46 protein-coding genes and 1 pseudogene (1 of these 47 only partly in view) are annotated in these 56,057 nt (G+C 72.8%); 13 read left to right on the forward strand and 34 right to left on the reverse strand.

Features of this window, described 5'->3' with window-relative positions:
• The 6 genes and pseudogenes from ACZ5CZ_RS21040 to ACZ5CZ_RS21065 form a co-directional block, all read right to left on the reverse strand.
• Positions 1-886 (reverse strand): M48 family metalloprotease (locus ACZ5CZ_RS21040; protein ID WP_468944831.1); only part of this gene is annotated, 886 nt, incomplete at its 3' end.
• On the reverse strand, positions 883-1,263 hold the full coding sequence (locus ACZ5CZ_RS21045; protein ID WP_468944834.1) for a BlaI/MecI/CopY family transcriptional regulator: 381 nt from the start codon (positions 1,261-1,263) through the stop codon (positions 883-885). The genes ACZ5CZ_RS21040 and ACZ5CZ_RS21045, both read right to left, overlap by 4 nt.
• 100 nt (positions 1,264-1,363) lie before the next feature.
• Positions 1,364-2,269 carry an aldo/keto reductase gene (locus ACZ5CZ_RS21050; RefSeq protein ID WP_468944837.1) on the reverse strand — a complete coding sequence of 302 codons (906 nt, stop codon included), beginning with the start codon at positions 2,267-2,269 and terminating at the stop codon, positions 1,364-1,366.
• A gap of 35 nt (positions 2,270-2,304) precedes the next feature.
• Positions 2,305-3,627: an aldehyde dehydrogenase family protein gene (locus tag ACZ5CZ_RS21055; protein WP_468945076.1), complete on the reverse strand. Its 1,323-nt coding sequence runs from the start codon at positions 3,625-3,627 to the stop codon at positions 2,305-2,307.
• 294 nt (positions 3,628-3,921) lie between these two features.
• A pseudogene (locus ACZ5CZ_RS21060) lies at positions 3,922-4,557 on the reverse strand (response regulator); the annotation flags it as partial.
• Positions 4,548-5,672 carry a sensor histidine kinase gene (locus tag ACZ5CZ_RS21065; RefSeq protein ID WP_385841113.1) on the reverse strand — a complete coding sequence of 375 codons (1,125 nt, stop codon included), beginning with the start codon at positions 5,670-5,672 and terminating at the stop codon, positions 4,548-4,550. The pseudogene ACZ5CZ_RS21060 and the gene ACZ5CZ_RS21065, both read right to left, overlap by 10 nt.
• Before the next feature lie 189 nt (positions 5,673-5,861).
• Here ACZ5CZ_RS21065 and ACZ5CZ_RS21070 point away from each other — a divergent pair, with 189 nt between their 5' ends.
• Both ACZ5CZ_RS21070 and ACZ5CZ_RS21075 read left to right on the forward strand, forming a co-directional pair.
• The gene (locus ACZ5CZ_RS21070; RefSeq protein ID WP_468944841.1) at positions 5,862-7,109 is read left to right on the forward strand and encodes a serine hydrolase domain-containing protein; all 1,248 of its coding nucleotides are present in this window, start codon (positions 5,862-5,864) and stop codon (positions 7,107-7,109) included.
• A 162-nt stretch (positions 7,110-7,271) separates the two neighbouring features.
• A complete protein-coding gene (locus ACZ5CZ_RS21075) occupies positions 7,272-7,709 on the forward strand; it encodes an SPW repeat protein (protein ID WP_385841115.1) in 438 nt (145 codons plus the stop codon).
• Between the two features lie 112 nt (positions 7,710-7,821).
• On the opposite strand, the gene ACZ5CZ_RS21080 is transcribed toward ACZ5CZ_RS21075, so the two are convergent.
• Positions 7,822-8,334, reverse strand: coding sequence for a GNAT family N-acetyltransferase (locus ACZ5CZ_RS21080; protein ID WP_468944844.1), 513 nt, complete (start codon positions 8,332-8,334; stop codon positions 7,822-7,824).
• A gap of 180 nt (positions 8,335-8,514) precedes the next feature.
• Here ACZ5CZ_RS21080 and ACZ5CZ_RS21085 point away from each other — a divergent pair, with 180 nt between their 5' ends.
• Positions 8,515-11,235 carry a glycoside hydrolase family 2 protein gene (locus tag ACZ5CZ_RS21085; protein WP_468944847.1) on the forward strand — a complete coding sequence of 907 codons (2,721 nt, stop codon included), beginning with the start codon at positions 8,515-8,517 and terminating at the stop codon, positions 11,233-11,235.
• A gap of 43 nt (positions 11,236-11,278) precedes the next feature.
• On the opposite strand, the gene ACZ5CZ_RS21090 is transcribed toward ACZ5CZ_RS21085, so the two are convergent.
• The 4 genes from ACZ5CZ_RS21090 to ACZ5CZ_RS21105 all read right to left on the reverse strand — a co-directional run bounded on the left by ACZ5CZ_RS21090 (position 11,279) and on the right by ACZ5CZ_RS21105 (position 15,534).
• Positions 11,279-12,739 (reverse strand): hydrolase, encoded by a 1,461-nt coding sequence (locus tag ACZ5CZ_RS21090; protein ID WP_468944850.1) that lies wholly within the window; start codon positions 12,737-12,739, stop codon positions 11,279-11,281.
• 167 nt (positions 12,740-12,906) lie between these two features.
• Positions 12,907-13,683 carry a GNAT family N-acetyltransferase gene (locus ACZ5CZ_RS21095; RefSeq protein ID WP_468944853.1) on the reverse strand — a complete coding sequence of 259 codons (777 nt, stop codon included), beginning with the start codon at positions 13,681-13,683 and terminating at the stop codon, positions 12,907-12,909.
• Between the two features lie 90 nt (positions 13,684-13,773).
• Positions 13,774-14,628 (reverse strand): GNAT family N-acetyltransferase, encoded by an 855-nt coding sequence (locus ACZ5CZ_RS21100; RefSeq protein ID WP_385841120.1) that lies wholly within the window; start codon positions 14,626-14,628, stop codon positions 13,774-13,776.
• A gap of 198 nt (positions 14,629-14,826) precedes the next feature.
• Complete coding sequence (locus ACZ5CZ_RS21105; protein WP_468944857.1) at positions 14,827-15,534, reverse strand: chaplin; 708 nt, start codon at positions 15,532-15,534, stop codon at positions 14,827-14,829.
• A gap of 286 nt (positions 15,535-15,820) precedes the next feature.
• Between ACZ5CZ_RS21105 and ACZ5CZ_RS21110 the strand changes: the two genes are divergently transcribed.
• Positions 15,821-17,455 (forward strand): alpha/beta hydrolase, encoded by a 1,635-nt coding sequence (locus tag ACZ5CZ_RS21110; protein ID WP_468944859.1) that lies wholly within the window; start codon positions 15,821-15,823, stop codon positions 17,453-17,455.
• A 51-nt stretch (positions 17,456-17,506) separates the two neighbouring features.
• Complete coding sequence (locus ACZ5CZ_RS21115; protein WP_468944862.1) at positions 17,507-18,031, forward strand: DUF4232 domain-containing protein; 525 nt, start codon at positions 17,507-17,509, stop codon at positions 18,029-18,031.
• Positions 18,032-18,039: 8 nt separating this feature from the next.
• On the opposite strand, the gene asnB is transcribed toward ACZ5CZ_RS21115, so the two are convergent.
• Both asnB and ACZ5CZ_RS21125 read right to left on the reverse strand, forming a co-directional pair.
• Positions 18,040-19,881 carry an asparagine synthase (glutamine-hydrolyzing) gene (gene asnB / locus ACZ5CZ_RS21120; RefSeq protein ID WP_468944864.1) on the reverse strand — a complete coding sequence of 614 codons (1,842 nt, stop codon included), beginning with the start codon at positions 19,879-19,881 and terminating at the stop codon, positions 18,040-18,042.
• A 276-nt stretch (positions 19,882-20,157) separates the two neighbouring features.
• Positions 20,158-20,949 carry an alpha/beta fold hydrolase gene (locus ACZ5CZ_RS21125; protein WP_468944867.1) on the reverse strand — a complete coding sequence of 264 codons (792 nt, stop codon included), beginning with the start codon at positions 20,947-20,949 and terminating at the stop codon, positions 20,158-20,160.
• Between the two features lie 156 nt (positions 20,950-21,105).
• Between ACZ5CZ_RS21125 and ACZ5CZ_RS21130 the strand changes: the two genes are divergently transcribed.
• Positions 21,106-22,200, forward strand: coding sequence for a baeRF3 domain-containing protein (locus ACZ5CZ_RS21130; protein ID WP_468944870.1), 1,095 nt, complete (start codon positions 21,106-21,108; stop codon positions 22,198-22,200).
• A gap of 79 nt (positions 22,201-22,279) precedes the next feature.
• On the forward strand, positions 22,280-23,305 hold the full coding sequence (locus tag ACZ5CZ_RS21135; protein ID WP_468944872.1) for a Gfo/Idh/MocA family protein: 1,026 nt from the start codon (positions 22,280-22,282) through the stop codon (positions 23,303-23,305).
• On the opposite strand, the gene ACZ5CZ_RS21140 is transcribed toward ACZ5CZ_RS21135, so the two are convergent.
• Together ACZ5CZ_RS21140 and ACZ5CZ_RS21145 are read right to left on the reverse strand one after the other, a co-directional pair.
• Entirely contained in the window at positions 23,295-25,322 is a 2,028-nt protein-coding gene (locus tag ACZ5CZ_RS21140; RefSeq protein WP_468944875.1) for a phosphocholine-specific phospholipase C, read from the reverse strand. The genes ACZ5CZ_RS21135 and ACZ5CZ_RS21140 overlap by 11 nt on opposite strands.
• A gap of 130 nt (positions 25,323-25,452) precedes the next feature.
• Positions 25,453-25,866 carry an SsgA family sporulation/cell division regulator gene (locus tag ACZ5CZ_RS21145; RefSeq protein ID WP_385841128.1) on the reverse strand — a complete coding sequence of 138 codons (414 nt, stop codon included), beginning with the start codon at positions 25,864-25,866 and terminating at the stop codon, positions 25,453-25,455.
• Between the two features lie 346 nt (positions 25,867-26,212).
• On the opposite strand from ACZ5CZ_RS21145, the gene ACZ5CZ_RS21150 reads away from it, so the two are divergent.
• Positions 26,213-27,640 (forward strand): PP2C family protein-serine/threonine phosphatase, encoded by a 1,428-nt coding sequence (locus tag ACZ5CZ_RS21150; protein ID WP_468944878.1) that lies wholly within the window; start codon positions 26,213-26,215, stop codon positions 27,638-27,640.
• A gap of 51 nt (positions 27,641-27,691) precedes the next feature.
• On the opposite strand, the gene ACZ5CZ_RS21155 is transcribed toward ACZ5CZ_RS21150, so the two are convergent.
• The gene (locus ACZ5CZ_RS21155; protein WP_385841130.1) at positions 27,692-29,185 is read right to left on the reverse strand and encodes a DNA-binding protein NsdB; all 1,494 of its coding nucleotides are present in this window, start codon (positions 29,183-29,185) and stop codon (positions 27,692-27,694) included.
• A gap of 337 nt (positions 29,186-29,522) precedes the next feature.
• Between ACZ5CZ_RS21155 and ACZ5CZ_RS21160 the strand changes: the two genes are divergently transcribed.
• Together ACZ5CZ_RS21160 and ACZ5CZ_RS21165 are read left to right on the forward strand one after the other, a co-directional pair.
• Entirely contained in the window at positions 29,523-30,665 is a 1,143-nt protein-coding gene (locus ACZ5CZ_RS21160) for an aminoglycoside phosphotransferase family protein (RefSeq protein ID WP_385841131.1), read from the forward strand.
• 322 nt (positions 30,666-30,987) lie between these two features.
• Entirely contained in the window at positions 30,988-32,958 is a 1,971-nt protein-coding gene (locus tag ACZ5CZ_RS21165) for an N-acetylmuramoyl-L-alanine amidase (protein ID WP_468944882.1), read from the forward strand.
• A 15-nt stretch (positions 32,959-32,973) separates the two neighbouring features.
• Here ACZ5CZ_RS21165 and ACZ5CZ_RS21170 read toward each other — a convergent pair whose 3' ends face one another.
• From ACZ5CZ_RS21170 to ACZ5CZ_RS21215, 10 genes are all read right to left on the reverse strand, one after another.
• Positions 32,974-33,471, reverse strand: coding sequence for a glycosyltransferase family protein (locus ACZ5CZ_RS21170; RefSeq protein WP_385841133.1), 498 nt, complete (start codon positions 33,469-33,471; stop codon positions 32,974-32,976).
• A gap of 58 nt (positions 33,472-33,529) precedes the next feature.
• Complete coding sequence (locus ACZ5CZ_RS21175) at positions 33,530-34,945, reverse strand: 3-hydroxybutyrate oligomer hydrolase family protein (RefSeq protein WP_468944885.1); 1,416 nt, start codon at positions 34,943-34,945, stop codon at positions 33,530-33,532.
• A 135-nt stretch (positions 34,946-35,080) separates the two neighbouring features.
• Positions 35,081-36,334 carry an extracellular catalytic domain type 1 short-chain-length polyhydroxyalkanoate depolymerase gene (locus ACZ5CZ_RS21180; protein ID WP_468944888.1) on the reverse strand — a complete coding sequence of 418 codons (1,254 nt, stop codon included), beginning with the start codon at positions 36,332-36,334 and terminating at the stop codon, positions 35,081-35,083.
• Positions 36,335-36,511: 177 nt separating this feature from the next.
• Positions 36,512-37,027, reverse strand: a complete 516-nt coding sequence (locus ACZ5CZ_RS21185) for a hypothetical protein (RefSeq protein WP_468944891.1) — start codon at positions 37,025-37,027, stop codon at positions 36,512-36,514.
• Positions 37,028-37,091: 64 nt separating this feature from the next.
• Entirely contained in the window at positions 37,092-37,991 is a 900-nt protein-coding gene (locus ACZ5CZ_RS21190; protein WP_468944893.1) for a universal stress protein, read from the reverse strand.
• 118 nt (positions 37,992-38,109) lie between these two features.
• Positions 38,110-38,352, reverse strand: a complete 243-nt coding sequence (locus ACZ5CZ_RS21195) for a DUF397 domain-containing protein (RefSeq protein WP_385841138.1) — start codon at positions 38,350-38,352, stop codon at positions 38,110-38,112.
• A gap of 93 nt (positions 38,353-38,445) precedes the next feature.
• Positions 38,446-39,612, reverse strand: a complete 1,167-nt coding sequence (locus tag ACZ5CZ_RS21200) for a thiolase domain-containing protein (RefSeq protein ID WP_468944896.1) — start codon at positions 39,610-39,612, stop codon at positions 38,446-38,448.
• Entirely contained in the window at positions 39,609-40,673 is a 1,065-nt protein-coding gene (locus tag ACZ5CZ_RS21205; protein WP_468944899.1) for a thiolase domain-containing protein, read from the reverse strand. Before ACZ5CZ_RS21205 ends, ACZ5CZ_RS21200 begins: the two co-directional genes overlap by 4 nt.
• Positions 40,670-41,611, reverse strand: a complete 942-nt coding sequence (locus tag ACZ5CZ_RS21210; protein ID WP_468944902.1) for a Zn-ribbon domain-containing OB-fold protein — start codon at positions 41,609-41,611, stop codon at positions 40,670-40,672. The genes ACZ5CZ_RS21205 and ACZ5CZ_RS21210 overlap by 4 nt, the downstream gene beginning before the upstream one ends.
• 14 nt (positions 41,612-41,625) lie before the next feature.
• Complete coding sequence (locus ACZ5CZ_RS21215) at positions 41,626-42,426, reverse strand: crotonase/enoyl-CoA hydratase family protein (RefSeq protein ID WP_468944905.1); 801 nt, start codon at positions 42,424-42,426, stop codon at positions 41,626-41,628.
• Between the two features lie 185 nt (positions 42,427-42,611).
• Between ACZ5CZ_RS21215 and ACZ5CZ_RS21220 the strand changes: the two genes are divergently transcribed.
• Positions 42,612-44,225, forward strand: coding sequence for an acyl-CoA synthetase (locus ACZ5CZ_RS21220; RefSeq protein ID WP_468944908.1), 1,614 nt, complete (start codon positions 42,612-42,614; stop codon positions 44,223-44,225).
• Positions 44,226-44,258: 33 nt separating this feature from the next.
• Here ACZ5CZ_RS21220 and ACZ5CZ_RS21225 read toward each other — a convergent pair whose 3' ends face one another.
• On the reverse strand, positions 44,259-45,098 hold the full coding sequence (locus ACZ5CZ_RS21225; RefSeq protein WP_468944911.1) for an alpha/beta fold hydrolase: 840 nt from the start codon (positions 45,096-45,098) through the stop codon (positions 44,259-44,261).
• 165 nt (positions 45,099-45,263) lie between these two features.
• Here ACZ5CZ_RS21225 and ACZ5CZ_RS21230 point away from each other — a divergent pair, with 165 nt between their 5' ends.
• On the forward strand, positions 45,264-45,479 hold the full coding sequence (locus ACZ5CZ_RS21230; RefSeq protein ID WP_385841145.1) for a hypothetical protein: 216 nt from the start codon (positions 45,264-45,266) through the stop codon (positions 45,477-45,479).
• Between the two features lie 76 nt (positions 45,480-45,555).
• Here ACZ5CZ_RS21230 and ACZ5CZ_RS21235 read toward each other — a convergent pair whose 3' ends face one another.
• Entirely contained in the window at positions 45,556-46,029 is a 474-nt protein-coding gene (locus tag ACZ5CZ_RS21235) for an HIT family protein (protein WP_468944913.1), read from the reverse strand.
• Between the two features lie 164 nt (positions 46,030-46,193).
• Here ACZ5CZ_RS21235 and paaK point away from each other — a divergent pair, with 164 nt between their 5' ends.
• The gene (gene paaK / locus ACZ5CZ_RS21240; protein WP_468944915.1) at positions 46,194-47,507 is read left to right on the forward strand and encodes a phenylacetate--CoA ligase PaaK; all 1,314 of its coding nucleotides are present in this window, start codon (positions 46,194-46,196) and stop codon (positions 47,505-47,507) included.
• A gap of 3 nt (positions 47,508-47,510) precedes the next feature.
• Here paaK and ACZ5CZ_RS21245 read toward each other — a convergent pair whose 3' ends face one another.
• The 6 genes from ACZ5CZ_RS21245 to ACZ5CZ_RS21270 all read right to left on the reverse strand — a co-directional run.
• The gene (locus ACZ5CZ_RS21245) at positions 47,511-49,010 is read right to left on the reverse strand and encodes an acyl-CoA synthetase (protein ID WP_468944918.1); all 1,500 of its coding nucleotides are present in this window, start codon (positions 49,008-49,010) and stop codon (positions 47,511-47,513) included.
• 71 nt (positions 49,011-49,081) lie between these two features.
• Positions 49,082-50,632 (reverse strand): acyl-CoA synthetase, encoded by a 1,551-nt coding sequence (locus tag ACZ5CZ_RS21250; protein WP_468944920.1) that lies wholly within the window; start codon positions 50,630-50,632, stop codon positions 49,082-49,084.
• A 5-nt stretch (positions 50,633-50,637) separates the two neighbouring features.
• Positions 50,638-51,741 carry an NAD(P)H-dependent flavin oxidoreductase gene (locus ACZ5CZ_RS21255; RefSeq protein WP_468944923.1) on the reverse strand — a complete coding sequence of 368 codons (1,104 nt, stop codon included), beginning with the start codon at positions 51,739-51,741 and terminating at the stop codon, positions 50,638-50,640.
• A gap of 95 nt (positions 51,742-51,836) precedes the next feature.
• Positions 51,837-53,402 carry a phytoene desaturase family protein gene (locus tag ACZ5CZ_RS21260; RefSeq protein ID WP_385841151.1) on the reverse strand — a complete coding sequence of 522 codons (1,566 nt, stop codon included), beginning with the start codon at positions 53,400-53,402 and terminating at the stop codon, positions 51,837-51,839.
• A 110-nt stretch (positions 53,403-53,512) separates the two neighbouring features.
• Positions 53,513-54,355 carry an oxygenase MpaB family protein gene (locus ACZ5CZ_RS21265; RefSeq protein ID WP_468945079.1) on the reverse strand — a complete coding sequence of 281 codons (843 nt, stop codon included), beginning with the start codon at positions 54,353-54,355 and terminating at the stop codon, positions 53,513-53,515.
• A gap of 94 nt (positions 54,356-54,449) precedes the next feature.
• Positions 54,450-56,057: the 3' portion of an acetoacetate--CoA ligase gene (locus ACZ5CZ_RS21270; RefSeq protein ID WP_468944927.1), read on the reverse strand. 363 nt of this gene lie beyond the right edge of the window; 1,608 of the gene's 1,971 nt are visible here — the last part of the coding sequence; its start codon lies beyond the right edge, outside the window; the stop codon is at positions 54,450-54,452.

Genomic DNA, 56,057 nt, shown 5'->3' on the forward strand with positions numbered 1-56,057 from the left:
GGAAGTCGGCCATACCGGTGACCGAGGCCACGCAGGAGCCGGCGGCGCAGACGAGCAGCAACGCGGCGACAGCGCGGCCGGCACGGGGCGCGAGCGGAGCTGCCAGCAGGGCCTGGACGCGCTGGGGGACCGGGCCGCCGGCCGCCGCGGCGGCGAAGGCGGGACGCGACGAACGGGCCGACTGACCGGCGAGAGCCGCACGGGCGATGGCCCGGGCGGTCAGCCGCCGGTCGCCGACCGAGGCGGCGGCGTCCTCGTCGGCCGCGCGCTCGGCGGCCAGCCGGATGGAGTCGCGGACCCGGCGCAGCGCGGGATGGCAGTGCGCGGCCAGTTCGGCGGCGGCGAGGAAGTAGTGGTGGCCGCCCGCGTTGTGGGCCCGCTCGTGGGCGAACAGCGCCTCCCGCTCCTTGCCGTCCAGGCTGCGCAGCATCGCGGTGGTGACGACGATCCGGTGCGGGCGGCCCGGCAGGGCGTAGGCGTCGGGGCGGGGCGAGTCCACCACGCACAGATCCCCGGCGGCGGGGCCGCGCCCAGCCTCGCTGCGGGCCGCGCGGAAGGCACGGGTCTGGCGCAGCACCGAGCGGACCAGGCTCAGCGCGCACACGGCGAGCGCGCCGACGGAGGTGGCGGCGGCCGGGAGCACGACGAGGTCGGAGGCGGTGCGCAGCGGGTGGACCAGCTCGCCGAACGCGGCGAAGAGCGGCAGCTTGAGCAGCCCGGTGAGCACGAACGCGCCGAGCGCCGCCAGCGAGCAGCCGGCGAAGACGACCGCGCATCCGGTGAGCGCCCACAGTGCGGTCAGGGGGGCCAACCGGGCGACGGCGCGCCGGGCCAGCGAGGGCAGCGTGCAGGGCAGCAGCAGGGGCAGCAGGAGCAGCGCGGTCATCGGTCGTCGGATTCGAGCAGATCGCGCAGGATGCGTTCGTCGTCGGGGTTGAGCTGGGCGACGAAGCGGGCGAGGACCGTCTCGCGGTCGCTGTCCCGGTCCAGCTCGCTGTGCATGCGGCGGGCGGTGAGGCCCTGGGCATCCTGCGCGTCGCGGACCGGCGCGTAGGCGTAGCCGCGGCCCTGGCGTTCCCGCTCGACCACGCCCTTGTCGTACAGCCGGGTGAGGATCGTGGTGACCGTCGTACGGGCGAGGTCCGCGCCGAGGCTGCGCTGGACCTGGGCGGGCGTCTGGGGGACGCCGGCGGCCCAGAGCGCGGCCATGACGCTCGCTTCGAGCTCGCCCGCCGGCCGGCGCTCGTCCTTCGCCTCGGTCATGGAACGTCCTTCACCCCGTCTTCGCCTGCGGCGGCCCGTGCGCCCGCCCGTCCGATGGTAGTCAATCGTTCCTTCGTACGGCTGTACCCCCTGGGACCGGTCAGCCGGCGGTGGTGTGCAGGGCGTCCAGCCGTTTCTGTTCGTCCGCGGTGAGGCGCAGGGCGCCCGCGGCGACGTTCTGCACGAGGTGGTCCGGGTTGCCGGTGCCGGGGATGGCGAGGACGTGCGGGCCCTGGTGCAGGGTCCAGGCGATGCGGATCTGCGCGGGGCTCACGCCGTGCGCGCGGGCGATGTCGCGCACGGTGTCGTCGTGGTCGTCGGTCGCCGCCTGGGCCGCGGCCTCGCCGGCGACGGCGTAGAACGGCACGAAGGCGATGCCGTGCTCGCCGCACAGGCGCAGCATCTCGTCGTCGACGGGGTCGGGCCGGTCCAGGGCGTACCGGTTCTGCACGGAGACCACCGGGGCGATCTCCAGGGCCTCGGCGAGGTGGTGCGGTGCGACGCCGGAGATGCCGAGGTGCCGGATCATGCCCGCCTCGCGCAGTTCGGCGAGGGCGCCGAAGTGCTCGGCGATGGAGTCCTGCCTCATCCGCCGCAGATAGACGAGGTCGAGGTGGTCGCGGCCGAGCTGGCGCAGGTTCTCCTCCACGTGGCCGCGCAGCTGGTCGGGGCGGGCCGCGGTGCCCCACTCGCCGTGGTAGTCGCGGAACGGGCCGACCTTGGCGGCGATCACCAGGTCCTCGGCGTACGGGGCCAGCGCGGTGTTGATCAGTTCGTTGGCGGAGCGGGTGGCGGAGAAGTAGAAGGCGGCGGTGTCGATGTGGTTCACGCCGAGTTCGACGGCCCGCCGCAGCACCGCGAGGGAGCGGGTGCGGTCGCTCGGGGTGCCGAGGTGGAAGGCGGCGCTGCCCGTCAGCCGCATGGCGCCGAGGCCGATGCGGTGGACGGGCAGATCGCCGAGGGTGAAGGTGCCGGACGCGTCCGCGGTGATCGCTGCTGTGTTCATCGGCGGATGATCGCACAACCGTCCGGCCTGCCGCGTCAGTTCAGGGGCTTGGCGAGGACCGCCTTGCGGTGGCTGAACGTCTCGATGGAGTAGCGGCCGTGGTAGTTGCCCATGCCGCTCTCGCCCACCCCGCCGAACGGCAGGTCGGAGACGGTGAGATGGGCCAGCGGCAGGCCGTAGCCGAGGCCGCCGGAGGAGGTCTCGGCGGCGATCCGCGCCCGGGTCTCGTCGGACTCGGAGAACACGTACAGGGCGAGCGGCTTGTCGCGGTCGTTGATGAAGGCAATCGCCTCGTCCAGGCCGGCGACGGTGACGATCGGCAGGATCGGGCCGAAGATCTCCTCCTGCATGACGGGCGCCTTCGGGTCGACGTCGGCGAGGACCGTCGGCGCGATGTACTTGGCGGTGCGCTCGCTCGCGCCGCCGACCGCGATCCGGCCCGAGTCGAGCAGGGCGGTCAGCCGGTCGAAGTGCCGTTCGTTGATGATCCGGCCGTACTCCGGGGAGTTCTGCGGGTCGGTGCCGTACAGGGTCTCGACCGCGCGGACCAGCGCGGCCTCCAGGGCGGGGGCGGTCTCCGGGTCGGTCAGGACGTAGTCGGGGGCGACGCAGGTCTGGCCGGCGTTGAGGAACTTGCCGCGGGCGAGACGGTCGGCGACGGCGTCGAGGTCGGTGCCGCGGTCCACGAACACCGGGGACTTGCCGCCCAGTTCGAGGGTGACCGGGGTGAGGTGTTCGACGGCGGCGCGCATCACGATCCGGCCGACGGTGCCGTTGCCGGTGTAGAAGATGTGGTCGAAGCGCTCGGCGAGCAGGGCCGTGGTCTCCGGGACGCCGCCCTCGACGACGGCGACGGCGTCGGTGTCGAGGTAGGCCGGGATCAGCTCGGCCAGCGCGGCGGAGGTGGCCGGGGCGAGTTCGCTGGGCTTGGCGACGACCGCGTTGCCGGAGGCGAGCGCGCCGACGAGCGGGGCGAGCAGCAGCTGCGCCGGGTAGTTCCAGGGGGCGATGACGAGGACGACGCCGAGGGGGTCGTACTGCGTCCAGGCCGTGGCGTCGGCGCCGAGGTGGGCCGGGACGGGCGCGGGCTCGGGCCGCAGCCACTCCGCGAGATGCTCCAGGGTGTGGTCGATCTCCCGGATGGTGAAGTCGATCTCGGTGCGGTAGGCCTCGGTGCTGCTCTTGCCGAGGTCCGTGTGGAGGGCGGCGGCGAGGTCGGCACCGCGCTCCGTGAGCATCGCGCGCAGCCGGCGCAGCTGCTCGGTGCGCCACTCGACGGGCTTGGTGCGGCCGGTGGCAAAGGTGGCGCGGAGCCGGGCGACGACGTCGGCGGCCTGGTCGGGGGTGGGGTGGTTCACGGGTGCCTCGCTGCTGGTCAACGTTTCAGATGTAAAGGCCAACCTTTCATGTCCTCAAGTTAATTCCGCCGGCACCCTGGAGTGGCCGAGGTCACATGGCGGCCGGTCCGGTTCCGGAAGTCGCGTGCGTGACGCTCAAGGTCCCGCAGGTTCCGCACGGAACCCGTCGGCGGCGGGGGCCAGGGGGACGGCGAAGTCGTCGGGCACACAGGGCTGTCCGGGCATGTCCTCTTGGCGAGCCGGATGCCGGGCCAGGGGTGACTGACCGGCAGCGCCGGGCTCGGGGCCGCCATGGCGGCGAAGGTGGGCCAGGACGGCGCGGACCCGGCGGTGGCCGCTGTCGCCGGCCGACAGGCCGAGTTTGAGGAAGACGCTGCCGATGTGTTTGTGGACGGCGTTGTCGGTGACGAAGAGCCGCTGGGCGATGGTGGCGTTGTCGTGCCCTTCGGCCATCAGGGCCAGGACCTCGCGCTCGCGGGGGGTCAGGGTGTCCACGGGATCGCCGCGGACGGCGAGGAGCTGGGCGATGACCTCGGGGTCCATGGCGGTACCGCCGGCGGCCACGCGGCGCAGTGCGTCGGTGAACTCCGCGATGCGGCTCACCCGGTCCTTGAGCAGATAGCCGATGCCGCCACGGGTGTCGGAGAGGAGGCGGCCGGCGTATTCCTGCTCGACGTACTGGGACAGGACCAGAACAGGAAGTCCGGGGCGGTCGCGGCGGGCCCGGAGGGCGGCGCGGATGCCCTCGTCGCGGAAGGTCGGGGGCAGCCGCACGTCGACGATGGTGACGTCCGGGCGGTGGGCCTCGACTGCGGCGAGGAAGCCGGAGGCGTCCTCCGTGATCGCGGCGACCTCGAAGCCCTGGGAGCCCAGCAGGAGTTCGAGTCCGGAGGACAGCAGGACGTTGTCCTCGGCGATGACTACGCGCACGGCAGCTCCACGGTGACGGTGGTCGGCCCGCCCGGCGGGCTGGTGATCTTCATGGTGCCGTCCAGGGCGGCGGCGCGGCGGCGCATTCCCTCCAGGCCGCTGCCCCGGGATGCGTCCGCCCCGCCGGCCCCGTCGTCGGTGATCTCCGCGGACAGCATCGCGCCGTTCCGGGTGACGTGGACGGCGGCCTTGGTGGCGCGGCTGTGCCGGGCTATGTTCGCCAGCGCCTCGGTGACGGCGAAGTAGGCGACCGCCTCGACAGCGGCGGGGACCTCGCCGAGATCGCCGATGTCCATGCGGGTCGGCACGCCGGCCCTGTCGGCCAGGGTGCCGAGCGCGCCTTCGAGGCCCTGGTCGGCCAGGACCGGCGGGTAGATGGTGCGGATGACGGAGCGCAGCTCGGCCATGGCCTCCTCGGTCTCGGCCTGGGCCTGCCGTACGAGCGCGGCGGCCGCGTCCGGGTCCTGGGCAAGGCTGTTCCCGGCCACGGCAAGCCGTATGGCGATGGCCACCAGCCGGGCCTGGGTGCCGTCGTGCAGGTCGCGTTCGATCCGGCGGAGTTCCGCGCCGTGCGCCTGAAGGACATCGGCGCGCGTCCGGGTGAGTTCGGTGACGCGCGCAGCCAGTCGTTCCGCGGGAGACGGCGCCAGGACTGCCAGGCAGCACCGCGCGTGCAGCCGGGCGAGCGGCGGCAGGGCGACGGCCGCAAGAGCCGCAAGGAGCAGGAGTTGCGCCAGGTTGACCGTCAGCGCGGAGGCCCAGCTGTCGACACGGACTCCGAACAGCAGCAGCCGTGGCGGATCCGACGCGGGGAAGGCCCGCCACGCCACGGTGACGACGACGGTGAGGAGCAGGTTGCCCAGGCACAGCAGGGCAAGCAGGCCCGCGGGCAGGCCGGTGGCCACCTGCGTCACGAGCCATGCGAGGTCTCGGCGCAGGGCACGGGGGCGCGGCTCCACCGGCCGGGCCAGCACCGCCCCGGCGCGCCGGCGGTGGCGCTCCGCCCAGGGAGTTGCCAGCGACGGCAGGCACAGCAGTGGCGCCGCCACGAGTGTCACCGTCGCGGTCAGCAGGGTGCCGAGCAGGTAACGTCCGCTGCGCCCGGTTCGGACCAACCGTGCGCGGGCCTCACCTGTCACGCCGTGCACTGGTCCACCCTCGTCTGTCGAACGGGACCCGGAAGGGGCCCTCGGACCCGCCACTGTATGGGCCGGGAGCCCCGGCGGCACTACAGCCACCTGTAGGTTCCCGGCGGCCGCCTGCGGTAGCGACATGCGGTTCGACGCTTGCCTAGCGTCTGCTCCATGAGATCGACGACCCCGGCCTCCGCGCCGCAGAACCGCCCTTCCCAGCAACGTCGCCGCCGGATCGGCCGGGGGTGGCCGGCCGTCGCTGCGGCCGTACTCGGCACAGTGGGTGCGGCCATTGCCGTCCAGTCCTCGGACGGCGCGACCGCGCGGTCCGCGCCCGGCTACCAGCAGGAGGACCTGCGCCGGGACACCGGTGCCATCCGGGCGCTGGGAATCACCGGCGTCCAGGCGCGGGTGACCACCGCTTCCGGCCGGGATCTGGTGGCCACCGCCGGCGTCGCCAGGGCGGGCGGGAACCGCCCGGTGCCCCGCAACGGCTACTTCCGGATGGCGAGCACCGGCAAGGCGCTCATGGCCACGGTGGTCCTTCAGCTGGCCGACGACGGCAAGCTGTCCCTGGACGACACGGTGGACCACTGGCTGCCCGGTGTGATCGACGGCAACGGCAACGACGGACGGAAGATCACCGTGCACCAGCTGCTGCAGAACACCAGCGGCCTCCACGACGACCTGCCCGGCTTCGACACCCCGCAGCAGTACTACCGGCACCGCTACGACACCTACACCCCCGAACAGATCGTCGCGAGGGCGATGAAGCACCACCCGGACTTCCGGCCGGGCACCGGCTGGGGTTACTCCAACACCGGCTACGTCGTCCTCGGCATGATCGTCGAGAAGGCGGCCGGGCGCCCCTGGCAGCAGGAGGTCGGGAGCCGGATCCTGAAACCGCTCGGCATGGACCACACCTACCTGCCGGGCACCGCCTCCACCCTTCGCCGCCCGCACGCCGACGGCTACCAGGTCTTCGCCTCCGGCGAACGGACGGACGTCACCGAACAGATCGTCCCCGACCTCGGCGGCTACGTGTCCACCACGGCGGACGTCAACCGGTTCTTCCGGGGGCTGCTGGGCGGCAGGCTGCTGTCCCGGGAGCGCATGGCCGAGATGCAGGACACCGTGCCCGTTCCCAAGCGGTTCGAGGTGTTCTGGCCCGGCGGACGCTACGGCCTCGGCTTGGTCAACCGCCCCCTGAGCTGCGGCGGGAGCTACTGGAGCCACGAAGGAGGGGAAGCCGGCTACATCACCCTGAACGGCGCCACCGACGACGGCAGCCGCACCGTCACCGTCTCCATGTCCACCAGCTTCAATGACCTCCCTGAGACGATCCGGCAGCAGAAGGCCGCCAGCGCCCTCGTCGACCGGGCGTTGTGCGACACCTCCGGCAACGGACGGAGAAGGTAGCCGCCCAGCCCGTTCGTGCCGCGCGCCCCTCACATCTGTGTACCGGTACCAGCCCACCCACCTCTACACATAAAGGAGAAATAAGGGCAAACTAATGACAGGCGGCGCGTACCGCACACCGCACTGGCTGCGGTCCGGCCTGAAAGGCAAAGGAGACGAGTCATGGCCAACGTCTCACACAGGGGTGACATAACGAGCCACCCCGATGTCTCCGAAATGCGGGCTCGCTACGCCCGCATGCTCGGCGGTCGCGATGTGGCGCTCGTGGACGGACCGGTGTTCCTGCTCGGTCTGTACTGCGCGGCATCGCCGTGGATCGTGCACTACACAGCGAGCCAGCCGGCGCTCATGACGCACAATCTGATCATGGGGATCGCGATCGGCCTGCTGGCCCTCGGATTCACCCGGGCCCCGGAGCGGATGTACGGCCTCAGCTGGGCCATGTGCGCCATGGGCGTGTGGCTGATCATCGCTCCCTGGATCGTGGGCAGCGGCCCGGACGCGGGCGTGATCATCAACAACATCGTCATCGGCGCACTGGCGATCGTCCTCGGACTGGTCTGCGCCGGTACGGCGGCCAAGAGTGTCCCCAGGCCTTGAGGAGAAGACCGAGGAAGGGAGAGTCACCTGAACAGGAACATCGACCAGGCCGGTCCGCCCGGGCGGACCGGCCCCTTCATGTGCCGCCAGGACACGGACCGGACAGGGCGGCTCAGCCGCTCACGGTCAAGGACATCCACACATCCGGGGCCAGCTCCGGCCGGTCTGGCACCGGCCGGAGCTCGCGGGTCCAGGCATCCCCCGCGGCATCCTCCGCGACCCGCTGCCAGAAGCGCACGGCGGCGGGGTTCTCCTGCTGGTAGGCGATCTCCCACGGCCCGGGGTGCCGGGCCAGCACCGCCCGGACGGCCCGCAGCCCGAGGCCCCGGCGGCGCGCGCCGCGCACCACGAAGAAGCTGTTCAGAACCCGCACCGGGCCGTCCAGTGCGCGCACGAAGGCGAACCCGGCGGGGCGTTCGCCGCACAGCAGCAGGTACGGCGCCCAGCCGGGAGCGGTGAAGGCGGAGTCCACGCGCTCGCTGCGGAAGCCACCGTCGGCGGCCGGCAGCACACCCGCGTACTCGGACAGGTCATGCCGGAACATCAGCCACAGCCGTTCGACGGTGGGCCGGTCATCGGGGGTCGCGGACCGGACGAGCAGGTCCGGAATCATGGTTTCGGTCATGAACGAGAGCCTCCCGGGGCGGACTTGCGGTCCGCCCCGGGAGGCTCTCGACGACTGCCGTCACCCTAGCGCACGGCAGGCACGCACGTCTCCGGCCAGGTTCGTTGACTCTCCCCGCGCCACTCCCTACCTTGAGCCGGATTTGTGCCTTTTCCTCGCTTTTCGAGGGTTGGAGACTCCGTGTTCCCTCGCCCCGCCCCCGGCCCCCGCCACGCCGTCACCGCGCTGCTCCTCGCGACGCTGCTCGCGCTGACCACCGGAGCGTGGGCCGGCTCGCCGAGCGCGCGGGCGCCGTACCCGCCGGTCCCGCTCACCCGGGTGCCCGCCGCGGCCGGGACGAGCACCCCGCTCGCCGGGTACGCCGTGCGGTCCACGGCCGAGGTGAGCGACTCGGCGGCGGCGGTCTCCTCCCCCGGCTATCCGACGCAGGGCTGGTACCCCGCGGGGCCCCGCTCGACCGTGCTGGCCGCGCTCCTCGCCGACGGCGTCTACCCCGACCCGTTCCGCTCCACCAACCAGCGGAAGATCCCGCGGGCCGACTTCGAGGTGCCGTGGTGGTACCGCGCCGACTTCACCGTCGAGGACACCACGCGCCGCACCTACCTCGACTTCAGCGGGGTCGTCTCGGCGGCCGACGTCTATGTCGACGGCCACCGGGTGGCGCAGGCGGCGGACGTCACCGGCGTCTACACCCACCACGAGCTGGACATCACCGCGCTGGTGCGGCCCGGCACCAACACGGTCGCCTTCCGCGTCCGGCCCAACGATCCGGACAACGACCTCACCATGGGCTGGCTCGACTGGCTCCAGCCGCCGCCCGACCGGAACATGGGCATCGTCCGGGACGTCCTGGTCCGCCGGAGCGGCCCGGTCGCGCTGCGCGACGCGCACGTCGTGACCCGGCTGGACGTGCCGTCCCTCGCCACCGCCGACCTGACGGTCCGGGCCCGCGTCCGCAACGACTCCGGCACCCCGGTCACGGCGCGGATCAGCGGCCGCGTCGCCGGCACGGAGCTGTCCCGGACCGTGCCGCTCGCCGCCCACCAGACCACGACCGTCGCCTTCTCCCCCGCCGACGTCCCGGGACTGCACCTGACGGCGCCGAAGGTGTGGTGGCCGGCCGGGATGGGCGGACAGCCGCTGTACGACCTCGACCTCACCGCCTCCGTGTCCGGTACGCCGTCCGACACCGCGCACGAGAGCTTCGGCATCCGTGACGTCCGGGCCCCGCTCGACGCGGACGGCGCCCGCCAGTACCGGATCAACGGCCGCAGGCTGCTGGTCAAGGGCGGCGGCTGGGCCCCGGACGAGTTCCTGCGCTGGGACGACCGCTATGCCGAGGACCGGCTTCGATACGCCGTCGACCTGGGCCTGAACACCCTCCGACTGGAGGGCCACCTGGAGCCGGACGAGTTCTTCACGCTGGCCGACCGCCTGGGCGTGCTCACCCTGCCCGGCTGGGAGTGCTGCGACAAGTGGGAGGGCGACGTCAACGGCAGCGAGGCCGGCCGGGAGTGGACCGCCGCCGACCACCCGGTGGCGAAGGCGTCCATGGCCGCGGAGGCCGCCCGGCTACGGGACCACCCGAGCGTGCTGTCGTTCCTGATCGGCAGCGACTTCGCCCCGGACGCCAGGATCGAACGGGACTACCTGGACGCCCTGAAGGACGCCGACTGGAACACCCCGGTGATCCCGGCCGCCTCGGACAACTCCTCGCCAAAACTGGGCAGTTCGGGCATGAAGATGACCGGCCCCTACGACTGGGTACCGCCCCGCTACTGGTACGCCAAGCGCGAGGGCGGAGCCACCGGCTTCAACTCGGAGACCAGCGCGGGACCGAGCATCCCCACCCTCGACACCCTGCGCCGGATGCTGACACCGGCGGAGCTCGACACCCTCTGGAAGGAACCGGACACCCGGCAGTACCACCGCTCGCCGTCCCCGGTCTTCGGCACACTGGGGATCTACGACGACGCGCTCACCGGCCGCTACGGCGCCCCCACCGGCCTCACCGACTACGTCCGCAAGGCGCAGCTGGCCCAGTACGAGAACGTCCGCGCCCAGTTCGAGGCCTACCAGCGCAACGCCACGGACCGCACCGCACCGGCCACCGGGGTGATCCACTGGATGTTCAACAGCGGCTGGACCTCCCTGCACTGGCAGCTGACGGACCGCTATCTGGACCAGGGCGGGTCCTACTTCGGCGCCAAGAAGGCGAACGAGCCGCTGCATGTGCAGTACTCCTACGACGACCGCTCGGTCGTCGTGGTGGACAACCGGCACACCCCGGCCGGCGGTCTGACCGTACGGGCCACCCTGTTCGCGCCCGACGGCACCCAGAAGTACGACCGCACGGTCCGCGGTGTCTCGGTCGGCGGGGACGGGGCGCACACCACCGCGCTGACCCTGCCCTCCTCGGTGAGCGGTCTGCCCCGCACCTATCTGCTCCGCCTGCTGCTGACCGGCGCGGACGGCCGGGAGGCGGACCGCAATGTCTACTGGCTGTCCACCAGCCCGGACACGCTCGACTGGAGCAGTACCACCTGGTACTACACGCCGGCGGACGACTACGCCGACCTCAGCGGCCTGGCCGCCATGACCCGGGTACCGGTGGCGGCGACGGCGTCGACCGAGTCGTCCGGCGGCACGTCGACCACCACGGTCACCCTCCGCGCCACGGGCACGGGCCGTACCCCGGCGCTGCTGACGGACGTCCACCTCGTGGACGCGCAGGGCAGGCCGGTGCTGCCGGTGCGCTGGTCGGACAACGAGGTGAGCCTGTGGCCGGGCGAGTCGATGACACTCACCGCCACCTGGCGCACCGCCGATCTGCGGGGCGCCGCACCCCGGGTGCGGGTCTCCGGCTGGAACACTCCGGAGCAGACGGCGCCGGCCGGCTGACAAAAAAAAGGGGGTGGGCCGACAAGGCGGCCCACCCCTGCGCTCAGCTCACGTTGAGCGCGGTGTCGTCCACGACGAACGACGTCTGGTACTTGGAGCCCTCGGTGCCGGTGAACTTCAGGGTGACGGTCTGCCCCGCGTAGCCGCTGAGGTTGAAGCTGCGCTGGGTGTAGCCCGAGCCCGCGTTGAGGTTCGAGTACGTCGCCAGGGTGCCGAGGACCGTGCCCGAACTGTTGAGGACCTGCACCTGGAGGGTGTCGTACGCCGTGCTGGTGGAGGTCTCCGCCGTGTCCACGTGCAGATAGAAGCTGAAGGTGGCCGTCGAGCAGCCGGACGGGATGGTCACCGACTGGGAGAGGGTGTCGGTGGTGGCGGTGCCGTAGCCGTCGAGCCAGGCGTAGTACGAGCCCGAGTGGGCCGGCTCGCCGGTCGAGTTGGTGATGACGCCGCTGTTCGCGCTCCAGGCGGTGCTGCCGGACTCGAAGCCGTTGTTGCCGAGCAGCTGGCCGGCGGTGCAGGACGTCGAGCCGCCCCCGCCGCCCCCGGTGCCGCCGCCGCTGCCGCTCGCGCCGGACAGCCACTCGGTGGCGTTGAGGGCAAGGGCCGCGTTGGTGGCGCCGGAGTCGTTCCAGCCGTCGTACAGCGTGTTGCCGGACTGGCCGGTGCCGTCGTCGATGGGCGAGCTGTCGCCCCAGAACGCGATGCGGCCGCTGCCGAAGGTGCTGGTCAGGAAGAACGCGCCGGTGTTGCCCGAGGAGCCGGTGCGGTACACCAGGCCCTTGACCGCGGGGTTGTCCGAGGGCTTGAGGGTGGCCGTGGTGCCGTCGGCGATCAGGCTCTTGGTGACGGTGCCGAAGGAGCCGTGCAGCACCGGGTTGGTGCTGTCGCTGATGGCGGGCGGGTAGTCGGACTTGACGTCCAGCGAGTCGATGGAGAAGCCGAACGGGTCGGTGGAGTCGACGCTGTTGTTCGACATCAGGTCGTTGAGGATCTGGACCGCGTCGTAGCCGTCGTTGTTGCGGTCGGCTCCGGTGTGGTCGGAGATCATGAACAGACCGCCGCCGTTCTTCACGAAGTTCATGATCGCCGTCTTCTCGGCGGCGGAGAACATCGTGTTGGGCTCCGGCAGGACCAGCGTGTCGAAGTTCGACAGGTCGGTCGTGGCGGAGCCGCCGTAGCTGAGGCTGGAGCCCGACGGCAGCGTCTTGAGGCTGTAGTTGCCGGTCTTCTGGAGCGCCACGCCCCAGGAGGACAGGGCGCCGGTCCAGTCCGTCTCGGCGGACGGGGAGGAGTTCTGGCCGAGCGGGTCGGGCTGACTGGTGGAGATGATCCAGTCGGCGTTGCCGGCCGTCTCGGCGTGGGCGTTGTCGAACAGGATGCGGTGCGGGGTCGCCGCGTGGGCGGGGGCGCTGGCGCCGACCTGGAGGGCGGCTCCGGTGAGGAGCATGCCCAGTCCGGCCAGGGCGGTGGTGAATCTGCGGCGGGATCTCCTGGATCCAGGCATCCGGCGAACCTCCATGAGGGGTGGGGAGACGGCGGTGGGGGCGCCAAGTCTGCGCGCGTAGAACCGGCTTGAGGGTTCTACACGCGTCGATTGATTGAAAGGTACATGGCATGAAGGCCCGGTGAACAGAAAGTCCCGGCAATAACCGGAGCGCGCCGGCCGGCGTGTCAGCCGCCGTACAGGTACGGCGTGGTGGTGCTGAGCTGGTGGAATCCGAGGCGCTGAAGGATCGGGCGGCTCATGGGCGAGGCGTCGACCTGGAGATAGCGGTATCCGTGTTCGGCGGCGACGCGGGCGCGATGGGCGACCAGGGCACGGTAGACGCCCCGGCCCCGCCACGCCTCGACGGTGCCGCCGCCCCAGAGCCCGGCGAAGGCGGTGCCGGGCACCAGTTCCATCCGGGCGGCGCTGACGGGTTCGTCACCGGCGAGCGCGACCACGGCGACGACCGTGCCGGGGTCGGCGGCCAGCCGGGCCAGCAGCCGGTGCCGCAGCCGGCCGCCGTCGGTGCCGAAGGCCTGCTCGTGCACCGCGACGACGAGGTCGACCCCGGCCGGGTCGCTGGCCCGCACGAGCCGGATGCCGGCGGGCGGTTCGGCGTCCAGGGCCAGCCGGGCGACCTCGCCCACCAGCAGGGCCTCTTCCGGCTCGGGCCGGAACCCGGCGGCGGTGAGCCGGGCGCCGAGATCCTTCGGCCGGTCGTGGCCGTAGAGCTTCCACTCGAAGTCCCGGCCGAGGCCGGTGAAGCGGTCGATCTGGTCCTGGACGGCCCGGTCCGCGTCCGCCGCGTCCAGCCCGGCCCACAGCACCCCGTTCCAGCCCTGCGGGCCGGCGACCTGGCGCACCACCCCGCCGGCCCGTTCGATCCGGGCCCCGGGGCCGTCCGGCCGTGCGCCCCGGCGCATCTCCTGGTCGTAGCGGGCGAGCACCGCCGAGTGATCCATACGGCCACTGCACCATGTCCGCCCCGGGCGGGCAACGCAATTCCCGATGGGCCGGGCGAGGCGGCGAACCGCGGTGCGGTTCGGGCGCCGTCAGCCCAGTTCGAGCGTGGTGACGCCGAACACGCGCTCCTGCGCGTGCGCGCGTACCGGGCCCGTGTACATGCGGGCCGTCTCGAACGAGGCGACGAGTCCCGCCGCTTCGGCGAGGGCGACGCCGGCCGTGTTGGGCTCGGGTACGTCGAGGGCGATCTCCTGGCCGGCCGCCTCGGCGGTGAGGGCGGCGAACAGGGCGCGGGCGTCCTCGGCGGTGTCCGCGAACAGTGGGCCGATGCGGAGGGTGTCATGGCCGGGGCGGATGACGCCGTAGCCGGTGAGGCGGCCGCCGTCGTGGCGGACCACGGCGCGGTGGCCGGGGCCGGTGAGCCACTCGGCGAGGAAGCGCGGGCGGTCGGCCGGGGAGCAGGCGCCGTCGTAGGCGGTGAGGGCGGCCAGGTCGCCGGGCTCGGCCGGGCGGACCCCGGAGGGGGTCTCGCTCTCGGGAGCCGGTCCGGTGAACCGGATGGTGCGGTAAGCGAGTTCGAAGCCGGACTGGCGGTAGTTGTCCTGCTGGGCGACGACCCCGTCCAGGCCGACCGTGCGGTCCCCGGCGTGGGCCAGCGCGGTCTTCCAGGTGGTGAGGCCGTGCCCCTGGCCGCGCAGGTCGGGCCGTACGAGATAGCAGCCGAGGAAGGCGTAGTCGGTGCCGTAGTTCACCACGGAGATCGCCGAGACCGGCTCCCCGTCGATCCGGCCGAGGAAGAACCCCTCGGGGTCCTGGGCGAAGAACGCGGGCCCGTCGGACAGTCCGGGGTTCCAGCCCTCCGCGGCCGCCCATCCGCTGATCACCGGCCAGTCGGCGAGGGTGGCCTGGGTGACGACGAGGTCATGGGGGGCCGGAGAGGTCATCGGTGCGCTCCGTTTCGGTCGGGGGTCATGGCTGACCTGCCGCATCCTTCCGGATCAACGGGGGCCGCGCCATGGGGAGATCGGCCGTTGCGGAGGTGCGCCGGCCGGCCTGGTCCCCCCGACCCGGCGGGCCGGCCGGTGCCCGCTCGCGCGTCCGGCGGACGGCCGTAGGCGCGGGCGGGCATCGTATGTGTCCGGTCAGCGGGTGCCGCCCTGCCGGAAGCGGCGGTAGAGGATGCCGCCCGTCAGGAGGAGCGCGGCGCTGACCGCGGCGGCGGGGGCCGCGAGGTCCGTGCCGGTGTGGGCGAGGGTGGTCACGGTCCGGGGCGGTTCTGCCGGGTGGAGCGGGGTGTGCCGGGGGTGCGGGGCCGGGTGGGCCGACGGGGTGTGCGGGGTCGGCGGGGTGTGCGGGGCCGGTGGGGTCTGCGGGTGGCGGGGGGTGCGGGGCTGGTCGCCGGGGCCGTTCACCGAGGTGTTGCCCAGCACCGGGTTGGCCACGCCGACCACATTGACGCTGTTGCCGCTGATCTGGACCGGTACGTCGACCGGGAGCTGGACGCCGTTGCCGGAGACCACTCCGGGCGAGTCCTGGGCGCCGCCGTGCGCCGACGCCCCGCCGGACGCGGAGGCCCCGCCCGTGCCGCTGCCGCCGGTGTCGGTGCACCGGTTGCCCGTGGCCGGGTTGAGCAGTCCGACGACGTTCACGGTGTTCCCGCACAGGTTCACCGGCACCTGCACCGGGAGCTGGATGCCGTTGCCGGAGACCAGTCCGGGCGAGTTCTGCGCGCTGCCGTCGGCGCCGGACCCGGCGGCCGCGAAGGCCCCGGACACCGGGAGCGCCACGGCCAGCGCGCCGGAGGCGGCGACGGCGGCGGCGATCACACCGTTTCGGGTAGCCCGTCCCATAGGTTCCCTGCCTTCCAGACATCGTCGCGGGCCATTCACCCGCACCCTGTAAAACGCAGGCGAACCGTCCGAGTTATGGCCAATCGGTCTTTCACCCCATCGAGTGGCACAGCTATCGAACCGCATGGAAAGCACACTGAATGATCACCAAAAGGGATGGAGAGAGCGAAGGGTACGGCACCCGGTGCCGTCCCGCTCGTCCGGAGGCGGGCCTTCCGGGGCCCGCTTAAGGTGATCCGAGGGCGTCGGCCCCGGCCCAGGACGGGCGCGCCCCGGGAGGCGATCGATGCTGGCCATGCTGTCCACACGGTCCGCCGTGCGGCGCTGCACGGGGGCCGGATTCCTCACCCTCGCGCTGCTCGGAGCCGGGCTGCCCGCGGCCGCGGCGACCCCGCCGCAGCCCGACCTGTCCCGGTTCTACCGGCAGAAGGCGGTGTGGGGTGCCTGCGCGGGCCCCGACATGCCGAAGGACCTCCAGTGCGCCAAGGTGACCGTGCCGCTCGACTACGCCCGGCCCACCGCGGGCACCCTGGACCTCGCCCTGGCCCGCTATCGCGCGACGGGCCCGTCCCGGGGCTCGGTGCTGCTGAACTTCGGCGGCCCCGGCAGCTCGGGCGTCAGCGAACTGGCCGCCGCGGGCAAGCAGTTCATGGACCTGACCAACGGCTACGACGTGGTCGGCTTCGACCCGCGCGGCGTCGGCCGCTCCTCCCCCGTCAGCTGCGGCGAGGGCACCGACGAGGCCGCGACGGCGACGGACGGGACCGCCGACCTCGCCCACCCGCAGGCGCTGCTCGCCCAGCTGCAAAAGGCCGCCGCGGCCTGCGCCCGGAACTCCGGCCCGGTGCTGCGCCACATAGGCACCGTGAACGCCTCCCGCGACCTGGACGTGATCCGCCAGGCGCTCGGCGACAAGAAGCTCAACTACCTCGGCTTCTCCTACGGAACCCGGCTCGGCGCGGTGTACGCGGCGCAGTTCCCGCACAAGGTGGGACGGATGACGCTGGACGGCGTCGACACCCTCACCGAGCCGCTGTCCGAGCAGGGCATCGCGGGCGCCGAGGGGCAGCAGACCGCACTGGACGACTTCCTGGACTGGTGTACGACGGATCTCGCCTGTCCGTTCGGGCAGGACCGGCGTGCGGCCGGGGACGAGGTCGTACGGCTGGTGCACTCGCTCGACGAGCACCCGGTGCCCACCGACTTCGGCGGCTCCTTCTCCGGCCAGGACCTGGTGGGCGCGATCGGGCAGGCGCTCTACAGCAAGCAGATGTGGCCCCTGCTGGAGCGGGCGCTGGCCTCGCTCACGGAGGACGGCGACACCCGGGGCGTGCTCGCCTTCTCCACCGGCGGCATCCGGCTCCCGCTCCGGAGCACCGGCGCGGGTGCCGGGCAGCGGCGGTACGCGGTGCAGGGCGGCCTGACCGATCCGCAGCACGTCCCCGCGGACAACCTGCCCGCCGCGCTGATGGCGATCGACTGCGCCGACGACCCCGACCGGCCCACCGCCGCCCGGCTCACCCGGGACCTGAAGGAGCTGCGGGCCGCGTACGACCAGGCCTCTCCCGTCTTCGGCCGCTACCGGCTCACCCAGCTGCTGATGTGCTACGGCAGGCCGCGGGGCACGGACTTCATCCGGGACCGGGTCAAGCAGGTGCACTCGGCGAAGATGCTGCTGGTGGGCACGCGCGGGGACCCGGCGACGCCGTACCGGTGGACGGAGGAGACGGCCCGGCGGCTCGGCCCGTCGGCGGTGATTCTCGACAACAAGGGCGACGGGCACACCGGCTACTCCTCCTCCACCTGTGTGCACCACACGATCGACGACTTTCTGCTGTACGGCACCCTGCCCGCCAGCGGCAGCTCGTGCCCGGCCGACGGCGGCGACTGGAGCGCCACCCTGGACGGCGCCGGCCGATGACCGCGCCGTCGCCGTCCCGCAGCCGACCATGACCAGACCGGGAGGACCAGCATGCGTCCGCGCGCCTTCATCGCCGTACCCGCCGTGCCGGCCGTCGTCGCGGCCCTGCTGCTGACCGCGCCGCAGAGCCTGGCCGCGACCCGTCCCGGCCAACCGGTCCGCTGCGCCGAGCAGGTGCTGGCGGTCCGGGCGAGGGCCGCCTTCGCCGACCCGACCGTGGTGCGGCTGCGCGTCACCAACCGCGGCGTCCGCACCTGCGCCGTCGACCGGGCGCCCACGGTGACCTTCAAGGGCCTGGACGGGGCCGCGCTGCCGGTGCCGACGGGTGGTTCCGGCGGCTACCGCCTCGCCGCGGGCGGCACCGCCTACGCCGACATACGGACCGTCGGGGACCCTGCGGACCCCGAGGTCCGCAGGGTGGACGCGCTCGGTGTGGCGGCGTCGGCGGCGCAGTCCGGCCGTTCCTTCACCGCAGCACGGCTGGGCACCGGCCGGCGGATCCTGGTGTGGGAGCCGGTGACGACGTGGTGGCAGCCGAGCGCGGCGGCCGCCGACCGCGCCATCGGACTGGGCTGACCGCGCTCTCAGCCGAGGACCAGCTCGGGTGAGTACAGGTCCAGCCAGCGGGCGAGGTGCAGGGTTCGTTCCAGGCCGTGCCGGGCCGGCTGGGTAGTGACCGGTGCCTCGCGCTCGGCGGCCTGCCGCACCCGCTCCCGGTCGACCAGGTCGAAGACGGCGTGGGAGGGGTCGGTGAGGAGGTCCTTGACCTGCTCCTGGAGGGCGCGGGCGTACCGCGGGTCCTGGGTGGACGGGTAGGGGCTCTTGACCCGCTCGTACACCGAGCGCGGCAGCAGGTCCGCGGTCGCCTCGCGCAGCAGGCTCTTCTCCCGGCCGTCGAAGGACTTCAGCGCCCACGGGGCGTTGTAGACGTACTCGACCAGCCGGTGGTCGCAGAACGGCACCCGGACCTCCAGGCCGACGGCCATGCTCATCCGGTCCTTGCGGTCGAGCAGGCCCCGGACGAAGCGGGTCAGGTGCAGATGGCTGATCTGCCGCATGCGGTACTCGAAGTCGCTCTCGCCGTCCAGGCGGTCGATGGCGGCGACGGCCGTGCGGTAGCCGTCGGCCACGTAACCCGACAGGTCCAGGGAGCGGGCGAGGTCGGCGCGCAGCACGTCGGTGTTGCCGCCGAAGTGCCGGGCGGACAGGGGGAGCCAGGGGAAGGTGTCGGCGCGCCGCGACTCCTCGTCGAAGAACTGGAGGTAGCCGCCGAACACCTCGTCGGCGGACTCGCCGGACAGGGCCACCGTCGACTTCTGCCGGACGGCGCGGAAGAGCAGCAGCAGCGAGCCGTCCATGTCACCGAGGCCGGCCGGCAGATCGCGGGCGCGGATCACCTGGTCGCGCACGGCGGGGTCGGCGAGGTCCTGGGCGTCGAGCACGATGTCCTGGTGGTCGGTGTCGGCGAGCTTGACGACGTCGTGCACGAACGGGGTGTCGGGGGTGCCGCGCAGCTCGTCGGCGACGAAGTTCTCGGCCTGGCCGACGAAGTCCACGGCGAAGCTGCGCACCTGCTCGCCGTGTACGCCGAGCTGCCGGGCGGCGAGCGCGGTCATGGCGGAGGAGTCGAGGCCGCCGGAGAGCAGGGTGCAGCGCGGCACGTCGGCGACCAGCTGGCGGCGCACGATGTCGTCGAGGAGCGAGCGGACGGTGGCGATGGTGGTGGCGCGGTCGTCGGTGTGCGGCCGGGTCTCGAGCCGCCAGTAGACGCGGGTGGTGAGACCGGAGCGGCCGACCGTGACGACCGTGCCGGGCTCCACCTCGTGCAGGCCGTCCCACACGGCGTGGCCCGGGGTCTTGATCTGGGTGAACAGCTCGCGCAGGCCGTCCGGGGTGACGCGGCGCCGGGCCAGCGGGTTGGCGAGTACGGCCTTGGGCTCGGAGCCGAACAGGACGCCGTCGGGGGTCGGGTAGTAGTAGAAGGGCTTGATGCCCATGCGGTCGCGGATCATCACGAGCGTGTCGTGCCGTCCGTCCCACACGGCGAACGCGTACATGCCGTTGAGGCGTTCGGCGACCGCGTCGCCCCACTCCAGATAGCCGTGCAGGACGACCTCGGTGTCGGAGTCGGTGGTGAACCGGTGGCCGCGGTCCTGGAGTTCCCGGCGCAGCTCGGTGAAGTTGTACGCCTCGCCGGAGTAGACCAGCGCGACGGTTCCCGCGGGGGTGGCGAGGGACATCGGCTGGCGGCCGCCGGGGAGGTCGATGATGGCGAGCCGGCGGTGTCCCAGCGCGGCGGGGCCCTCGGCCCAGGTGCCGTGGTCGTCCGGACCGCGGCAGGCCATCGTCTCGGTCATCGTATGCAATGTGGTGGCCTCGGCGGTCAGGTCGCGGTCGAAGGACACCCATCCGGTGATGCCGCACATGCGCTGCCTCCTGCCTCCGGTCCCCTGGCGGCCCCCGCTCACCTGCGCTTCGGCGGAGTGCGGAGACCGGCCCGGAAACCAGTTGTATCGAGCACCTATATGACGACCTTCCGTCAGGCGGTCGGGAGCGGTCAACGCTGCTGTCACACGGACGACTCATTACCCCGCGTGTTTCGGCCGCGTTTTGCCTGCGGATGAGCAAGCGCTCTCCATGCCGGCGGACCGGAGACGCCGGGAACCGGCCACAGCTAAAAAGTTGACCAAGTGCGGGGCGGGTCAGGCCGGTTCCGCCATGTGCGCGGCCAGGAACCGCTCCAGCGCCGCGGTCAGCTCCGTCGGCTTCTCCAGGGGCAGTTCATGGCCGCCGTCCAGGATGCGCACGACCGCGTCGGGGCACGCCTTGGCCAGGCGCAGCATCTGGGACACGGGCAGCTGGACGTCGTGGTAGCCGTGCACCAGCAGGGTGGGCATGCGGATCTCGGGGGCCCGGTCGAGCAGGTCGAAGGCGCGCATGGCGCCGTAGAGCGTCATGACGACCTCGCGCGGGGTGCCGGCGGAGGCACGGATCTGCGCGCGGATCTCCTCGCGCGGATACCCGGGCCCGAAGGCCCGCTGGATGTTGGCGGCGACGAACAGCTTGAACGGCACCAGGGTGGAGGCCGCCATCAGCAGCCCGCGGCCCCGGCTGTAGGTCATCCGGCCGATGGAGTTGACCAGCACCAGCCGTTCCACGCGCGCGGGATGGCCGAGGGCGAGGGTCTGCGCGATCATGCCGCCCATGGAGTGGCCGATCAGCACGCACCGCTCCACCGCGAGGTGGTCCAGGAGGGCCAGGACGTCCTGTGCCAGCTCGGCGATCGTGCGCACCCCGGCGCCGGTGCTCTCCCCGTGGCCGCGCAGGTCGAGCCGGATCACCCGGCGACTGCCGGAGAAGTGCGCCATCTGATGGTCCCAGCGGTGCCGGTCCGCGGTCCAGCCGTGGACGAGGACCAGGGGCGTCTCCGGGGCGTCCCGGGGGCCTTCGTCGTCGTAGGTCAGGGCCGCTCCGGCGAGGTCGAGCTGTGGCATGGGGTCTCCTGGGCGGTCCGTGCGGTTCGGTTACTGACGGGTACGGTAACGGTCCGGGCGGCTCCCGTCACCGTCGTACCGCGGGGAGAATTCACCAGCCCCGTCGCCGGTTTTACCCCGAATGCCGGACAGATGAATCGGTCCTATGGTGCTGTCATGGAGCACGCACTGAGTCCCGCGGCCCTCGCCGAACTGCGGCGTCCGCGTCCCTACCCGGCGGTGTCCGTGCTGACCCCGACACACCGCCGCGAACCCGAGAGCGGCCAGGATCCGGTCCGGCTGCGCAATGTGCTGACCGAGGCACGCAAGCGGCTGGAGTCCGACCCCGGCGTCACCCGCGAGCGGCGGGCGGAGGTCGAGGCACAGCTCGACCGCGCCCTCGCCGAAGTGGACCTGACACACGCCGAGGACGGCCTGGCGATCTTCGCCGCCCCGGGCGAGCACCAGGTCTGGTCCCTCGCCCGCAGCGTCCCGGAGCGGGTGGTCCTGTCCGACACCTTCCTCACCCGCAATCTCGTCGCCGCCCAGGCCGCCGAACGGCCGTTCTGGGTGCTGTCGGTCTCCTCGGACCGCGTCACGCTGTGGAGCGGCGGTGGTGACCGGGTCGTCGAGGAGCGCTCCGGGGGCTTCCCGCTCGTCCGCAGCCGGGAGAACTTCGACGCCGAGCGGCAGCAGCGCATCGGGGACGTGCCGAGCGCCTTCAGCGACGCGGACACCCGGCGGTTCCTGCGCCAGGCGGACACCGCGCTGAGCACCCTGCTGCGCGAGCAGCCCCGGCCGCTGTACGTCACCGGTGAGGAGGCGGCGCTGTCCCTGCTGGACCAGGCCGGCAGCGTCGCCCGGTGTGCCGTGCAGGTGCGCCACGGCGGCCTCGCGCACGCCGGTCCCGACGCCGTGTGGCAGGCGATCCGGCCGGTCATGGAGGCGGAGTCGGCCCGGGACACCACGGCCTTGCTGGGCGAGCTGACCTCCGCGCGCGGTCACCGGACCTACGCCGCCGGGCTGGACGAGCTGTGGCAGAGCTCCCGGGAGGGGCGGGTACGGCTGCTCGCCGTGGAGGAGAACTACCGCGCCGTCGCCCGTGACGTCGGCGCGCATCTGGTGCCCTCCGAGCCCGGAGATCCGTTCGCCCGCGAGGACATCGTGGACGAGATCGTGGAGCAGTGCCTGGAAACCGGCGCGGACGTCCGCTTCGTCCCCGACGGCACCCTGGGCGACGCGGACGGGATCGCCGGCGTTCTGCGGTACTGACCGGTCCCCCACGGCACCGACCGCCGCTCCCCCGGCCGCGTACGCTACGGCGTGATCGTCGGCCGAGGGGAGTGCGCGCGTGGGTGACCTGCTGGGCGTTGCGGTACTGGGGGCGGGCCATATGGGCGCCGACCATATACGGCGGCTTGCTCATGTGGTGAGCGGTGCGAGGGTGGCCGCGGTGGCCGATCCCGACCGCGCGCGGGCCGAGGCGGCGGTGGCGGGCCTGACGGGGGTCTTGCTGCACACCGACCCGCTCGCCGCACTCGACGCGCCCGGGGTCGAGGCCGTCCTGATCGCCTCCCCGGGCCCCGCGCACGAGGAGGCGCTGCTGGCCGCGTTCGCGCGCGGACTGCCGGTGCTGTGCGAGAAGCCCATGGTGCCGGACTCCACCGGCGCGCTGCGGGTGATGGAGGCCGAGGCGCGGCTCGGCCGGCGGCTGGCGCAGATCGGGTTCATGCGCCGCTACGACGCCGAGTACCGGCGGCTGAAGGCCCTGCTGGACGGCGGCGCCCTCGGCCGGCCGCTGATGCTGCACTGCACCCACCGCAATGTCTCCTCGCCGCCCGGCTTCACCAGCGCGATGCTCGTCAACAGCTCGGTCTCGCACGAGATCGACGCGGCCCGCTGGCTGCTCGGGCAGGAGCTGACGGCGGTGACGGTGCTGCGCCCCGCGTCGTCGGCGGGCGCCCCCGAGGGCCTGCTCGACCCGCAGTTCGTGCTGTTCGAGACCGAGCGGGGCGCGCTGGTCGACGTCGAGGTCTTCGTCAACTGCGGCTTCGGCTACCAGGTGCGCTGCGAGGCGGTGTGCGAGGCGGGCAGTGCCCGCATCGGCGACGCGCACACCATGGTCGTCACCACCGCCGGCGGCGCCCGGGAGGAGGTGGCGCAGGACTACCTCGTACGGTTCGCCGACGCCTACGACCGCGAGGTGCAGGCCTGGGTGGACGCCACCCGGCGCGGCCGGGTCACCGGCCCGGACGCCTGGGACGGCTACGCGGCCTCGGCCGTGGCCGAGGCGGGGGTCCGGGCGCTGGAGACCGGCGGCCGGGTGACCGTCGGCCTCGCCCCGCGCCCGGACCTTTACAGCCAGGTCAGCCGCTGACGCTCGCGGCGCCCGTCTCCAGGTGTCCGGTGAACCGGCGCGACCAGGTCGCGTCGGAGTCCACGGTCACCGTGATGTCGTACCAGCCGTTCTGGTACGCGACGGCGTTGAAGAAGTCCTCCGCCGAGCCGCCCGCGGCGACCGTGTAGGTCCACGGGCCGTCGCTGCGGTAGTGGTGGGAGGTGATGGTGAACTTCACCGAGGACGTACCGGAGTTGGTCATCGTGAAGTAGACGGCGAGCTTGCCGGTGCCGGGCTCGACCGCGTACCGGCTGTGCACCTCGGCCGAGCGGCCGGCCTGGGTGGCGTCGCCCCGGAAGCGGCGCAGGAAGCGGTTGGGGCCGACCAGGGTCAGGTCGTACGTGCCGTCGCCGAAGCCGGTGCCGATGTTGAAGGAGTCGGAGGCGGTGCCGCCCGCCTCCACCGTGTACTGCCAGGGGGTGGTGTCGCGGTAGGCGTTGGGGTGGAGCGAGAAGTGGGCGGCGCGGGTGGCCGGGCCGCCCTGGTTGGCCAGGGTGATCCAGGCGAGGATCTGCCCGGAAGCGCCGAACTCCAGCCGGTCCAGGTAGCCGTTCGGCTGGTACGGCAGGGCGCGGGCGGGCCGGGTACCGGACTCCTGGGCGGGCAGCGCGTTGTCCGTCGGCACCGGGTTGGGCAGCGGGCCGCAGGTGCCGATGCCGATCACGCCGGTCGCGGGCAGGGACACCGGGCCGTACACGGGGTTGGCGAAGTCGAAGACGCCGGTGAGGTCGCCGCTGACCTTGCGCCGCCAGGCGCTGATGTTGGGGCAGCCGGCCGGTGTGCCGAGGGCGGCCGTCCAGGTCTCCAGGAAGCGCAGCACCGAGGTGTGCTCGAACACCTCCGAGGAGACCCAGCCGCCACGGGTCCAGGGTGAGACGACGATCATGGGCACGCGGAAGCCGAAGCCGTAGGGCACGCCGTTGAGGAACTCGCCGGGCGTCCCGGCGGGCGGCGCCGGCGGCGGCACATGGTCGAAGAAGCCGTCGTTCTCGTCGTAGTTGAGGAACAGCACGGTCGAGTCGAACACGTCCTGGTCGGCGGCGAGGGCCTGGTAGACGAGGTTGACGAAGTGCGCGCCGTCGCCGGGCGGGGCGTAGGGGTGCTCGGAGAAGGCCTGGTTCGGCACCACCCAGGAGACCTGCGGGAGGGTGCCCGCGAGCACGTCGGCCTTGATGGCGGCGGCGATGTCGTCCGGGGTGGAACCGGTCGCCTTCGGCACCGAGGCCATCCCGCGGTCGTAGAGCGGGTCGCCGGGCTTGGCGCTGGTGAACTTCTTGAAGTAGGCGCAGCCGTTGTCGCCGTAGTTGTCGGCCGCGTTCTGGTAGACCTTCCAGGTCACTCCGGCGCTCTGCAGTGCCTCCGCGTAGGTCTGCCAGGTCAGGCCGGACTCGTCGCCGCCGTCGTAGGAGGTGGAGTCGACCTTGCCGCTCCACAGATAGGTGCGGTTGGGGCCGGTGGCGCTGAGGGTGGAGCAGAAGTAGGCGTCGCAGACGGTGTAGTTGTCGGCGAGCGCGTAGTGGAAGGGGATGTCGGAGCGGTCCAGGTAGCCGAGCGAGCGGACGTTGCCCACGCCCGCGACCCAGTTGTCCAGGCGGCCCTTGTTCCAGGCGGAGTGCTGCGAGGACCACGAGTGGGGCAGGTCACCGCTGCACTGGGCGAGGGTCTCGCCGTCGGCGCCGCCCGCCGACGGGGTGGCGCTGAGCTTCCACGGGTACTGGCGGGCCGGCCCGTTGGGCTGGTCGAAGACCGAGTGGCCGCCGGCGAGGGTGATGCCGCTGCGGTCGCCGAAGCCGCGCACCCCCTTCAGCCGCCCGAAGTAGTGGTCGAAGCTGCGGTTCTCCTGCATGAGGATCACCACGTGCCGGACGTCCTTGATCGTGCCGGTCGCCGTGGTGGCCGGCGCGGCGGACGCGCGGGTGCCCGCGCCGCCCAGGGCCACGCCCGCCGCCATGGATGCGCCGAGACCCACGAAGCCTCTTCGGCTGATCGGTGTCATTCGCCCCGTCCTCGTCACGGGAGTGCCCCTGCGGCACACCGCGCGCAAGGGTGCCCGCGGCGTCGGGCGAGGTCCATACCCGTGCGGTGAGGCGGAGGTGAACAAGAGTCAAAACCGTGCCGGGCGTGGCTCACACCCCGCCGAACAGGGCGCTCAGCCCCCGCTCCACCACGCCCGCCAGGTCCTCCTGCCCGGCCGCCACCACCTCGTAGCTGCGCCCGAGGAAGCGGCGCAGCGCGGGGGCGGAGAAGTGCAGCAGCGCCAGCCCGTAGGGCGAGTGGAACTCCAGCACGGTCCGGGTGTGCCCGGAGGGCCAGATCTGCACGTCCCCGTGACCGGCCGGGGCCCTCAGCCCCTGGTCGAGCAGCGAGCGTGCGAAGGTCCAGGTGACCTCCTCACCGTCCAGGGCCGCCTCGGCCGGGAAGTCCACGAAGACGGCCAGCGGATCGTCGGTGGTGTAGCGAAGGGTGGCCGAGACCGGGACCTCCAGGTCGTCGGCGGTGACGAGGCGGGCCAGGACGGGCTGTTCGACTATGGTCTCCATGCCTTAATGGAGTGCGTGAGGGCCCTTCGCATGCCGCCGTTTCCGGTCAGACTTCGACATGTACAGGCCGTTGACGGCACCATGGAACACCAGCACGTCGAACACCTGGTTGAGCATGTCGAGGAAGTCCGCGAACTCGGCGCAACTCCCGTAGTTCTTCTACGACTTGCTCCGCCGGACGCGTACGTCATCCGTACCTTCGGATCGCTCCGGCAAGACTCTGGCATATGCCGGAAGCATCGCCGTATCGTGTGGTGCCAAATCCCTTACGGGGCGTCGTCGGCTGTGCGACAGTCGTAGCGGTCCCCGTCCCTCCCGCCGCCAACCTCCCCCATCGGAGTGCGTCATGCCGTCCCCAGTCTCCGCGGACCGCCCAGCCGCCCAGCCGCCCGGACGCGGCTCGGTCGAGGCGCTGATAAGGCAGGCGCGGCGGCTCAAGGGCGAGGTGGACGCCGTACGGCGGGACACCCGGAGCGACGGTGCGGACCCGGAGGAACGCTGGCAGCGCGCCCTGTACGACCTGGCGCTGCATCAACTCGACGACATCGACGCCCACTTGGCCCAGCTCCGGGACGGCCCGGAGCCGGTCCCGCCCGCCCCCGCCGAGTCCCCCGCCGCCGCGCCGGCCGCCGGCGCCCCCCGCGGATCGCTGCTCAGCCGGGTCGGCAGCGCGGAGTGGAACCTGCTCACCGACGAGGCCACCTGGTCCGGGGAGCTGTACCGGATCCTCGGCCGCGACCCGCTCTCGCCCGCCCTCACCCTGGACGAACTTCCCTCGCTGCTCCTGGAGGAGGACCGGCCGAAGCTCACCGCGATGGTGACGGACTGCCTGGTCGACGCCCGGCCGATCGACGGCGAGTTCCGGATCGTACGGCCCGACGCCTCGGTGCGGACCGTGCACATGATGGGCGAGCCGGTGCTCGGTGCCGACGGCAGTACGACCTCGATGTGGGCCGTGCTGCGGGACGTCAGCGAGCTGCGCCGCACCCAGCGGGCGGTGCGCGAGACCCGTGACTCGCTGCACCGGCAGCGCGGCGAGCGGCAGACCGAGCACCGGATCGCCGACGAGCTGCGCGAGGCCGTGCTGCCCCCCTGGCGCGGCTCCCTGCGACTCCCGCACCAGGGCCCGGGCATCCTCGACCTCGCCGCCCACCGCCTGCCGGCCGCGACCGAGACCCTGATCGGCGGAGTCTGGTACGACGCGCTGGAGCTGCCCGGCGGCGAGACGCTGCTGAGCGTCGGCGACCTCACCGGCCACGGTGTGGCCGTCGCCTCGAACATGGCGATGCTGCTCGGCGCCGTACGCGGCATGGCCATGTCCGGCGCCCGCCCCGGGCAGCTCCTCACCCTGCTCAACCAGTTACTCGACACCACCGTGCAACCGGCCCTCGGCAGCGCCGTCTGCTGCCGCTACCACCCCGGGACCGGCACCCTCGTCTGGGCACAGGCGGGACACCCCGCCCCGCTGCTGTACCGCGACGGCACGGGGTGCGTGCTGAACGCGCCGGACGGCGTGCTGCTCGGCGCCACCTCGGGCGCCGACTACGGACAGGCCGAGGTCACCCTCGAACCCGGCGATCTGCTCCTGCTGCACACCGACGGACTCGTCCCGGGCCACGACGGGCCGGCCGCCCTGGACCGGTTGCTCGGCCTCGCCCCACGGTTCGGCGCGGCGCGCACCGCGCGGGACTGTGTGCGGACGGTCGTGGAGGAGTTCGGCGGCACCGGACGCGAGGACGACGCGTGTGTGCTCGTCGTCAGAGTGACGGACTGAGCCGAGCCGCCCGCCGGTCCGACGGCGCACGGGCTCCCTGTGCCCGTGCGCTCACGCCTGTGCGCTGTTGTCGCCCTTCTGCCGCGGCTTGGGCAGGGCGAGCTTGATCTCCTCCCGCAGTTCATGGATCTTCGGGTAGCCGGAGTACTCCGCGCTCAGCCGGTACATCTGGCGCAGCCGGTCCCAGGTGCGCCGCGAGGAGTTCGAGCCCATCGACATCAGGGCCAGCCGGGCGTACCGGTAGGCCTGTTCGGGGTCGTCGGCGATGAAGCAGGCCGAGGCCATGGAGAGATGGTCGAAGATCTTCGACCGCTCCCGCCCGTCCACCCGGAGCGCCAGCGCCTTCTCCGCGTAGTACTGGGCGTGCACGGCCGCTCCGGGGTCGAACTCGGCCAGCGTGCGGTAGGCCAGGGCCTGCATGCCGTACAGGTCCTCGTCCTTGAAGGTCTGCATCCAGTCCAGCGGTTCCCCGTCGCCCCGGTCGGCGACGAACATGTCCTCCGCCTGCCCGAGCGTGCGGCGCATCGCCTGGCCCTTGCCCATCGACGCCTGCGCCCAGGCCTCGATGGTGTGGAACATCGCCTTGGTGCGGGGCTGGAGGCGGTCCCCGGCACCGGACTGGGCGAGCTTCATCAGGTCCAGCGCGTCGTCCGGCCGGCCCAGGTGCACCATCTGCCGGGCGGCCCGGGACAGCGCCTCGCCGGCCCGCGGCCGGTCCCCGCCCTCGCGGGCGGCATGGGCCGCGATGACGAAGTACTTCTGGGCCGTGGGTTCCAGGCCGACGTCGTGCGACATCCAGCCCGCGAGGACGGCGAGGTTGGCGGCGACGCCCCACAGGCGACGCTGGAGATGGGGTGGGTGGTGGTAGGCGAGCATCCCGCCCACCTCGTTGAGCTGACCGACCACCGCCTTGCGTTGCAGCCCGCCGCCACGGGCCGCGTCCCAGGCGCGGAACACCTCGACCGAGCGCTCCAGCTCCTCGATCTCCTGCGATCCGATGGGGGCGGCCTCATAGCGGTCGAACCCAGCGGGGTCGGCGTGCAGCGGGTCGTCGAGGACAGGGGCGTCGGCCTTGAGGGCCGGGTCGGTGTGCAGCCAGTCGTACATGGCGCTGCTGAGTGTGGATCCCGCGGCGAGCGCGGCACCCGCGCCCACCAAGCCGCGTCGGTTGAGCATGAGGTCCATTCCCGTGAATTCGGTGAGGACCGCGGCGGTCCGTTCGGGCGCCCACGGCATACCGTCGGGGTGTTCCTCGATCCCGTCGCCCTGCCGTTTCCCTGCACGCCCGTGCCGTACCAGACCGAGGTCCTCGATGGTCACGACACGGCCGAGTCGCTCGGTGAACAGCGCCGCCAGCACCCGCGGCACGGGATCGCGCGGGATCTCTCCCATGTCGATCCACCGCCGCACCCGCGAGGTGTCGGTCGACAGCTGGGGGTGGCCCATGGCCGCCGCCTGCTTGTTGACCAGTCTCGCGAGCTCGCCTTTCGACCAGCCGGCCAGGCCGAACAGGTCCGACAGTCGGGTGTTGGGTTGTCCGCTCACTCAAGCCCCCAGGTTCTCGGCTGAGTTGACAGTAGCCCCGCGGAGGTTGCCGGGCGACTATTCGCCACGCTTCGCCAGGGTCCGCCAGATGGTGTGCCACTGGCCATCGGGTGTCAGGTAGGAATGCGCCACCCCGACCCGGTCGCCCGTCCTCTCCGAGACATCGGAAAGACGGCAGGGCGGCATATGACGGGCACATTCCCCAGGGTGTGCCCGGGCGGCCGGGACGGGTTGCGCGCACGGAATTCCGCACGGAGCTCCGCACAGCGTTCGGTGCGGAGGTCCGCTCGGACGTTCAGGCAGGCACCGCAGGCACACGAAGGGATCTGTATCTCCCATGTACGCAGCATCGTCCTCCGTGTCCGCCCCGACCCGGCCGCTGCGCACCCGCCCGGCGGGCGGCGGACCGTTCCTCGACCCGGCGGCGCGGCCGGGCGGCCCCGTCCCGGTCGTGGGCCGGCCCCGGCGGATCCCGGGTCAGCCCGGCACCCAACCGCTCAGCGGAAGACTCGACCTGTCGGGCCCGCAGGGCGCGCAGCTGCGCACCGCGATCGCCGCGGTGCACCGGATCTGCCCCGAGTTCGCTCCGGTGCAGGTCCTGCGGCGGAACGGACGGTCCGTCCTCCTCGTCGGGACGACCGGGCGGAGCACGGCCGTCGCCAAGTGCCTGCTGGACCAGTCGCCGGCCTGGGCGGAGCGGAGCCGCCACGAAATAGCCGCATACCGCTCGTTCGTCCGGCACCGGCCCCCGGTCCGTGTGCCCCGGCTGATCGCGGCGGATCCGGACAACTGCACCCTGGTGATCGAGCGGATGCCGGGCCGGCCGGTGGCCTTCCAGCGGCATCCGACGGAGGCACCGTCCCGGACGGACATCCGGACCGCGCTGGGCGCGGTCTGCCGGGTGAACGCCTGGCGGCCGCCCGCGGGCACCTTCGACATGCCGCTGGACTACGGCGCCCGGATCACCCGCTACCACGATCTGGGCCTGCTCACCGACCGGGACCTCGGCGACCTGCAAAAGCTGCTGCACGGCATCGCCCACGAGGTGGGGCGGCACGGCATGCTCCAGTTCAACCACGGCGACGCCCTGCTGTCGAACATCCTGCTCTCACCGGCCGGTCCAGTGCTGGTGGACTGGGAACACGCGGGCTGGTACCTGCCGGGTTACGACCTGGCGACGCTGTGGCTGGTCCTCGGGGACGCGCCGGCGGCCCGGCGGCAGATCAGCCAGATCGCCCAGTCGGCGGGACCGGCCTCCCGGGACGCCTTCCTGGTGAATCTGATGCTCCTGCTGACCCGGGAGATCCGCACCTACGAGACGGCCGTGCAGCGTTCGATGCACGAGTCGGCCCCGGCGGCGGGCCCGGCCCACCCGGGGGCCGCGCCGTCCGGTGAGGAACAGCGACTGCTGCTGCGGCGGCTGCACGACGACGCCCAGACGGCCCGCAAGGCCGTCCGCGCGGCCGTCGGCACTCGCTGACGGGGAAGGAGGGTCCGCGGTGCGCCAGAGCGGCGGCGCACCGCGGACCCTCGTGTTGCTCCCGCCCGATGCGCTCGCGTTCCGCCTTCCGGGCGAATCGGGCCGCGGCCGTTCGGGCGAGTTCCGGCGCGGCACCCACAGGTGTACGCCTCTGACGCCGCCCAGGCCCGCGCACCGCCGCCGCGAAACTCGCCGAAAACCCTCCGTGACGTGGGAAATCGCCACTGTGACGGCATGATTGACGGATCGTCGGCCAGCCGGTACCACTGACCCAGCTCGGCGCCGCACGCTTCGCCACGCCCGCCCGTCACAGGAGGCTGCATTGCGAGGTTCCGCCACCGATCCCACATCCGCCCCCGGCCACAGACGCCTGCGGCGGACCGCCGTCCCGCTCGCCTCTGCGGCCCTGCTGCTGCCGCTGCTCGGCGCGGCTCCGGCCGCGCACGCCACGACGGCCTCCGCGGGCCGCCTCCAGCACGCGTTCAGCGCCGCGGCCGCCGAGTACCACGTGCCGCCGAGCGTCCTGCTGGCGGTCTCCTACCTCCAGTCCCGCTGGGACCGGCACGCCGGCGCGCCCAGCGTGACGGGCGGCTACGGCCCCATGCACCTCACCGACGCCCGGACCGCCCTCGCCGCCACCGAGCACTTCGCGGAGGGCAGCGAGGACGCCCGCGGCGACACCGCCCGCGCCGCCCTGCACCCCAGCGTCAGGGTGCCGTCCGAATCCGCGCTCCCGGCCCGGCTCAGGACGCTGCCGCGGGCGGCCGAGCTGACCGGCGTGCCGGCCGCGCGGCTGCGCACCGACCCGGCGGCGAACGTGGCCGGCGGTGCGGCCCTGCTCGCCGACGCGCAGCGACGGCTGGGCGAGCCGCTGAGCACCGACCCGGCCGACTGGTACGGCGCGGTGGCCCGCTTCTCCGGCGCCGACGACACGGCGACCGCGGCGGCGTACGCGAACGACGTGTACGACGTGCTGCGCACGGGCGAGGAGCGCGTCACGGACGACGGCCAGCTGGTGGCCCTCGCCGCCCAGCCGCGGCTGACCCCGGACACCGCCCAGCTGAAACGTATCGGCCTGCGCACGGTCAGGTCGGACGGCACCGAGTGCCCGGAGTCGGTGTCCTGCGAGTGGGTCCCGGCGCCGTACGCCCAGTTCGGCGACAACGACTACGGCAACCACGACCTGGGCGACCGCCCGCTGTCACAGCGCGTCAGATACATCGTCATCCATGACACCGAGGGCACCTGGGACGGCGTGCTGAACCTGGTCCAGGACCCCACCTATGTGTCCTGGAACTACACGATCCGCTCCACCGACGGTCTGATCGCCCAGCATGTCAAGGGCAAGGACGTCGCCTGGCACGCCGGCAACTGGTACATCAACGGCGCCTCGGTCGGCATCGAGCACGAGGGCTTCCTCGCCGCCCCGGACGCCTGGTACACGGAGGCGATGTACCGGTCCTCGGCACGGCTGGTGCGCTATCTCTCCGAGCGGTACGGCATTCCGCTGGACCGGCAGCACATCCTGGGCCACGAGAACGTGCCCGGTCCGACCGCGGCGTCCATCCCCGGCATGCACACCGACCCCGGGCCCTACTGGGACTGGCGGCACTACTTCGAGCTGCTGGGCCACCCCTTCAAGCGCGCCGGGGGCCGCAGCTCCGGCCTGGTGACGATCCTGCCGGACTACTCCGCCAACCAGCCCCCGTACACGGGCTGCACCACTTCGGGCGCGGCCTGCACCGCGCACGGCTCCAGCGAGGTGCGGCTCTACACGGACCATGACACCAGTGCGCCGCTGGTCAAGGACATCGGCTTCGGCAAGGACCCGACCACCGACGTCAACGATCTGTCCTCCCGGGTCTCCACCGGCCAGCAGTACGCGGTCGCCGACCGCTGGGGCGACTGGACGGCGATCTGGTACCTCGGCCAGAAGGCCTGGTTCGAGAACCCGCCCGGGCAGCCGGCGGCGGTGCCCGCCGAGGGGCTGACGATCACCCCGAAGGACGGTCTGACCGCCGTCCCGGTGTACGGCAGGGCCTACCCGGAGAAGGCCGCGTACCCGGCGGGGATCCCCGCCCAGTCGGTGGTGGCGCTGCCGTACACCCTGCCGGCCGGGCAGCGGTACGTGGTCGGTGACGAGGTGCCGGGCGAGTACGACTACTCGGTCACCTTCACCACCGACTCGCACCGGGTCGTGGTGGGCAAGGACCTGTACTACGAGATCCAGTACGGCCACCGGGTGGCGTTCGTGCGCGCCGCCGACGTGACCCTCGAGGGGTCGGCCGGCTGACGGCGCCCTGGAACCTCAGCCCTGCTGGAACAGCTCCGCCGGGAGCGGCTTCAGCAGGGCGTACAGGTCGTCGGTGATGGGGCGGTCCCAGGCGGCGATGGTGACGAGGACGCCGTCGCTGCGGTCGAACTGCACGCAGGAGATCCGCGACTCGGACAGCTTCAGCCGGCGCACGATGAGGAGGTTGTCGCCCTGGAGGACCGGGGTGTCCTCGATGCCGGAGACGGTGACCTCTTCGTCGTTCTCCAGCGCCAGCAGCAGCTGGCCCACCTCGAAGGGGATCTCGCCCTCGGCGACCTCGCGGGCCGGGGAGCCCTCGGGGAGATTGCCGATGATCATCGCGGGGCCGCGGCCGCCGAAGAGGTCGTAGCGCAGGAAGACACCCTGGCAGGTGCCGTCGGGGGCGGGCAGCAGGCCCGCACCGAGGTTGCCCGGCCAGTCGCCCGGGTCCATGGCCAGCACGTCGAAGTCGGGTCCGGCAGGAGTGGCGCTGCGGCGGCGGAGGAACGACATGCGGCCATGGTACGTGCCCGGACTGCACGGGGTGACCTGCGGGCGCCCGGAGGTGGGGCTATCGGAGGGGGCAGCTGGTCAGCAGGGTGGCCGGGGTGGCGGTGGGCGGGCGGGCGACCGTGTGGCCGGCGGGTGGGAGGGCGGTGCCGGTGAGCCAGTCCTCCAGGGCCTCGAAGGCCGAGTGGTGGCAGGGCACCATGGGGCGGAGCCGGTCGGGGAAGGCGTCGGCCAGGGAGTCGGTGTGGGTGCCGTCCTCGATGCGGTAGTAGCGGAACAGCGCGTCCCGTCCGGCCGCGTGCACCATCCGGGCGTAGACGTCCGAGTCCTCGCTGATCGGCAGCAGGGTGTCGAGGGTGCCCTGGAGGGTGATCAGGGGCTTGCCGATGCGTCCGGTCAGGGCGACCCGGGCCACGGCCCGGTGCACGGCGGCGGGGCGGGCCGCGTAGTCGTAGTCGGCGTCGCAGCCGGGGGTGCCGGAGGCGCAGTAGGGGGTGCCGGCCTCGGCCGGGCCGTCGTAGCCGGGGTCGAACTCCTCCCGGTAGATGCGCTGGGTGAGGTCCCAGTAGACGCGGTGGTGGTACGGCCACAGGAACTCCGAGCCGGCCGGGAAGCCCGCGCGGTGCAGGGCGGCCTCGGCGGTGGCCGCGCCGGGGCCGCCGGCGGCGTAGGCCGGGTAGTCGCGCAGTGCGGTCGGCAGGAAGGTGAGCAGGTTGGGGCCGTCGGCCCGCCACAGGGTGCCTTCCCAGTCCACTCCGCCGTCGTACAGCTCGGGGTGGTTCTCCAGTTGCCAGCGCACCAGGTAGCCGCCGTTCGACAGGCCGGTGGCGAGGGTGCGGGCGGCTGGCCGGTGGTAGCGCTGGGTGACGACGGCGCGGGCGGCACGGGTGAGCTGGGTGAGGCGGGCGTTCCATTCGGCGACGGCGTCGCCGGGCCGGCGGCCGTCGCGGTAGAAGGCCGTGCCGGTGTTGCCCTTGTCGGTGGCGGCGTAGGCGTAGCCCCGGGCGAGCACCCAGTCGGCGATGGCCCGGTCGTTGGCGTACTGCGCCCGGTTGCCGGGGGTGCCGGCGACCACCAGGCCGCCGTTCCAGCGGTCGGGCAGGCGGATGACGAACTGGGAGTCGTGGTTCCAGCCGTGGTGGGTGTTGGTGGTGGAGGTGTCCGGGAAGTAGCCGTCGATCTGGATGCCGGGCACACCGCTGGGGGTGGGCAGGTCCTTGGGGGTGAGACCGGCGTAGTCGGCCGGATCGGTGTGGCCGGAGGCCACGGTCCCGGCGGTGGTCAGCTCGTCCAGGCAGTCGGCCTGCTGACGGGCGGCGCCGGGCACGGTGAGCAGGGCGCGGCCGGCGCAGTGGCCGTCCGGCGGGTCTGCGGGCGCCGCGGTGGCCGGGGTGGTCAGGAGCAGGCAGGCCGCGGCGAGCGACAGGGCGTGCAGTGCGGCTCGGCGTCTCGGCCGGGCCGGTGGCGGGATGGCCATGTGGGTTCCTCCGGCGATGGGTGGACGCGCTGGAGGTTAGGGGCGTGGTGGGTGCGGCGGACATGTGTGGGGCCGCTATGACGGCGGCCCCTGGACCGTGGTCGGCCCCTATGTCTGGCGGCAACTGATGGTTCGTCAGGGGCAGCCGCCGTCGGCGATGGTGTAGTACCCCGCGGGTGACTCCTTCAGGGTGTGGGTGACGAACGTGTTGTAGAGACCCATGTTCTGCTGGGATCCCTTGGCATAGGTGGAGCCGCCGCTGGTGGTGGCGCGTCCGGCCCGCACCTGGTCGTAGTTGCTCGCCGTCCAGCAGGCGGCGGTGCTGCCGCCGCCCGAACCGCCGGGGCCGCCCGGGTCGGAGGTGTCCAGGCCGAAGAAGCGGGCGATCCAGAAGCTGGAGCAGATCGAGCCGAGGAAGTACGGGGCTCCGGTGCTGCCGCACTGCGCGGTGCCGGTGCCGGGATCGACGGGGGTGCCGTGGCCGATGCCGGGGACCCGGTCGACCTCCACGGCGACGCTGCCGTCGGCGGCCAGGTACTGGTCCTGCCGGGTCGCGTCCGGCCCGATGGACGTGGTGCGGGTGGGGGTCTGGGACAGGCCGTGCAGCGCGGTCCACTGGTCGCGCAGTTCGGTGGCGTTGCGCGGGACGACGGTGGTGTCCTGGTCGCCGTACCAGATCGCGGCGCGTGGCCAGGGGCCCTGGTACGACGGGTAGGCGTCGCGCACCCGCTGGGCCCAGGTGTCCGGGCCGAGGTCGACGCCGGGGTTCATGCAGGTGTAGGGGCTGTTGTCCTTCGTGCAGTCGTAGGGCAGCCCGGCGACGACCGCGCCGGCGGAGAAGACGTCGGGGTAGGTGGCCAGCATCACCGCGGTCATGGCGCCGCCGGCGGACAGCCCGGTGACGTAGACCCGCTGGGGGTCGGCGCCGTACGCGGTGACGGCCTGGCTCACCATCTGCCGGATGGAGAGGGCCTCGCCCTGGCCGCGCCGGTTGTCCGTGCTCTGGAACCAGTTGAAGCACTGGCTGGGGTTGTTGGCGGTGCTGGTCTCCGCGAACACCAGCAGGAAGCCGTCGCGGTCGGCGAGTCGGGGCAGTCCTGAGTTGTCGGCGTAGACCTGGGCGTTCTGGGTGCAGCCGTGCAGGGCCACGACCACCGCCGGGTGCTCCGGCAGGGACGCGGGCCGGTACACGTACATGGTGAGCGCGCCCGGGTTGGAGCCGAAGTCGCCGACCCGGGTGAGGGAGACGGCGGCGTGGGCGGCGGGCACGGGGCCGGTGAGGGCGGTGGCGAGGACGACGGCGACCAGGGCGAGCAGCCGGGACAGCAGGAGCGGGAGGCGGGCCGGCGGAGGTGCTCCGGGTGCCTTCCGGGACGCGGGCAGGGGCATGGCGGCTCCTTCGGTGGCGTGCGAAGTCCCGGTGGCTCCCGCGCGGTCGGCCGCGGCGGGAGCGCCGGGTGTGGCGGAACCGTAGGTTCAGGCTGGTCCGGACGCCATGGCGTGGCGCCCCACAGCCGTCGGGACGCCGGTCGCCGTCGAAGGGATTGCGGGCTGCCGGCCGTTCTGCTACCGCCGGGTGCCCCGGGGCGCCGGCGGGCGCGCACCCGCGGTGCGGGCTGTGGCCAGCAGTGCCACGCCGAGGCCGGTCAGTGCCCCGCCCAGCCCCGTGACCAGTGTGGTCAGATGCCAGGCCTGATAGGCGCTCAGCAGGGAGCCGCGCAGTGTCTCGCCCATGAAGGCGGTCTGACGCAGCTGGGTGAGCTTCTCGTCGCCGCCGCCGCTGGTGTGCAGCTCTTCGGTGATCTCGGCGTAGGTGCGGCCGCCGGTCGCCTGGACGACATGGTCCTTGATGAGCTGGGCGTAGGCGTGCGCCTGGGGGCCGGTCTGCACGCTCTGGCCGGCGAAGGGGGCGAGGCGGGCCGGGAGTCCGTGGCGGGGGAAGCTGATCTTCTGTGCGGCCAGTTCGGCACGGATCTCCTTCCGGCCCAGTCGGCCGCGTACCAGCATCACGGGGCCGGCGGCCGCCAGGGCCGCGCCGACCGTGCCGACCAGCGCGGCGGTCCAGCGGTGCGCTCTGTTCATGGTGTGCCTTTCCGTTCTCTTTTCCCTTTGCCTTCATATATGTCCAGGAAGGCCGGGGCGCTGCTCAGCCCTCCGGGGGTCCGGGCGGGACCACCGCGACCGGGCTTGCCGCGTGGAGAAGGACGGCCTGGGTGACGGAGCCCAGCATGCGGGCCGGGGCGAGCAGTCGGCGGCGGTGCCGGCCGACGACGACGAGTTCGGCGTCCTGGGACGCGGCGACGAGATGTCCGGCCGCGTTCCCGGCGAGGGCCTCGGTGTCGGCCCGGACGCCGGGGTGCCGGTCGCGGTGGGCGGCGAGGAACCCCTCGGCGAGGGCCCGGGTCTCGCGGGCGACGGCCTCCTGGTCGAGGGCGGGCACGAACTGGCCCGGAGCGGCCCAGGTCTGGACGGGCCACGGGTAGGCGGCGATGACCTGCACCCGGGCCGCGCGCAGGGCGGCCTCGGCGAAGGCGAAGGAGAGGACGGACTCGTCGGGGCTGTCGGCGTGCAGCCCGACCACCACCCGGGGTCCGGGCTCGGCCGGCCCCTCGTCGTGCACCGCGCGTCCCGGCCGGGGCACGACGACCACCGGGCACTCGGCGTCCCGGGCGGCGGCGAGCCCGTTGGAGCCGAGCAGCAGGCCGGTGAAGCCGCCGCGGCCCCGGGAGCCGAGCACCAACAGCTGTGCCTCGGCGCCGAGCCCGGGCAGCACCGCGCCCGGCGCCCCCTCCAGGGACCCGTACTCCACGGCGGGGACAGCGGTGCTCACGTCCAGCCGGGCGCGCGCCTCGTCCAGGACCGGGTCCTGCTCAGCCTCGGGCGCCCCGGTGACCAGCACGTCGGCCTGGCCCCAGGCGGCGTACTGCCGTACGTGCACCACGCGCAGCGGTGCCTCGCGGCGCCGGGCCGCGTCCAGGGCCCAGTCCAGGGCGCGCAGGCTGTCCTCGGACCCGTCGACCGCGGCGACGACCGGCGCAGCGCTCATCGTTCCTCACCTCCGGAGCACGACCTTCCCCTTGCGGGGGCCAGCCTCGCTCAGGGGCGGGTCCCGGCGGGGCGCCGCGGTCGCGTGTCCCGGATTTACGGCGGGAACAACCGGTCGTTCAGGTGAGGTCGAACTCGCCCTCCCGTGCGCCGGAGACGAAGGCGCCCCACTCGGCCGGGGTGAAGATGAGTGAAGGACTCTCCGGGCGGCCGCTGTTGCGCATCGCGATGAATCCCTCGACGAATGCGATCTGGACATCGCCCAGCCCTCGGCTGCTGGACTGCCACTCGGCGTTGCTGAGGTCCAGCTCCGGCTTGTCCCAGCCCATGAGCGGGTGCTGCTGGATGGTGCTCTCGGCCACGTCCGTGCTCCTCCCGGTTCGTCGTCCGCGGGCCAGCCTAGCGACCGGTCCCTACGGCCGACAGGCCATGTGAGGAGGGTTTTCGCGCGGCGTTCAGGAGTCGGGCGGCTCGGCGCCCACGAGCCACATGGAGAAGAACTGGGCGCCGCCGCCGTAGGCGTGCCCGAGGACCTTGCGCGCGCCGTCCACCTGGTGTGCGCCGGCCTGGCCGCGCACCTGGAGGGCGGCCTCGGCGAAGCGGATCATCCCGGAGGCGCCGATGGGGTTGGCGGACAGGACGCCGCCCGACATGTCGACCGGCAGGTCGCCGTCGAGTTCGGTGACGCCGGACTCGGTGAGCTTCCAGCCCTCGCCCTCCGCGGCGAAGCCGAGGTTCTCCAGCCACATGGGCTCGTACCAGGAGAACGGCACGTACATCTCGACGGCGTCGATGTCGCGGCGCGGGTCGGTGATGCCGGCCTGCCGGTAGACGTCGGCGGCGCAGTCCCGGCCGGCCCGCGGGGAGACGAAGTCCTTGCCGGCGAAGAGGGTGGGTTCGCTGCGCATGGCGCCGCCGAGCAGCCAGGCGGGCGGCCGGGGCGCGCGGGCGGCTCCGGCCCGGTCGGTGAGGACCATGGCGCAGGCGCCGTCGGAGGAGGGGCAGGTCTCGGAGTAGCGGACGGGGTCCCACAGCATGGGCGAGGCCTGGACCTTCTCCAGGGTGATGTCGTGTTCGTGGAGGTGGGCGTAGGGGTTGCGCAGGGCGTTGCGGCGGTCCTTGTAGGCGACGAGGGAGCCGATGGTGTCGGGAGCGCCGCTGCGTCGCATGTACGCGCGCACGTGCGGGGCGAAGAAGCCGCCGGCCCCGGCGAGCAGCGGCTGCTGGAAGGGGATCGGCAGGGACAGGCCCCACATCGCGTTGGACTCGGACTGCTTTTCGAAGGCGACGGTGAGGACCGTGCCGTGGACACGGGCGGCGACCAGGCTCGCGGCGACGAGTGCGGTGGACCCGCCGACGGAGCCGGCCGTGTGCACCCGCAGCAGGGGCTTGCCGACGGCGCCGAGCGCGTCGGCGAGGTACAGCTCGGGCATCATCACGCCCTCGAAGAAGTCGGGCGCCTTGCCGACGACCACGGCGTCGACGTCGGCCCAGTTCAGCTCGGCGTCCGCCAGGGCGCGCCGGGCGGCCTCCCGGACGAGACCGGCGATCGACACGTCCCGGCGGGCGGCCACGTGCCTGGTCTGGCCGATCCCGGTGACGGCCACGGGCTCCTTGCTCATCGGGGCTCCCCTTCGAGTACGGCGACCAGGTTCTGCTGGAGGCAGGGGCCGGAGGTGGCGTGGGCGAGGGCGCGGTCGGAGTCGCCGCGGTGGATGCGGGCGGCGGCCTCGCCGATGCGGATCAGTCCGGCGGCCATGACCGGGTTGGCGGCGAGCGCTCCGCCGGAGGGGTTGACGCGGACGTCGTCGCCGAGGCGGAGCGCCTTGCGCAGGATCACTTCCTGGGAGGCGAACGGGGCGTGCAGCTCGGCGGTGTCGACGGGCCGTTCGAAGGCGCCGGCCCGCTCGGCGGCCAGCCGGGTGGAGGGCGAGTCGGTGAGGTCGCGGACGCCGGGCCCGTGGGCCTCGACGCGGTGGTCGAGGCCGCGGATCCAGGCGGGCCGCGCGCACAGGTCGCGGGCCCGCTCCCCCGCCGCGAGGATGACGGCGGCGGCGCCGTCGCCGACGGGCGGGCAGTCGCCGGTGCGCAGGGGCCGTACGACGTAGTCGCCGTGCGGAGCCTCGCCCTTGAGCTGGGCGTGCGGGTTGGCCGCGGCGTCGGCGCGGCTGCGGGCGCCGACGGCGGCGAGGGCGTTCTCGTCGGTCTCGCCGGCGTCGATGAGGGCCTGTGCCTGGAGGGCGGCGAGGGCCACGGCGTCGGGCCACAGCGGGGCCAGGTAGTACGGGTCGAGCTGGCGGGTGAGCACGTCGCGCAGCGAGCCGGGCGAGGACTTGCCGTAGGCGTACACGAGCGCGGTGTCCGCGTCGCCGGTGAGGAGTTTGACCCAGGCCTCGTACAGAGCCCAGGCGCCGTCCATCTCGACGTGGGACTCGGAGATCGGCGGCCAGGCGCCGACGCCGTCCAGGGCCAGGGTGAAGGAGAAGGCGCGGCCGGCCAGGTAGTCGCTGGAGCCGGAGCAGGTGAAACCGATGTCGGCGGTCCTCAGCCCGGTCCGGCCCAGCACCTCGTGCAGGACCGGCATCACCATCTCCACCTCGGAGGAGTCGGCGCTGCAGCGGCGGTGGTCGGTCTGTGCGAAGGCGACGACGGCGATGTCCCTGTGCGGCGTGCGGGCGCTCACAGCAGCTCCTTGTACGTCTCGTAGTCCGCGTCGGGCTCCCCGGTGGGCCGGTAGTGGTCGGGGTGGCGGGCGCCCTCGGCCCACACCGGCTCCACCCTGAGGCCCATGCGCACCTGGTCGTAGGGGATGCCGCCGATCCGGGCGTGCAGGGCGAGGTCGGCGCCGTCGAGGGCGATGTGGGCGTAGACGTACGGGACCTCGATGTCGAGGTTCTTCGCCTTGATGTTGACGATGCAGAAGGTGGTCACTGTGCCCCGGGGACCTACTTCGACCTGTTCTGCTGTGGCGACCCCACATGTGGGGCAGGCGCCCCTCGGGGGGACGTGGACCTTGCGGCAGTCCGGGCAGCGTTCGCCGACGATCCGCCGTCCCGCGAGGGCCTCGAGGTAGGCGGACTGGGCGCGGCCGGGCGCGTAGGTGTAGTCGAGCCGGGCGGGGGCGACGATCCCGGTGACCGGGTTGTCGAAGGCGCCGGTGCGGCCGCCGGTTTCCGCGGGTGCGCCGTCGTACGGCTCGAAGCAGGCGATGTCGGTGATGGCGCCGGTGCGTTGGGCGGCCCAGCGGACGCGGACCCGCATGCCGGTGCGGACGGCGTCGGGGCCGGGGGCGTCGAGGGCATGCAGCAGGGCGGTGTCGGCGCCGTCGAGCCGGACCAGGACCCAGGCGAAGGGGGTGCCGAGGGGCTGGCCGCGGCGGGGTGCGTGGTTCCAGGCCCAGGTGGTGACGGTGCCGGTGGGGGCGACCTCGACCAGCTCGCGCAGTTCCGCGGCGGTCTCGGGGTCGTACTCGACGGGCGGGACCAGGGTGCGTCCGGCGCTGGTCCGCACGCCCAGGACGACGCGTTCGCGCAGGCCGGTGAGGAAGGCGCTCTGCACGGGTCCGAGGGAGCGGGTGAAGGGGAACTCGACGACGAGTGGCGCTTGGAGGACTTCGGGCATCGGGGCTCCTCGGGTCAGGCCCGCTTGAAGACGGGGGGCCGCTTCTCCGCGAAGGCGCGGGCGCCTTCCTTGGCGTCGGCGGTGTCGAAGACCGGCCGGCCGCGGGCGAGTTCGGCGGCGAGGCCGTCGCTCTCCGTCATCTCCGCGGTCTCGTACACCGACGCCTTGACGGCCTCGACGGCGAGCGGGCCGCAGGCGTTGATCCGCTCGGCGATCTCCAGTGCCCTGGCGAGGGCGGTGCCGTCGGGGACGACCTGGCCGATCAGTCCGATGGCGGCGGCCTCCCGGGCGCTGTAGGGCCTGCCGGTGAGCAGCATCTCCAGGGCGTGGGTGCGCGGGATCTGCCGGGGCAGCCGGACGGTGGACCCGCCGATCGGGAACAGTCCGCGCCGCACCTCGAACAGGCCGAAGGTCGCGGACTCGCCCGCGACCCGGATGTCGGTGCCCTGGAGGATCTCGGTGCCGCCCGCGACGCACGCCCCCTCGACGGCGGCGATCACCGGTTTGCGCGGGCGGTGGTGGCGCAGCATGGCCTTCCAGTGCAGGTCGGGGTCGGCCTTGAGGCGGTCGCGGTGGTGCTGTCCCCGCATTCCGTCGCCGGCCAGCGCCTTGAGGTCCATGCCGGCGCAGAAGGCGCCGCCGGCCCCGGTGAGCACGATCGAGCGGACGGTGTCGTCCTCGTCGGCCTCGATCCAGCCGTCGTACAGGCCGACGAGCATCGGAAGCGAGAGCGCGTTCCTGGCGTCGGGCCGGTTGAGCGTGAGCACCAGTGTGGCGCCTTCACGCTGCACGGTGAGGTCTTCGGTCCCGCCCATGGGCCATCTCCCCTCGGTGAGAACGAGAACAGGTTGCAGGAGGCGAGGGGGCACTTCAAGAGTTTTCTGACAGTCAGTCAGATTTATTGGCCCCGGCCCTTCACACCTGTGCTCCCCTTTGCTCTGATGACCGGCGGAGCGAGGACGCGGGTTTCCGCAACCGGACGGCGGGGTCAGGAGGAGCGGTGGAGTACAACCTTGCGGACCTGTTCGAGTCGGTCGTGGACGTGGTGCCGGACCGCGAGGCGCTCGTCCACCTCGACCACCCGGGCACCGGCGCCGAGCGCCGCCTCACCTACGCCGAGCTGGACGCCGCCGCCAACCGGATCGCCCACCATCTGACCGCCAGCGGCGTCCGGCCCGGCGAACATCTGGGGCTGCACCTGTACAACGGCGTCGAGTACCTCCAGACGGTGCTGGCGTGCCTGAAGGCCCGGATCGTCCCGGTCAACGTCAACTACCGCTACGTCGAAGAGGAGTTGGTGTATCTCTACCGCGACGCGGACCTGGTGGCGCTGGCCTACGACGCGGAGTTCGAGGGCCGGGTCGCCGGGGCGCTGCCCCGCACGCCGGGGCTACGGCATCTGCTGCGGGTCGGCACCGGGGCGCCCTTGATCACCTCGGCGGTCCCGTTCGCCGAGGCCGAGGCGTCCGGTTCCCCCGGGCGGGGTTTCCCGGCCCGCTCCGGGGACGACCGGTTCATCATCTACACCGGCGGGACGACCGGCATGCCCAAGGGGGTGATGTGGCGTCAGGAGGACCTGTTCTTCGCCGGGCTGGGCGGCGGGGCGCCGACGGGGGAGCCGGTGCGGACGCCGCAGGAGCTGGCCGAGCGGGTCGCGGCGGGCGGTGCGGGCATCACCTTCTTCCCCACTCCCCCGCTGATGCACGGCACCTCGACGCTGACGGCGTTCATCGGCTTCCACTTCGGCCAGCGCGTCGTGCTGCACCGCAGGTTCGTGCCGGAGGAGGTGCTGCGCACGGTCGAACGGGAGCGGGTCACCAGCATGTCGCTGGTCGGCGACGCGATGCTCCGCCCGCTGATAGACGCGTTGAGCGGGCCGCTGAAGGGCACCGACTGCTCGTCCCTGTTCAGCGTCTCCTCCTCGGGCGCGATCCTGTCGGAGACGGTCCGCCGGCAGTTCCGGGAACTGGTCCCGAACGCCCTGCTGCTGAACAACTTCGGGTCCTCCGAGTCCGGTTTCAACGGCACCGCGACCGAGGACTCAGGTCCCGAGCGCGGCTTCCGCATCAGGGTCAACTCCCGTACCCGGGTGGTGGATCCGGTCACGCGTGAGCCGGTCGGGGCGGGCGAGGTGGGCCGCATCGCCCAGCGCGGACATGTCCCGCTCGGCTACTACAACGACCCCCGCAAGACCGCCGAGACGTTCTTCGAGCGGGACGGAGAGCGCTGGGTGCTGCTGGGCGACATGGCGACGGTCGACGAGGCCGGCGTGGTCACGGTCCTCGGCCGGGGCTCGCAGTGCATCAACACCGGCGGCGAGAAGGTGTACCCGGAGGAGGTCGAGCAGGCGCTCAAGGCGCATCCGGACGTGTACGACGCGCTCGTCGCCGGGGTGCCGGACGCCACCTGGGGCAACCATGTGGCGGCGGTGGTGCAGCTGCGCGAGGGGGCGCCGCGGCCGTCACTGGCCGACATCCAGACCCACTGCCGCACCCGGCTGGCCGGCTACAAGATCCCCCGCCAGCTGGTCGTCACCGACTCCATCCGGCGCTCCCCGAGCGGCAAGGCGGACTACCGCTGGGCTCGCGAGGTGGCGGTGGCGGCGGACCGCTAGGACTGCACGGTCTTCCTCTCCGCTCCACGGCGGTCAGTCCTCGGCGAGGAAGTCCATGACGCGGTTCCGGAACCAGTCGGGGTCGTCCAGCCAGGGGTAGTGGCCGGCGCCGGGCTGGACGGCGTACTCGGCGGCCGGGAACGCCTCGGCGGCACGTCGGGCGAGACCGGGGCGCGGACCGCCGTCCAGTTCCCCGGCGAGGACCAGGACCGGAGCGGTCAGCCCGGCCAGCGCCGCACGGGTGGCGTCCGGGGTGAAGGCGCCCTCGGCGAAGTAGCAGTCGGCCGCCTCCTCGTTGGTCTGCTCCGGCTCGGCGTCCCAGTGGGCGCGGGCGGTGTCGTCCCAGCGGCCGTGGAAGAACGGCAGGAACACGTCGTCGAAGCCGGCCTCCCCGGCGAGCCAGGCCCGGAAGGCGGGGAACGCCTCGGCGAACCACGGCTCCCCGGTGCGCAGCCGGGCCGCGGCCAGCCGGTCCTGCGGGGTGGCGCGCAGCCCGAGGGCGGACGGGTTGGGGGTGATCAGCAGCAGCCGTCGTATCCAGTGCGGGTACCGGGCCGCATAGAGCATCGCCAGGGCGGCGCCCGCCGAATGGGCGAGCAGATCCATATGGTCCAGCCCCATGTGGGCGCGCCATATGTCGACGTCCTCCACCATCCGGTCGCAGCGGTACGTCCCCGGGTCCGCCGGCGCCGCCGAGTCACCGGTGCCGCGCAGGTCCAGCAGCGCCAGTCGCCGGTGCGCGGCCAGCCCGCCGAGGTCACCGAGGTAGGCGGAGGCCCGCATCGGGCCGCCGGGCAGCACGGCGAGGGGCGCGCCGCTGCCCCGCAGGTGGTAGGCGAGCCGGGTGCCGTCGGCCGCGGTGAAGATCGGCATGGGGCCGATCATCCCGGCCGGCCCGTCCGGCGCGCAATGTCTTTCCGGCACGGGTGCGGGCCGCGCGGCCAACAGGGTGTTCCCAGGCGGTGTCGGGCGGCGGGCGCAGGCCGGTTCGGCCATGCTGGGCCAGGCAGCAGGCCCGTCCGAGACAAGGAGCACGGCATGTCGACAGACCCGGTCGAACGATTCCTGGCAGCCCTGGACCGGGAGCACCGGGAGGAGATCGCCGCCCGGCCGCGCCAGGAGCAGGAGCGGCTCGCGGAGGCCTGGGAACAGGAGCTGGCGTCGGACGACGAGCTGGACACCCTGGACGAACTCTCCCCGCCCGCGGCGGAGGCCGAGGCCGCCCGCCGCGTACTGGACCGCGGCACCGGCTGAGCAGCGAATGGAGTGCCCGGTGCCGGTGCAGCGGTAGCGCGTGGGGCGGGCGGCGGGACAGGAGGAGCCGCGGACGTCAGCCCGCGAGCCGGTCCAACTCCGCACAGATCGCCTCGCGCCAGGCCGAGTGCTGCGGACCCAGCGCGGAGCGGCTGTCGCCCCACGTCTCCGCCGGATACAGCCACACCGGCTTCCCGACCAGATGATCCGGCTCCCAGTCGAACCGCGGCCACACGTGCGCGTGCAGAAACGGGTCCGTGTTCCCCAGGATCTCCAGGTTGACCCGCCGGAAGCCGGGGTCCAGCCGCGCACAGGCACGCTCGACGGCCTCGCCGAGCCTGTCCATGTCGGACAGAAAGGCCAGCCGCCTGCTCCTGGGCAGTTCCGACAGCCGGCGCACCGACGGGTCGTCCGCCAGGAGCACCGAGTACCCCGGCAGGAACTGGACGTCCCCGATGACCGCGAACCCCGCGTCCAGCCTCCGGAGCACCGTGGGATTCTCACCGCGCAGCGCGCTGCCGATCCGGTCCCTCTTCCATGCGTCACTCATGATCGTCGACCCTACCGATCCAGCCGTCCGGTCGCGTCGGGATCACCGGGGCATTCCGTCCAGACCCCTTGCCTCGGAGCGCGGTGGCCTGCGTTACTGGCCAGCGACAGGGCGACCGAATGATCGGTTGTCCGGTATGCGAGGATGGCAAGGGAGGCGTCCCCATGACGGATGCGGCGGATGCGACGGACCTGCGTGACGCGGGTGAGCGGCTCGGGGCAGAGGAGCTGCGGGTGCTCCAGCTGGAGCGGCTGCGCTCCTCGCTGCGGCACGCCTACGACCATGTGCCGTTCTACCGTGACTCCTTCGACAAGGCCGGCGTCCGTCCGGAGGACTGCCGCTCGCTGGCCGACCTCGCCCGCTTCCCCTTCACCACCAAGGCCGACCTGCGCGAGAACTACCCGTACGGGATGTTCGCCGTACCCCGTGAGCGGATCCGACGTATCCACGCCTCCAGCGGGACCACCGGCCGCCCCACGGTGGTCGGCTACACCGACAACGACCTTTCCATGTGGGCCGACATGGTGGCGCGCTCGCTGCGGGCGGCGGGCGGCCGGGCCGGTGACGTCGTCCATGTGGCCTACGGCTATGGCCTGTTCACCGGTGGGCTGGGCGCACACTACGGTGCCGAGCGCCTGGGCTGTACGGTCGTCCCGGCGTCCGGCGGTATGACGGCCCGGCAGGTGCAGCTGATCCAGGATCTGGAACCGGCTGTCATCATGGTGACCCCGTCGTACATGCTGACGCTGCTGGACGAGTTCGAGCGGCAGGGCGTGGACCCGCGCGGCACCTCGCTGCGCGTCGGGGTCTTCGGGGCCGAGCCGTGGACCGAGCAGATGCGGCGGGAGATCGAGGAGCGGTTCGCGATCGACGCGGTCGACATCTACGGGCTGTCCGAGGTGATCGGCCCCGGTGTGGCGCAGGAGTACGCGGAGACCAAGGACGGCCTGACCGTGTGGGAGGACCACTTCTACCCGGAGGTGGTCGATCCGGTCACCGGCGAGGTGCTGCCGGAGGGCGAGCGGGGCGAGCTGGTGTTCACCTCGCTGACGAAGGAGGCCATGCCGATCGTCCGCTACCGCACCCGGGATCTGACCCGGCTGCTGCCCGGCACGGCCCGGGCGTTCCGGCGGATGGAGAAGGTCACCGGCCGCAGCGACGACATGGTGATCCTGCGCGGGGTGAACCTGTTCCCCACCCAGATCGAGGAGATCGTGCTGCGCACGCCCGGGGTGGCGCCGCACTTCCAGCTCCGGCTGACCCGTGAGGGCCGGCTGGACCGGCTGACCGTGCGGGCCGAGGCCCGGCCGGACGCACCGGCGGAGGTACGGCAGGCGGCGGCCGGCGCGATCACCGCGGCCGTGAAGGACGGCATCGGGGTGTCCGTGGACGTGGAGATCGTGGACCCGGAGTCGCTGGAGCGGTCCGTCGGCAAGATCCGCCGCATCGTGGACCTGCGCCCGCGCGACCCCGAGTGACCGTCATGAGCCGCCGAAGCGGTCGCGCAGCCGGCGTTTGAGGATCTTGCCGCTGGCGTTGCGGGGCAGTTCGTCGACGAACAGAACGCGTTTGGGCGCCTTGAAGGGGGTGAGCTTCTCCCTTACGTGCGCGATGAGCTGTTCCTCCGTCACCTCGCCGCGCCGCACGACCACCGCCGTGACCGCCTCGATCCACCGCTCGTCGGGCAGGCCGATCACCGCGGCCTCGGCGACCGCCTCATGGGTGTACAGGGCGTCCTCGACCTGGCGTGAAGCGACCAGCACACCGCCGGAGTTGATGACGTCCTTCACCCGGTCCACGATGGTGAGGTAGCCCTCGCCGTCGCGCACCGCGAGGTCGCCGGAGTGGAACCAGCCGTCCCGGAAGGCCTCGGCGGTCTCCTCGGGCTTGTCCCAGTAGCCCTCGCACAGCTGCGGCGAGCGGTAGACGATCTCGCCCGGGGTGCCGTCGGGCACGTCCTCGCCCTTGTCGTCCACCACCCGGGCGTCGACGAACAGCACGGGCCGGCCGCAGGAGTCGAGCCGGCCCTCGTGTTCATCCGGGCCGAGCACGGTGGCCAGGGGGCCGATCTCGCTCTGGCCGAAGCAGTTGTAGAAGGCGAGCCGGGGCAGCCGGGCGCGCAGCCGTTCCAGCACGGGGACCGGCATGATGGAGGCGCCGTAGTACGCCTTGCGCAGGCCGTCGAGGTCGCGGGTCGCGAAGTCGGGCCGTCCCGCCAGCCCGATCCACACCGTGGGCGGCGCGAACAGGCTGTCCACGCGGCCGGTTTCGACCAGGTCGAACAGCAGGTCCCCGTCCGGTGCCTCCAGGATGATGTTCGTCGCGCCGACCGCGAGGTAGGGCAGCAGGAACACATGCATCTGCGCCGAGTGGTACAGCGGCAGGGCGTGCGCGGGGCGGTCGCCGGCGCTCAGATCGAGGGCCGTGATGGCGCTGAGGTACTCGTGCACCAGCGCCCGGTGGGTCATCATCGCGCCCTTGGGCAGCGCGGTCGTACCGGAGGTGTACAGCAGTTGCACCAGGTCCTCGGTGCGGGGTTCCGGACCGTCGTACGGCGGTGTGTCCGCGAGCCGGGCGAGGAGGGAGTCCTCGGTGTCGCGGAAGGGCAACGCCCGGACGCCGCCCGGCAGTCGGGCGGCGAGGTCCGGGTCGGTGAGGACCAGGGTGCTGCCCGACTGGCCGATGAGATAGGCCAGGTCGTCCCCGGTGAGGTTCTGGTTGACGGGCACATGGACCAGGCCCGCGCGGGCGCAGGCGAGGAAGCCGATCAGATAGGCGTCGGAGTTGTGGCCGTAGGCGGCGACCCGGTCGCCGGGGGCGGGGCCCTCGGCGAGCAGCAGGGCGGCGGCGCGCGAGACGGCGTCGTCCAGTTCCTCGTACGTCCAGGTCCGCTCGCGGTACTCCAGCGCGACGCGCGCCGGGGTGCGGCGGGCGCTGCGCCGCAGCACCCCGTCGACCGTGCTGCCGTGTCCCTGCCTCATGACAGCCGATCCTGCGGCCGCCGGACCGGCCGGTCAAGCACCCCGGCGGGCGGCTCTCGCCCCGGCGTCCGTCACACCTGGCGGGCGCGTCCCTCCCAGTAGGGGTCGCGCAGCCGCCGCTTGTACAGCTTGCCGTTGGGGTCGCGGGGCAGTTCGGCGACGAAGTCGACGCTGCGCGGCCGCTTGTAGCCGGCGAGCCGCTCGGCGCAGTGGTCGAGCAGGGCGGCGGCCAGGCCGGGGCCGGGGGTGTGGCCGGGGGCCGGTTCGACCACGGCCTTGACCTCCTCTCCCCAGTCGTCGTGCGGGATGCCGAAGGCGGCCGCGTCGGCGACCGCCGGGTGGGAGAGGAGGACGGACTCGATCTCGGCCGGGTAGATGTTCACCCCGCCGGAGATGATCATGTCGATCTTGCGGTCGCGGAGGAAGAGGTAGCCGTCCTCGTCCAGATAGCCGAGGTCGCCGACGGTGAAGAAGTCGCCGATGCGGTTGTTGCGGGTCTTGGTCCGGTCCTTGTGGTAGGAGAAGCCGCCGGTGGTCATCCTCATGTAGACGGTGCCGAGCCGGCCGGGCGGAAGCCGGTGGCCGTCGTCGTCGAAGACCGCGAGTTCGCTGATCGGCCAGGCCCTGCCGACCGTGCCCGGCTTCTTCAGCCAGTCCTCGGCGGTGGCGAAGGCGCCGCCGCCCTCGCTGGCCGCGTAGTACTCCTCCACGCACTGCCCCCACCAGTCGATCATGGCCCGTTTCACATGGTCCGGGCAGGGCGCGGCGCCGTGGATGGCGTGGCGCAGGGAGGAGACGTCGTAGCGGGCGCGCACGTCCTCGGGGAGGGCGAGCAGCCGGTGGAACTGGGTCGGCACCATATGGGTGTGGGTGCACCGGTGGGTGTCGATGAGCCGGAGCATCTCCTCGGGCGTCCACCTGTCCATCATCACCAGGCGGTGGCCGATGTGCAGCGAGGCACCGGCGAACTGGAGGACCGCCGTGTGGTAGAGCGGCGAGCAGACCAGGTGGACGTTGCCGTCGTACGGCTTGATGCCGAAGATGCCGAGGAAGCCGCCCAGATAGGCCTCTTCGGGGGCCTTGCCGGGCAGCGGGCGGCGGATGCCGCGCGGGCGTCCCGTCGTACCGGAGGTGTAGTTCATGACCCAGCCGAGCTCCCGGCCGACGGGTGCCGACTCCGGCTGTCCGTCCAGGAGTCGGCGGTACGGCCGGAAGCCGTCGGCCTCGCCGACCGCGTACCGGTGCCCGGCCGGGAGGCCCGCCTCGTCGGCGGCGGCGCGGGCCGCCGGGCCGTACCGCTCGTGGGCGATGAGCACCTTGGCGCCCGAGTCGGCGACGATCCAGGCGATCTCGGGGCCGGTCAGGTGGTGGTTGACGGGGACGAGGTAGAGGCCGGCCTGGGTAGCGGCGAGATAGGCGGTGAGGAACTCGGCGCCGTTGGGCAGGACGACGGCGAACGCGTCGCCGCGTTCCAGTCCGGCCGCGCGCAGTCCGTGGACGAGCCGGTTGGCGGCGGAGTGCAGCCGGCCGGCGGTCCACTCCTGCCCGTCGGGGGCGACGAGGACGGTGCGGCCGGGGTCCTGGGCGGCCTGGGCCCAGAATCCGGCGGGGGGCGTGGTCATGGCCGTCAGCTCCTTCCGGCGATGCGGTTGATGCGGTCCACGGCCCGTTCGAAGCCGCGGGTGAGGTCGTCCATGACGGCCTGGACGCTGCGTTCGCCGGTCATCCGGCCGACGATCTGCCCGACGGGCGTGCCGAGCAGCGGCTCGACCTCGTGCTTCTGGATGCGGGAGAGCGCCTCGGCCACCAGCAGGCCCTGGAGCGGCATGGGCAGGGTGCCGGGGCCGGCCGGGTCCTCCCAGGCGTCGGTCCACGCGGTGCGCAGCTGGCGTGCGGGCTTGCCGGTCAGCGCGCGGGAGCGGACGGTGTCCCCGGAGCCGGCGGCGAGCAGCTTGCGGGTCAGCGCGGTTGAGTGGAGGTCCGCTTCTGTGGTGGTCAGCCATATGGAGCCCAGCCACACACCTTGGGCGCCGAGGCTGAGGGCGGCCGCCACCTGCGGGCCGCTGCCGATGCCCCCGGCGGCCAGGACGGGCAGCGGGTCGACGGCCTCCACGATCTCGGGGGTGAGCACCATCGTGGCGATCTCGCCGGTGTGGCCGCCGGCCTCGTAGCCCTGGGCGACGACGATGTCGATGCCCGCCTCCTGGTGCTTGCGGGCGTGCCGGGCGCTGCCCGCGAGCGCGGCGACCGGGATGTCCCGGTCGTGGGCGCGGGCGACGACATCGGCGGGCGGGGAGCCGAGGGCGTTGGCGAGCAGCCTGATCGGATAGTCGAAGGCGACGTCGAGCTGGCTGCGGGCGACCTGTTCCATCCAGCCGGTGATGCGCCAGCCTGACGCCTCGCCCTCGGCCAGTTCGGGGACGCCGTGCCGGGCGAGGGTGTCGCGCACGAACTGCCGGTGCCGCTCCGGGATCATCGCCTCGACGTCGGCCTCGGTGACGCCATCGACCTTCTTGGCCGGCATGACCACGTCCAGCCCGTAGGGCCGGCCCCCGGCGTGCGCGTCGAGCCAGTCGAGATCGCGCTTGAGGTCGCCGGGGGCGGTGTAGCGGACCGCGCCGAGCACTCCGAAGCCGCCGGCCCGGCTGATGGCCGCGGCGACGGCGGGGAACGGCGTGAAGCCGAAGACGGCGTGCTCGACTCCCAGTTTCTTGCTCAGCTCCGTCTGCATGGGCGCAGGATGCCGCAGCCGTCCGGACGACGGAAGGCTTTTTCTGACGTATCGTCAGATTCCTTCGTCCGGACAGTGCAGCGGGCGCCGTCGCGTCACACGGCCGCCTCCAGCACCGCCATCGCCGCGTTGTGCCCCGGCACTCCGCTCACACCTCCCCCACGCACCGCGCCCGCGCCGCACAGCAGCACGTTGGCGTGCCGGGTCTCCACGCCCCAACGGCCGGTGCCCTCCTGGGCGTACGGCCAGGACAGGGCTCGGTGGAAGATGTTGCCGCCGGGCAGCCCGAGGTCCCGCTCGAGGTCGAGCGGGGTCTTCGCCTCGATGCAGGGGCGGCCGTCGGCGTCGGTGGCCAGGCAGTCGGCGAGCGGTTCGGCGAGATGGGCGTCGAGCTGGGCGAGGGTGGACTTCAGCAGGGCCTCGCGCGCGGCGTCGTTGTCCCGGTCGAAGAGCCGGGCCGGGGTGTGCAGGCCGAACAGGGTGAGCGTCTGGTAGCCGCGGGCGGCGAGGTCGGGGCCGAGGATGGTGGGGTCGGTCAGGGAGTGGCAGTAGATCTCCGAGGGCGGTGCGGCGGGGAGTTCACCGGCGGCGGCCTGGGTATGGGCGGTGGCGAGTTGCCGGTAGCCCTCGGCGATGTGGAAGGTGCCGGCGAAGGCCTCACGGGGGTCGGCGGCGGGGTCGCGGAGCGCGGGCAGCCGCTTCAGGAGCATGTTGACCTTGAGCTGGGCGCCCTCGGCGGGCTCCGGCGCCGGGTCCCCGGTGAGTGCGGCCAGGGCCTGCGGGGAGGCGCCCACCAGAACGTGCCGGGCGGCGGCGACGCCCTCGCCGTCGGCGGTGCGGTAGGTGACCTCGGCGCGCTGTCCGTCGGTGTCGATCCGTACGGCCTCGTGTCCGGTGGCGATGACCGCCCCGGCCGTACGGGCGGCCGCGGCGAGCGCGTCGGTGAGGGCGCCCATGCCGCCGACGGGCACGTCCCAGGCGCCGGTTCCGCCGCCGATGACGTGGTAGAGGAAGCAGCGGTTCTGGGCGAGGGAGGGGTCGTGGGCGTCGGCGAAGGTGCCGATGAGGGCGTCGGTGAGCACCACCCCGCGGACCAGGTCGTCCTCGAAGCGCTCCTCGACAGTGATGCCGATCGGCTCCTCGAACAGGGCCCGCCAGGCGGCCTCGTCGTCGATACGGCGGCGCAGCTCGTCGCGGGTGGGCAGGGGCTCGGTGAGGGTGGGGAAAACTCGCTGGGCGACGTGGCCGGTCATGCCGTAGAAGCGCTGCCATGCGGCGTACTCGCGCTCGCCGCCGGTGAGCCGGGCGAAGGCCTCCCGGGTGCGCCGCTCGCCACCGCCGACGAGCAGACCGGTGGGCCGCCCGTCGCGTACCGCCGGGGTGTACGACGAGATGGTGCGGGCGCGGACCCGGAAGTCCAGCCCGAGATCCCGCACGATCTTCCGGGGCAGCAGGCTGACCAGGTAGGAGTAGCGCGACAGGCGGGCGTCGACGCCGGCGAACGGGCGGGTGGAGACGGCGGCGCCGCCGGTGTGGTCCAGGCGTTCCAGGACCAGCACGGAGCGGCCGGCGCGGGCCAGGTAGGCGGCGGCGACCAGACCGTTGTGGCCGCCGCCGACGATGACGGTGTCGTAGGCGCGGGTTCCCTCGTGGGCAGGCATGGTTCTTCGTAACACGTGGTGATCGGCCGCGGCCAGAAGCGTGCGGCTTCCTGTCCCGGTGCCGGGGGCCGGTGCGGCATCGCCACCCCCTGACGGCCCAGTACGGCGGTCTATCGCCCGGCTTTGTACGGTGCGGGGCGGGCCTGCGGGCCGAGCCGCTCCATGGCCCGCAGGATGTGTTTGGGCGGGAGCTGCCAGCGCAGATGTGCCGGAATGCGGCGCAGCAGGCTCCCGGTGGTGCGCAGCCGGCGGGTGACGACGGCCGGCTCGGGGGCCGGTCTGCCGTACAGCTCATGGGCGTACGGCGGCAGAGCGGCGTACGCCAGCTGCGCCACGCGCCGCCACAGGACCTCGCGGGCCGGTACGAGGAGGGGGTGCGTCGGCGGGTGGAGCAGGAAGTCGTCCACCGCCCGGGCCTCGGATCCCGCGGCCAGTTCCGGGCGGGTCTTCTCGAAGTAGGCGGCCAGTTCCGCCCGGCTCGCCGGTACGGTCCGCGGGTCGAGCCCCACCAGGCGGGCGCTGACGCGGTGTTCGGCGATGTACCGGTCGGCCTGGGTGTCGGTGAGCGGGTAGCCGGAGCGGCGCAGCACGTGCAGATAGGAGTCGATCTCCGCGCAGTGCACCCACAGCAGCAGTGCGGGTTCGTCGACGCCGTACCGCTCTCCGGTGTCCGGGTCGGTCGCGCTCAGCATGCTGTGGATCTTCCGGACGCGGGCGCCTGCGCGTTCGGCGGCCTCGGTCGTGCCGTAGGTGGTCGTGCCGACGAAGTCGGCGGTGCGCATCAGCCGGCCCCAGGCGTCGCGGCGGAAGTCGGAGTTCTGGAACACGCCCCGGACGGCGCGCGGGTGCAGGGCCTGGAGGTAGAGCGCGCGGACGCCGGCGACCCACATCATCGGGTCGCCGTGCATCTGCCAGGTCACGGAGCGCGGTGTGAACAGCCCGGGGTCGCCCATGCCCGCGTCCTCCCCGGAGCGCCGCTGGATCATGCACCCGAGAGCGCTCCGCAGTCTCCTCATGGCCAATGACGCTGCTGCTGTGGGCGCACCGTCAGAACGAGTCGGACCCGCCCTTGCGGCGCTCGGCGCCCACCTGGACGTAGAAGCCGATGAGTTCCGGGTTGTCCACGGTGGCGGGGTTGACGACCTGCTCGACCGGGGCGCCCTGGAGCAGTCGCTTGACCGGGACCTCCAGCTTCTTGCCGGTGCGGGTGTGCGGGATGCCCGGCGCTTCGAGGATCTCGTCGGGGACGTGGCGGGGTGATGCGCCGGTTCGGATGGCGTCCTTGATCCGCTCCCGGAGGGTGCCGTCGAGTTCGACGCCCGCCGCCGGGACCACGAACAGCGGCATCCAGTAGCCGCCGTCGGGTTCCTCCGCGCCGATGACCAGGGCCTCGGCGATCTCGGGGAGACGTTCGACGATGTCGTGGATGTCGGCGCTGCCCAGCCGTACGCCGTTGCGGTTCAGCGTGGAGTCGGAGCGGCCGTGGACGATCACCGAGCCGTGCCCCGTGACCGTGATCCAGTCGCCGTGCCGCCACACACCGGGGTAGGAGCCGAAGTAGGCGTCGCGGTAGCGGGTGCCCTCCGGGTCGTTCCAGAAGTACAGCGGCATCGAGGGCATGGGGCGCGTGACGACCAGCTCGCCGACCCGGTCGATGACGGGGAAGCCCTCGGCGTCGTACGCCGCCAGCGCCACGCCCAGGTGCGGGGCCGACAACTCTCCGGCCCAGACGGGGGTGGTGGGCGCGCTGCCCGCGAAGCCGGACACGACGTCCGTGCCGCCGCTGATCGAGGCCAGCAGTACCCGGTCGCCGACGTGTTCCCGGACCCAGGGATAGGCGGAGGCCGGCAGCGCGGAGCCGGTGCAGCCGACCACCCGGATCGACGAGAGGTCGTGCACGGCGGGGTCGATGCCGAACTTGGCCATGCCCAGCAGGTACTGGGGGCTGGTGCCGAAGACGGTGACCCGGTGGCGGGCGGCCAGTTCCCACAGCGCGTCGGGCTTGGCGAAGGGGACGGGGCTGCCGTCGTAGGTGCAGGTGGTGGCGCCGGTGAGGAGGGTGGAGGCGACCAGGTTCCACATCATCCAGTGGGTGGTGGTGTACCAGAGGAGGCGGTCGCCGGGGCCCAGGTCCGAGTGGAGTCCCAGGGTTTTCAGGTGCTCCAGGAGCACGCCGCCGTGGCCGTGGACGATGCCCTTGGGCAGGCCGGTGGTGCCGGAGGAGAAGACGACCCACAGCGGGTGGTCGAACGGGACCGGCACACAGGCGAGTTCCTCGGTGCGGGTGGAGGCGTCCTCCCAGGGGACGACCGGCGACGGGTAGGCCTGCGGCGGCCAGGGCAGGCCCATGTGGCTCACCAGCACGGTCGCCTTCACCGTGGGGAGGGCATGGGCGAGTTCGAGGACGGCTTCGCGGCGGTCGTGGGTGGTTCCGTTGAAGAGGTAGCCGTCGGCGGCGACGAGGACGGTGGGTTCGAGCTGGGCGAAGCGGTCGGCGGCGGCCTGGGGGGCGTAGTCCTGGCCGCACACCGACCAGACGGCGCCCAGGCTCGCGGCGGCGAGGAACGTGACGATGGCGTGCGGGGTGTTGGGCAGATAGCCGACGACCCGGTCGCCCCTGCCGACGCCGAGGTCGCGCAGGGTGGCGGCCACGGA

It is taken from the genome of Streptomyces sp. NPDC031418 (genome assembly GCF_055581605.1).

What these genes read in the sequence shown, in the direction of transcription:
- ACZ5CZ_RS21045 (WP_468944834.1), bottom strand. Translation starts at nt 1,263, where the DNA reads ATGACCGAGGCGAAGGACGAGCGCCGGCCGGCGGGCGAGCTCGAAGCG.
- ACZ5CZ_RS21050 (WP_468944837.1), bottom strand. Translation starts at nt 2,269, where the DNA reads ATGAACACAGCAGCGATCACCGCGGACGCGTCCGGCACCTTCACCCTC.
- ACZ5CZ_RS21070 (WP_468944841.1), top strand. Translation starts at nt 5,862, where the DNA reads ATGAGATCGACGACCCCGGCCTCCGCGCCGCAGAACCGCCCTTCCCAG.
- ACZ5CZ_RS21075 (WP_385841115.1), top strand. Translation starts at nt 7,272, where the DNA reads ATGGCCAACGTCTCACACAGGGGTGACATAACGAGCCACCCCGATGTC.
- ACZ5CZ_RS21080 (WP_468944844.1), bottom strand. Translation starts at nt 8,334, where the DNA reads ATGACCGAAACCATGATTCCGGACCTGCTCGTCCGGTCCGCGACCCCC.
- ACZ5CZ_RS21090 (WP_468944850.1), bottom strand. Translation starts at nt 12,739, where the DNA reads ATGCCTGGATCCAGGAGATCCCGCCGCAGATTCACCACCGCCCTGGCC.
- ACZ5CZ_RS21095 (WP_468944853.1), bottom strand. Translation starts at nt 13,683, where the DNA reads ATGGATCACTCGGCGGTGCTCGCCCGCTACGACCAGGAGATGCGCCGG.
- ACZ5CZ_RS21100 (WP_385841120.1), bottom strand. Translation starts at nt 14,628, where the DNA reads ATGACCTCTCCGGCCCCCCATGACCTCGTCGTCACCCAGGCCACCCTC.
- ACZ5CZ_RS21105 (WP_468944857.1), bottom strand. Translation starts at nt 15,534, where the DNA reads ATGGGACGGGCTACCCGAAACGGTGTGATCGCCGCCGCCGTCGCCGCC.
- ACZ5CZ_RS21110 (WP_468944859.1), top strand. Translation starts at nt 15,821, where the DNA reads ATGCTGGCCATGCTGTCCACACGGTCCGCCGTGCGGCGCTGCACGGGG.
- ACZ5CZ_RS21115 (WP_468944862.1), top strand. Translation starts at nt 17,507, where the DNA reads ATGCGTCCGCGCGCCTTCATCGCCGTACCCGCCGTGCCGGCCGTCGTC.
- asnB (WP_468944864.1), bottom strand. Translation starts at nt 19,881, where the DNA reads ATGTGCGGCATCACCGGATGGGTGTCCTTCGACCGCGACCTGACCGCC.
- ACZ5CZ_RS21125 (WP_468944867.1), bottom strand. Translation starts at nt 20,949, where the DNA reads ATGCCACAGCTCGACCTCGCCGGAGCGGCCCTGACCTACGACGACGAA.
- ACZ5CZ_RS21130 (WP_468944870.1), top strand. Translation starts at nt 21,106, where the DNA reads ATGGAGCACGCACTGAGTCCCGCGGCCCTCGCCGAACTGCGGCGTCCG.
- ACZ5CZ_RS21140 (WP_468944875.1), bottom strand. Translation starts at nt 25,322, where the DNA reads ATGACACCGATCAGCCGAAGAGGCTTCGTGGGTCTCGGCGCATCCATG.
- ACZ5CZ_RS21145 (WP_385841128.1), bottom strand. Translation starts at nt 25,866, where the DNA reads ATGGAGACCATAGTCGAACAGCCCGTCCTGGCCCGCCTCGTCACCGCC.
- ACZ5CZ_RS21150 (WP_468944878.1), top strand. Translation starts at nt 26,213, where the DNA reads ATGCCGTCCCCAGTCTCCGCGGACCGCCCAGCCGCCCAGCCGCCCGGA.
- ACZ5CZ_RS21160 (WP_385841131.1), top strand. Translation starts at nt 29,523, where the DNA reads ATGTACGCAGCATCGTCCTCCGTGTCCGCCCCGACCCGGCCGCTGCGC.
- ACZ5CZ_RS21170 (WP_385841133.1), bottom strand. Translation starts at nt 33,471, where the DNA reads ATGTCGTTCCTCCGCCGCCGCAGCGCCACTCCTGCCGGACCCGACTTC.
- ACZ5CZ_RS21175 (WP_468944885.1), bottom strand. Translation starts at nt 34,945, where the DNA reads ATGGCCATCCCGCCACCGGCCCGGCCGAGACGCCGAGCCGCACTGCAC.
- ACZ5CZ_RS21180 (WP_468944888.1), bottom strand. Translation starts at nt 36,334, where the DNA reads ATGCCCCTGCCCGCGTCCCGGAAGGCACCCGGAGCACCTCCGCCGGCC.
- ACZ5CZ_RS21185 (WP_468944891.1), bottom strand. Translation starts at nt 37,027, where the DNA reads ATGAACAGAGCGCACCGCTGGACCGCCGCGCTGGTCGGCACGGTCGGC.
- ACZ5CZ_RS21190 (WP_468944893.1), bottom strand. Translation starts at nt 37,991, where the DNA reads ATGAGCGCTGCGCCGGTCGTCGCCGCGGTCGACGGGTCCGAGGACAGC.
- ACZ5CZ_RS21200 (WP_468944896.1), bottom strand. Translation starts at nt 39,612, where the DNA reads ATGAGCAAGGAGCCCGTGGCCGTCACCGGGATCGGCCAGACCAGGCAC.
- ACZ5CZ_RS21210 (WP_468944902.1), bottom strand. Translation starts at nt 41,611, where the DNA reads ATGCCCGAAGTCCTCCAAGCGCCACTCGTCGTCGAGTTCCCCTTCACC.
- ACZ5CZ_RS21215 (WP_468944905.1), bottom strand. Translation starts at nt 42,426, where the DNA reads ATGGGCGGGACCGAAGACCTCACCGTGCAGCGTGAAGGCGCCACACTG.
- ACZ5CZ_RS21225 (WP_468944911.1), bottom strand. Translation starts at nt 45,098, where the DNA reads ATGCCGATCTTCACCGCGGCCGACGGCACCCGGCTCGCCTACCACCTG.
- ACZ5CZ_RS21230 (WP_385841145.1), top strand. Translation starts at nt 45,264, where the DNA reads ATGTCGACAGACCCGGTCGAACGATTCCTGGCAGCCCTGGACCGGGAG.
- ACZ5CZ_RS21235 (WP_468944913.1), bottom strand. Translation starts at nt 46,029, where the DNA reads ATGAGTGACGCATGGAAGAGGGACCGGATCGGCAGCGCGCTGCGCGGT.
- paaK (WP_468944915.1), top strand. Translation starts at nt 46,194, where the DNA reads ATGACGGATGCGGCGGATGCGACGGACCTGCGTGACGCGGGTGAGCGG.
- ACZ5CZ_RS21245 (WP_468944918.1), bottom strand. Translation starts at nt 49,010, where the DNA reads ATGAGGCAGGGACACGGCAGCACGGTCGACGGGGTGCTGCGGCGCAGC.
- ACZ5CZ_RS21250 (WP_468944920.1), bottom strand. Translation starts at nt 50,632, where the DNA reads ATGACCACGCCCCCCGCCGGATTCTGGGCCCAGGCCGCCCAGGACCCC.
- ACZ5CZ_RS21255 (WP_468944923.1), bottom strand. Translation starts at nt 51,741, where the DNA reads ATGCAGACGGAGCTGAGCAAGAAACTGGGAGTCGAGCACGCCGTCTTC.
- ACZ5CZ_RS21260 (WP_385841151.1), bottom strand. Translation starts at nt 53,402, where the DNA reads ATGCCTGCCCACGAGGGAACCCGCGCCTACGACACCGTCATCGTCGGC.
- ACZ5CZ_RS21265 (WP_468945079.1), bottom strand. Translation starts at nt 54,355, where the DNA reads ATGGGCGACCCCGGGCTGTTCACACCGCGCTCCGTGACCTGGCAGATG.